Source organism: candidate division TA06 bacterium (assembly GCA_016208585.1).
Classification (GTDB): Bacteria; Edwardsbacteria; AC1; order AC1; family EtOH8; genus UBA5202.
Genome location: JACQXR010000089.1, coordinates 1 through 49,264, shown reverse-complemented (window position 1 = coordinate 49,264; position 49,264 = coordinate 1). Strand labels below are relative to the sequence as shown.

The 49,264-nt window shown below is 52.6% G+C and carries 51 protein-coding genes and 1 CRISPR repeat array; of the genes, 50 read left to right on the top strand and 1 reads right to left on the bottom strand.

The window, feature by feature from the left end; genetic code table 11:
- From cas8c to HY768_06785, 30 genes are all read left to right on the top strand, one after another.
- A partial coding sequence (gene cas8c, locus HY768_06930) for a type I-C CRISPR-associated protein Cas8c/Csd1 (protein ID MBI4726943.1) occupies nt 1-1,447 on the top strand: 1,447 nt, incomplete at its 5' end.
- Nucleotides 1,448-1,477: 30 nt separating this feature from the next.
- Nucleotides 1,478-2,518, top strand: coding sequence for a type I-C CRISPR-associated protein Cas7/Csd2 (gene cas7c / locus HY768_06925; GenBank protein MBI4726942.1), 1,041 nt, complete (start codon nt 1,478-1,480; stop codon nt 2,516-2,518).
- A complete protein-coding gene (locus tag HY768_06920) occupies nt 2,519-3,097 on the top strand; it encodes a four helix bundle protein (GenBank protein MBI4726941.1) in 579 nt (192 codons plus the stop codon).
- A gap of 2 nt (nt 3,098-3,099) precedes the next feature.
- Complete coding sequence (cas4, locus tag HY768_06915; GenBank protein MBI4726940.1) at nt 3,100-3,735, top strand: CRISPR-associated protein Cas4; 636 nt, start codon at nt 3,100-3,102, stop codon at nt 3,733-3,735.
- A gap of 11 nt (nt 3,736-3,746) precedes the next feature.
- On the top strand, nt 3,747-4,793 hold the full coding sequence (locus tag HY768_06910) for a virulence RhuM family protein (GenBank protein ID MBI4726939.1): 1,047 nt from the start codon (nt 3,747-3,749) through the stop codon (nt 4,791-4,793).
- Nucleotides 4,790-5,821, top strand: a complete 1,032-nt coding sequence (gene cas1c, locus HY768_06905) for a type I-C CRISPR-associated endonuclease Cas1 (protein ID MBI4726938.1) — start codon at nt 4,790-4,792, stop codon at nt 5,819-5,821. The genes HY768_06910 and cas1c overlap by 4 nt, the downstream gene beginning before the upstream one ends.
- Before the next feature lie 9 nt (nt 5,822-5,830).
- On the top strand, nt 5,831-6,121 hold the full coding sequence (gene cas2 / locus HY768_06900; GenBank protein ID MBI4726937.1) for a CRISPR-associated endonuclease Cas2: 291 nt from the start codon (nt 5,831-5,833) through the stop codon (nt 6,119-6,121).
- Between the two features lie 182 nt (nt 6,122-6,303).
- A CRISPR array of direct repeats spans nt 6,304-6,470; the repeat unit is 32 nt; unit sequence GTCGCGCCCCGCGCGGGCGCGTGGATTGAAAC.
- Between the two features lie 226 nt (nt 6,471-6,696).
- A complete protein-coding gene (locus tag HY768_06895; GenBank protein ID MBI4726936.1) occupies nt 6,697-7,263 on the top strand; it encodes a 2-oxoacid:acceptor oxidoreductase family protein in 567 nt (188 codons plus the stop codon).
- The gene (locus HY768_06890) at nt 7,260-7,556 is read left to right on the top strand and encodes a hypothetical protein (GenBank protein ID MBI4726935.1); all 297 of its coding nucleotides are present in this window, start codon (nt 7,260-7,262) and stop codon (nt 7,554-7,556) included. The genes HY768_06895 and HY768_06890 overlap by 4 nt, the downstream gene beginning before the upstream one ends.
- 1 nt (nt 7,557) lies before the next feature.
- Nucleotides 7,558-8,733: a pyruvate ferredoxin oxidoreductase gene (gene porA / locus HY768_06885; protein ID MBI4726934.1), complete on the top strand. Its 1,176-nt coding sequence runs from the start codon at nt 7,558-7,560 to the stop codon at nt 8,731-8,733.
- A gap of 108 nt (nt 8,734-8,841) precedes the next feature.
- Complete coding sequence (locus HY768_06880) at nt 8,842-9,198, top strand: aspartyl protease family protein (GenBank protein ID MBI4726933.1); 357 nt, start codon at nt 8,842-8,844, stop codon at nt 9,196-9,198.
- Between the two features lie 202 nt (nt 9,199-9,400).
- Nucleotides 9,401-10,129, top strand: a complete 729-nt coding sequence (locus HY768_06875; GenBank protein MBI4726932.1) for a hypothetical protein — start codon at nt 9,401-9,403, stop codon at nt 10,127-10,129.
- A gap of 3 nt (nt 10,130-10,132) precedes the next feature.
- The gene (locus HY768_06870; GenBank protein MBI4726931.1) at nt 10,133-10,378 is read left to right on the top strand and encodes a hypothetical protein; all 246 of its coding nucleotides are present in this window, start codon (nt 10,133-10,135) and stop codon (nt 10,376-10,378) included.
- Nucleotides 10,379-10,500: 122 nt separating this feature from the next.
- Nucleotides 10,501-11,424: a pyruvate ferredoxin oxidoreductase gene (locus HY768_06865; GenBank protein MBI4726930.1), complete on the top strand. Its 924-nt coding sequence runs from the start codon at nt 10,501-10,503 to the stop codon at nt 11,422-11,424.
- Nucleotides 11,425-11,599: 175 nt separating this feature from the next.
- Nucleotides 11,600-12,106, top strand: a complete 507-nt coding sequence (locus HY768_06860; GenBank protein ID MBI4726929.1) for a roadblock/LC7 domain-containing protein — start codon at nt 11,600-11,602, stop codon at nt 12,104-12,106.
- A 15-nt stretch (nt 12,107-12,121) separates the two neighbouring features.
- Nucleotides 12,122-12,700: a gliding-motility protein MglA gene (locus HY768_06855; protein ID MBI4726928.1), complete on the top strand. Its 579-nt coding sequence runs from the start codon at nt 12,122-12,124 to the stop codon at nt 12,698-12,700.
- A 41-nt stretch (nt 12,701-12,741) separates the two neighbouring features.
- On the top strand, nt 12,742-14,205 hold the full coding sequence (locus tag HY768_06850; GenBank protein ID MBI4726927.1) for a glycosyltransferase: 1,464 nt from the start codon (nt 12,742-12,744) through the stop codon (nt 14,203-14,205).
- Between the two features lie 710 nt (nt 14,206-14,915).
- Nucleotides 14,916-15,821, top strand: coding sequence for a DNA adenine methylase (locus tag HY768_06845; protein ID MBI4726926.1), 906 nt, complete (start codon nt 14,916-14,918; stop codon nt 15,819-15,821).
- The gene (locus HY768_06840) at nt 15,814-16,935 is read left to right on the top strand and encodes a restriction endonuclease, SacI family (GenBank protein ID MBI4726925.1); all 1,122 of its coding nucleotides are present in this window, start codon (nt 15,814-15,816) and stop codon (nt 16,933-16,935) included. Before HY768_06845 ends, HY768_06840 begins: the two co-directional genes overlap by 8 nt.
- Nucleotides 16,936-16,980: 45 nt before the next feature.
- Complete coding sequence (locus tag HY768_06835; protein ID MBI4726924.1) at nt 16,981-17,475, top strand: hypothetical protein; 495 nt, start codon at nt 16,981-16,983, stop codon at nt 17,473-17,475.
- A gap of 29 nt (nt 17,476-17,504) precedes the next feature.
- Complete coding sequence (locus tag HY768_06830; protein ID MBI4726923.1) at nt 17,505-18,239, top strand: hypothetical protein; 735 nt, start codon at nt 17,505-17,507, stop codon at nt 18,237-18,239.
- Between the two features lie 273 nt (nt 18,240-18,512).
- On the top strand, nt 18,513-21,275 hold the full coding sequence (locus HY768_06825; protein MBI4726922.1) for a hypothetical protein: 2,763 nt from the start codon (nt 18,513-18,515) through the stop codon (nt 21,273-21,275).
- Nucleotides 21,276-21,404: 129 nt separating this feature from the next.
- Complete coding sequence (gene xerD, locus HY768_06820) at nt 21,405-22,292, top strand: site-specific tyrosine recombinase XerD (GenBank protein MBI4726921.1); 888 nt, start codon at nt 21,405-21,407, stop codon at nt 22,290-22,292.
- A 199-nt stretch (nt 22,293-22,491) separates the two neighbouring features.
- Nucleotides 22,492-23,772 (top strand): hypothetical protein, encoded by a 1,281-nt coding sequence (locus HY768_06815; protein ID MBI4726920.1) that lies wholly within the window; start codon nt 22,492-22,494, stop codon nt 23,770-23,772.
- Between the two features lie 28 nt (nt 23,773-23,800).
- Complete coding sequence (locus HY768_06810; GenBank protein ID MBI4726919.1) at nt 23,801-25,030, top strand: SUMF1/EgtB/PvdO family nonheme iron enzyme; 1,230 nt, start codon at nt 23,801-23,803, stop codon at nt 25,028-25,030.
- Between the two features lie 181 nt (nt 25,031-25,211).
- Nucleotides 25,212-26,012, top strand: a complete 801-nt coding sequence (locus HY768_06805) for an ABC-2 family transporter protein (GenBank protein MBI4726918.1) — start codon at nt 25,212-25,214, stop codon at nt 26,010-26,012.
- Between the two features lie 140 nt (nt 26,013-26,152).
- The gene (locus HY768_06800) at nt 26,153-27,217 is read left to right on the top strand and encodes a rod shape-determining protein (protein MBI4726917.1); all 1,065 of its coding nucleotides are present in this window, start codon (nt 26,153-26,155) and stop codon (nt 27,215-27,217) included.
- 290 nt (nt 27,218-27,507) lie between these two features.
- Nucleotides 27,508-28,449 carry a rod shape-determining protein MreC gene (locus tag HY768_06795; GenBank protein MBI4726916.1) on the top strand — a complete coding sequence of 314 codons (942 nt, stop codon included), beginning with the start codon at nt 27,508-27,510 and terminating at the stop codon, nt 28,447-28,449.
- The gene (gene mreD, locus HY768_06790) at nt 28,446-28,946 is read left to right on the top strand and encodes a rod shape-determining protein MreD (GenBank protein ID MBI4726915.1); all 501 of its coding nucleotides are present in this window, start codon (nt 28,446-28,448) and stop codon (nt 28,944-28,946) included. Before HY768_06795 ends, mreD begins: the two co-directional genes overlap by 4 nt.
- A gap of 1 nt (nt 28,947) precedes the next feature.
- Entirely contained in the window at nt 28,948-29,931 is a 984-nt protein-coding gene (locus HY768_06785) for a glycosyltransferase family 2 protein (GenBank protein ID MBI4726914.1), read from the top strand.
- A 15-nt stretch (nt 29,932-29,946) separates the two neighbouring features.
- Here HY768_06785 and HY768_06780 read toward each other — a convergent pair whose 3' ends face one another.
- A complete protein-coding gene (locus HY768_06780) occupies nt 29,947-30,348 on the bottom strand; it encodes a hypothetical protein (GenBank protein ID MBI4726913.1) in 402 nt (133 codons plus the stop codon).
- Between the two features lie 21 nt (nt 30,349-30,369).
- On the opposite strand from HY768_06780, the gene mrdA reads away from it, so the two are divergent.
- The 20 genes from mrdA to HY768_06680 all read left to right on the top strand — a co-directional run.
- A complete protein-coding gene (gene mrdA / locus HY768_06775) occupies nt 30,370-32,181 on the top strand; it encodes a penicillin-binding protein 2 (protein MBI4726912.1) in 1,812 nt (603 codons plus the stop codon).
- A complete protein-coding gene (rodA, locus tag HY768_06770) occupies nt 32,178-33,401 on the top strand; it encodes a rod shape-determining protein RodA (protein MBI4726911.1) in 1,224 nt (407 codons plus the stop codon). The genes mrdA and rodA overlap by 4 nt, the downstream gene beginning before the upstream one ends.
- Before the next feature lie 205 nt (nt 33,402-33,606).
- Complete coding sequence (gene lgt / locus HY768_06765) at nt 33,607-34,398, top strand: prolipoprotein diacylglyceryl transferase (GenBank protein ID MBI4726910.1); 792 nt, start codon at nt 33,607-33,609, stop codon at nt 34,396-34,398.
- Nucleotides 34,399-35,050: 652 nt separating this feature from the next.
- Entirely contained in the window at nt 35,051-35,584 is a 534-nt protein-coding gene (locus tag HY768_06760; GenBank protein MBI4726909.1) for a Mov34/MPN/PAD-1 family protein, read from the top strand.
- A gap of 125 nt (nt 35,585-35,709) precedes the next feature.
- A complete protein-coding gene (gene prfA, locus HY768_06755) occupies nt 35,710-36,780 on the top strand; it encodes a peptide chain release factor 1 (GenBank protein ID MBI4726908.1) in 1,071 nt (356 codons plus the stop codon).
- 150 nt (nt 36,781-36,930) lie between these two features.
- Nucleotides 36,931-37,770: a peptide chain release factor N(5)-glutamine methyltransferase gene (gene prmC, locus HY768_06750; GenBank protein ID MBI4726907.1), complete on the top strand. Its 840-nt coding sequence runs from the start codon at nt 36,931-36,933 to the stop codon at nt 37,768-37,770.
- A 165-nt stretch (nt 37,771-37,935) separates the two neighbouring features.
- A complete protein-coding gene (locus HY768_06745) occupies nt 37,936-38,247 on the top strand; it encodes a (2Fe-2S)-binding protein (GenBank protein MBI4726906.1) in 312 nt (103 codons plus the stop codon).
- A gap of 35 nt (nt 38,248-38,282) precedes the next feature.
- Nucleotides 38,283-39,374, top strand: coding sequence for an FAD-dependent oxidoreductase (locus HY768_06740; protein ID MBI4726905.1), 1,092 nt, complete (start codon nt 38,283-38,285; stop codon nt 39,372-39,374).
- Nucleotides 39,375-39,713: 339 nt separating this feature from the next.
- Nucleotides 39,714-40,172: a nucleotidyltransferase gene (locus tag HY768_06735; GenBank protein ID MBI4726904.1), complete on the top strand. Its 459-nt coding sequence runs from the start codon at nt 39,714-39,716 to the stop codon at nt 40,170-40,172.
- Between the two features lie 109 nt (nt 40,173-40,281).
- Nucleotides 40,282-40,782, top strand: coding sequence for a 4Fe-4S binding protein (locus HY768_06730; protein MBI4726903.1), 501 nt, complete (start codon nt 40,282-40,284; stop codon nt 40,780-40,782).
- A gap of 242 nt (nt 40,783-41,024) precedes the next feature.
- Nucleotides 41,025-41,288 carry a 4Fe-4S dicluster domain-containing protein gene (locus HY768_06725; GenBank protein ID MBI4726902.1) on the top strand — a complete coding sequence of 88 codons (264 nt, stop codon included), beginning with the start codon at nt 41,025-41,027 and terminating at the stop codon, nt 41,286-41,288.
- Complete coding sequence (locus HY768_06720) at nt 41,285-42,415, top strand: 2-oxoacid:acceptor oxidoreductase subunit alpha (GenBank protein ID MBI4726901.1); 1,131 nt, start codon at nt 41,285-41,287, stop codon at nt 42,413-42,415. The genes HY768_06725 and HY768_06720 overlap by 4 nt, the downstream gene beginning before the upstream one ends.
- Nucleotides 42,416-42,418: 3 nt before the next feature.
- Nucleotides 42,419-43,240 (top strand): 2-oxoacid:ferredoxin oxidoreductase subunit beta, encoded by an 822-nt coding sequence (locus HY768_06715; GenBank protein ID MBI4726900.1) that lies wholly within the window; start codon nt 42,419-42,421, stop codon nt 43,238-43,240.
- Between the two features lie 160 nt (nt 43,241-43,400).
- Nucleotides 43,401-43,943 (top strand): 2-oxoacid:acceptor oxidoreductase family protein, encoded by a 543-nt coding sequence (locus HY768_06710; protein MBI4726899.1) that lies wholly within the window; start codon nt 43,401-43,403, stop codon nt 43,941-43,943.
- Nucleotides 43,940-44,431 (top strand): nucleoside-diphosphate kinase, encoded by a 492-nt coding sequence (ndk, locus tag HY768_06705; GenBank protein MBI4726898.1) that lies wholly within the window; start codon nt 43,940-43,942, stop codon nt 44,429-44,431. The genes HY768_06710 and ndk overlap by 4 nt, the downstream gene beginning before the upstream one ends.
- A gap of 191 nt (nt 44,432-44,622) precedes the next feature.
- The gene (locus HY768_06700) at nt 44,623-45,930 is read left to right on the top strand and encodes an acetate kinase (GenBank protein ID MBI4726897.1); all 1,308 of its coding nucleotides are present in this window, start codon (nt 44,623-44,625) and stop codon (nt 45,928-45,930) included.
- A gap of 203 nt (nt 45,931-46,133) precedes the next feature.
- Nucleotides 46,134-46,646, top strand: coding sequence for a DUF177 domain-containing protein (locus tag HY768_06695; GenBank protein MBI4726896.1), 513 nt, complete (start codon nt 46,134-46,136; stop codon nt 46,644-46,646).
- A complete protein-coding gene (gene amrS / locus HY768_06690) occupies nt 46,643-47,638 on the top strand; it encodes an AmmeMemoRadiSam system radical SAM enzyme (GenBank protein MBI4726895.1) in 996 nt (331 codons plus the stop codon). The genes HY768_06695 and amrS overlap by 4 nt, the downstream gene beginning before the upstream one ends.
- Before the next feature lie 71 nt (nt 47,639-47,709).
- On the top strand, nt 47,710-48,429 hold the full coding sequence (locus HY768_06685) for a glycosyltransferase family 2 protein (protein MBI4726894.1): 720 nt from the start codon (nt 47,710-47,712) through the stop codon (nt 48,427-48,429).
- A gap of 230 nt (nt 48,430-48,659) precedes the next feature.
- Nucleotides 48,660-49,264: prepilin-type N-terminal cleavage/methylation domain-containing protein (locus HY768_06680; protein ID MBI4726893.1), on the top strand; the 605-nt coding region annotated here is incomplete at its 3' end.

Genomic DNA, 49,264 nt, shown 5'->3' with positions numbered 1-49,264 from the left:
GGTTTCCTTGTACGACCGTCTCAGGGGAAAAGTGCCGCCTTATGGCTTTAGTGTTGAGGATATCGGGTTTGTTATCACCATTGACAAAGCAGGTAATCTTGTCGAACAGCCCGAAGACCTACGGACTAAAATAAAGGCAAACACCTATGATTTCCGGGAATCAATGGCTCCCTTTTCCAATCAGGTAGATGTTCGATCCGGCAATGCCGCTACCACTCCGAACTTTATGGTGGATAAGGCAGACTACATTTTCGGGATGTCGGGTAATTTAAAAAAAGATGTGTATCATGACTCTTTCAAGAAACGAATTGATGAGGTCTGTGGTGAATCTCGTGATGAGGGTGTTGTTGCGGTAAAGTCTTTCCTCTCTAATTGGAATCCGGAGACTTCCGCTGACTTGAGAGACTGGAAAGAGATATGCGGAATTCACGGGAAATGGGTCGCCTTTCGATTGCAGGGTGATTCCAGATTTCTCCATGAACGCCCGGAGGTAACAAAGCTCTGGTCTGATTTTATAGCAAAGGAAGAGTTCTCACTCGGGGTCAGTTTTCTCGATGGTGAAATTCACAATCTTCAGCCGCAGTACGCACAGTTCAAGTTCGGTTCCGGAGCATCGTTGGTCTCATTCAATGAAGTGGCTTATGAGTCCTATGGGAAAAAGAAAGGAGAGAATGCCCCCATCTCAGTCGAGGCAGAATTTAAAAGTTCTACGGCGCTCAAATATTTGTTGCGCAGCAGAACTCAACGGATTCGGATAGGTGATGCAACCACCGTTTTCTGGGCGGAGCGTGCTTCGCCGATTGAGACTTTTTTCGGACAGGTAATGAACCCGTCCATTGAAGACCAGGCTGCTGCGATTCCAGTCCAAAAGTTTCTGGAAGCCGTGCGCCAGGGATCGTTACCCCACGAACTCGAAGCTGACAAGAATCTTAAGTTTTATATTCTTGGACTTTCTCTCAACAAGGCGCGGCTGGCCTTGCGGTTTTGGCATGTCTGTTCTGTAAGTGAGCTGATGGGCCGGTTACGGGATCATTTCAGCAATCTGGAAATGGATCATTCCGATAAGGATATTCCGTTTCCCGGAGTCTGGCATCTGCTCAAGGAAACCGCCCGAGAGACCAAGGATATTTCCCCGGTATTGGGCGGAGCTTTGACTCGCTCAATCCTCACCGGTGCTCATTACCCGCAGAGTCTTTATCAGGGAGTAGTAGGACGAATCAGGGCTGATGGCCGAGTCAACTACCTTAGAGCATCAATATTAAAAGCGGTCTTACAACGAAACTACAAAAAGGAGGTTCCAATGTCTTTAGACACAGAAAGAAAGGATGTTTCATATCTGCTGGGAAGGCTGTTCGCTGTATTAGAAAAGGCACAGACAGATGCGATCAAAGTTAAAGCAACGATTAAAGATCGCTTTTTTAGCGCGGCATCAGCTCCGGTAAATTAAAAAAAAAAAAAAAAATTAAAGGAGGAGAAAATGAATAAGACAATAAAAAACCGTTATGAATTCATTTTGTTGTTTGATGTGAAAAATGGCAACCCGAATGGTGATCCTGATGGAGGGAATATGCCACGCATCGACCCAGAGACGGGACACGGTATCACAACGGATGTCTGCTTGAAGCGCAAGATTAGAAATTACGTGGACTTGGTAAAGAAAAATGATTCTCCTTACGAAATACATGTCCGTGAAGGCGCATTTCTTTCGGAGCATCATAGACGGGCTCATACGGCTTTGACTGATGAAAAATTGTTTGTCCATGTGCCGTCTGATTTACTGGATGAACTGGCTAACTATCAGGGCTATCCTGAAGGAGTTGGTTTTGAAAATGAGGGTATTTATCTCAAACTTAGTGGTGATATAGACAAAGCCAAAAAAGCAGTTGTTAAATTAAAAGATATTTCTGATGCGTCCATGGCCAAGCTTAAAGAGTTGTTTGTTGATAGCAAGGAGATGGTAGCAAAAAAATGGATGTGTAAGAATTTCTTTGATGTACGAACTTTTGGAGCAGTAATGTCCACAGGTGATAAAACATGTGGACAGGTTCGAGGCCCTGTTCAGCTTGGTTTTGCAAGAAGTATCGACCCAATTGTCGGCTTGGATATAGCTATGTTCAGGACAGCAGCAGTTACAGTTGATAAACCAGATGATAAGGGACTTGGAGCAAGGAAGGCAATTGTCCCCTACGGCCTGTATCGTGTCCATGGGTTTATTTCCGCTCCTTTTGCTAAACAGACTGGATTCTCTGAAGAGGATTTGAATCTGTTCTGGAATGCTCTGCAAAACATGTTTGATCACGACCGGTCTGCTGCCCGTGGCGAAATGGCAGCCAGGAAATTGATAGTTTTTAAGCACGAAAGTGAACTTGGCAGTGCACCGGCGCATAAGCTCTTTGACCTTGTGAGCGTGACAAGAGTAAACGGCAACAACGACCCCGCACGGGCATTCTCAGACTATACTGTGTCAATAGATAATACAAATGTTCCGAAGGGTGTCACTTTAGAGGAGAAATTCTGAATGACTGAAAAGATACAACCACCACAACTCATCCCGCCTCACGGCGGCTACCGCAATCTGAGGTCCTATCAGACTGCTGAGCTTGTCTATGACTACACCGTGGTATTTTGCGACCGTTTTATCGACAAGAGATCGCGCACTCATGATCAGATGGTGCAGGCAGCGCGGAGCGGTGTGCAGAACATCGCAGAAGGAAGCATGGCTTCCGCAACCTCGAAGAAGACAGAGCTCAAGCTGACCAGCGTTGCCCGAGCGAGTCTGGAAGAGTTGCTACTGGACTTCCAGGCTTTTCTCCGGCAAAGGGGCTTGCGCATCTGGGCCAAAGATTCACCAGAAGCTCTTGCTGTGAGAAAACATTTTCAGTCCGACAGGCCAGACATGCCTGACAGGTCAGACCCTTATTCTTTAAAGACAGCTTCACCTGAGGTTGCAGCCAACACAATGATTTGCCTGACCAACCAGGCCAGCTATCTTCTTGGGCGGCAGCTTAAAAAGCTCGAACAGCAATTTTTGACAGAGGGCGGATTCACTGAGAGGCTCTATAATGCGCGATCACAAATGCGCAATGGGAGAAGGTAGACTTGAATTATTCCGAAGATGAACTCATTCAGCTTTCAGCTTTGCAGCACCTTGTGTTCTGCTCCCGGCAGTGCGCCCTAATCCATATCGAACAGGTCTGGAGCGAAAACCTTTTTACTGCCGAAGGCAGGATCATGCACGACAAGGTCGACACCGCAAACCGGGAATCAAGAGGCAAGATTCGTATTGAATACGGTGTCCCGCTGCGGTCATTGAGACTTGGATTGAGCGGCAAGGCGGACGTTGTCGAGTTCCACAAAAAGAATAACGGGACGTGGCAGCCTTTTCCTGTGGAATACAAACGCGGGAAACCAAAGATTGACGATAGCGATAAAGTTCAGCTTTGCGCCCAGGCGATTTGCCTTGAAGAAATGCTCAATGTCGAAATCAATAAGGGGGCTCTTTTTTACGGACAGACCCGGCGCAGGGAGGATGTGACTTTCGATAACGTTTTAAGAATCGAGACAGAAGAAACAGCGAGAAAGGTTCATGAGCTTATCGAATCGGGCATTACACCAAGGGCAGAATATTCGGCAAAGTGCAAAAAGTGTTCGTTGGTGGAACTATGCCTGCCAAAAACATGCAGTAAGGCAAGATCGGTGCGCAATTATTTACTTACGGCAACGGAGGAGGAATAAAGGACATGCCCATGAAGAAAAAGAAAGATAAAATTCCAATTCAAAGTGAGTTGATTCTCTATCAGACAGAGGACGGCAAAACCAGGCTTGAAGTCCGGCTGCAGGATGAAACGGTATGGCTTACTCAGAAGCTTATGGCTGAGTTATTTCAGACAACACCTCAAAACATTACTATACATCTTAAGAAGATTTTTTTTTTTTTTTTATTGGATGAAGAGGCAACTTGTAAGGATTATCTACAAGTTCAAATTGAGGGCGGCAGACAGGTAGAGAGACAGCAACGGTTTTATAGCTTAGATGCTATTATTTCCGTGGGGTACAGGATCAAGTCTCATGTTGCCACACAGTTCCGCATATGGGCCACCCAACGGCTGCGAGAGTATATTATAAAGGGATTCACGCTGGACGATGAGCGGCTGAAGCAGGCTGAAGGCGGCAATTATTTTGATGAACTGCTCGCCCGCATCCGGGACATACGGTCTTCTGAAAAGATGTTCTGGCGCAAGGTATTGGATATTTATGCTACCAGCATAGACTATGACCCGAGTAATGACCTTTCTCAGCAGTTCTTCGCTGTTATTCAGAACAAGATGCATTGGGCCGCCCATGGCCACACTGCCGCAGAGATTATCTACAAGAGGGCTGATGCCGGCAAACCTAACATGGGTATGACTACGTGGACAGGCGACAAGCCTCGAAAGACTGACACCGAAATCGCCAAGAATTATCTGAACGAGCAAGAGTTGGATGTGTTAAACCGCATCGTCACCATGTATCTCGACTTCGCCGAGCTTCAGGCCCTGAACCGCAAGCCTATGTATATGCGTGATTGGATTGCGAAGCTGGACGATTTTCTAAAGCTGACAGGCAGGGATATTTTGAGCCATGCGGGGAAGATCACACATGATGAGGCGCTGCAAAGGGCACACGCTGAATATGAGCAGTACCGGACAGATCGGCTGAATGAACCTTCGCAAGTGGAGCGTCAATTTCTTGAAGCGATAGAGAAAACAAAGCGGATAGAAAAATCAGGTAAGCGTGGGCCAGGGAAGAAATGAAAAAACATCTCAACACATTATTTATCACAACACAGGGGTCATATCTTTTCAAAGAAGGTGAAACGGTTGTTGTAAAGGTTGAGGACGACATCCGTCTTCGTGTTCCAATTCATACGCTCGGCGGGATTGTCTGCTTTGGACAAGTATCGTGCAGTCCGTTCCTGATGGGCTTTTGTGCTGAGAGCGGTGTAGCAATAAGCTTCATGACAGAGAACGGCAGATTCCTCGCAAAAGTCCAAGGGCCTGTGTCCGGCAATGTCCTTCTGAGACGTGAGCAGTACCGTCGCGCCGACGATTGCAATGCATCTGTAGAAATTGCCAAAGCAGTACTGACCGGAAAGATCGCCAACTGCCGTACCGTGCTTTCACGTGTGCTGCGTGATCATCCTGAGAAGGTTGACGCCGGAGAAATCACAAGGGCGGTCAATAAATTCAACAGCGCAATGAGAAGTTTGCAGACTGAGTCAGATTTGGAAGTCCTGCGCGGGATAGAAGGCGAGTCGGCTAATACGTATTTCGGCGTATTTGATCATTTGATTACTGCACAGAAAGAGGATTTCAGATTTTATGAACGCAATCGTCGTCCGCCATTGGACAATGTAAATTGCCTGCTGTCTTTTTTGTATACAATAGTAATGCACGATATGCGTTCAGCGCTTGAAACCGTGGGGCTTGACCCTGCGGTTGGTTTTCTTCACAGGGACCGTCCGGGCAGGTACGGGCTTGCCCTGGATATGATGGAAGAATTCAGGCCGTTCCTTGCAGACCGCCTCACTCTTTCATTGATAAATCTTTGTCAGGTGCAGGGAAAGGGATTTGAGAGGAAAGAGTCGGGGGCTGTGATGATGGATGACGATACGAGAAAGACTGTGCTGGTCACATACCAGACCCGTAAGCAGGATGAGATAATGCATCCGTTCCTGAAAGAGAAGGTCACAATTGGATTGCTGTTTCATACGCAGGCGTTGCTTATGGCGCGGTATCTGCGCGGCGATATGGATGCATATCCGCCGTTTATATGGAAGTAAAGGAGGAAAATGTTTGTACTAATCACTTATGACGTGACTACAGACAATAATGCCGGACAACGGCGCCTGCGCAGGGTGGCGAAGGCATGTCAGGATTACGGTCAGAGGGTGCAGTATTCTGTGTTTGAATGCATCGTTGACCCTGCTCAGTGGACCATGCTGAAAGACCGTCTGATTTCTGAGATCGATACTGGAAAAGACAGTCTGAGATTTTATTATCTTGGTGCAAACTGGAAGCATCGCGTGGAGCATGTTGGAGCAAAAGCAGGTGTTGACCAGGAGGGGCCGTTGATTGTCTAAGATGTCATTGCGAACCCTAAGTTCACATAGTTTACGTGTAGCGTTCGCAGGACGTTTAAACTGATTTGAATAAATATGTTAGTAAAATGTTCTTTGACAACAGAAGTATTTATGGGATAGATTTTAAAGGGTTCGCAAAGAATAGCGGATTTTTGTTTTTGATATATTAAGTTGGATGTAAAGAGTCGCGCCCCGCGCGGGCGCGTGGATTGAAACGAAAATCCCGATGGCTCTCGGTCAGCGACAATAACGTCGCGCCCCGCGCGGGCGCGTGGATTGAAACGGCATCCGGGTGCTGCGCCAGCCACGTAACCCACGTCGCGCCCCGCGCGGGCGCGTGGATTGAAACAATAGGATGTCAACAGAGAATATTAAAACAATATCTCTTGACGGCTTTATTTAAGAACCTCTATAATCATTTAAAGTCATTCCCACTGGCCCTGTTAAAAAGCCCTGCGTAAAAAGTATTTGACTTTTACCCTATTTTGAGCTATACTAATTATTTACTTTGGCTTTTTTTTATATTGGGGGCATTGTTTTATCCCTCTGCAATTTATAGGAGTTATCAATATAAAATGATTGAGATCAGATGGCACGGGCGGGGCGGTCAGGGAGCCAAGACCGCGGCTTTGCTACTGGCCGACGCCGCATTGTCGGCCGGCAAGTATGTGCAGGCCTTTCCCGAGTATGGACCGGAACGGATGGGCGCCCCGGTGCAATCGTTCAACCGCATCGACGAAAAACCCATCCTGATGCATTGCCCGGTGAAATCTCCCAGCGTGGTGGTGGTGCTGGATCCTACTTTAATGGCTTCGGTCAATGTCATCGCCGGACTGGGAAGGGATGGCACGTTAATCATCAACACCGGGCTGGATGCGGTGGAGATCAAGAAGTCCGTCAAGTTTGACGGCAGGATATTCACGGTGGACGCATCCAAGATATCCGAGGAGACCATCGGCAAGAAGATCCCCAATACCCCGATGCTGGCGGCCCTGGTGAAGATCACCGGGATTCTGGATTTCACGAGCATGATGGAGGACACCGAGAAGAAGCTGGCCAAGAAATTCGCCCACCGGCCGGAGGTAATCGAGGGGAACATCCAATCCATGAAGCGGGCGGCAGAGGAGGTAAAATCGGCATGAGCGAGTTGAGGAAATACCATGAACTGGCCCTGGGGGGGAATATAGAGAAGGGCGGCACCGCCGCCGGGTTCAAGACCGGTGACTGGCGAAGCTCCAAGCCGGCATACCACCCTGAGAACTGCATCCAGTGCCTGTTCTGCTGGGTCTACTGCCCGGATTCGGCCGTCATCTTAAAGGACGGCCAGGTGACGGGCTTTAACCTGGACCACTGCAAGGGCTGCGGCATCTGCGCCCACGAGTGCCCGGGCAAGAAGAAGGTCAAGGCCATCACCATGGTTGAGGAGGTCAAGTAGCATGCAGAAGACAATACTGGCCAAGACCGGCAACGAGGCCATGGCCTATGCCATGAAGCAGATCAATCCCGACGTGGTGGCCGCCTATCCCATTACCCCGGCCACCGAGATCGTTCAGATATTTTCCCAGTATGTGGCCGATGGCGATGTCAAGACCGAATTCGTGGCGGTGGAGTCCGAGCATTCGGCCATGTCGGCCTGCATCGGATCGGCCGCGGCCGGAGCCCGCACCATGACCGGCACCAGCTCCCAGGGCCTGGCTTTGATGTACGAGATGATTTACATCGCGGCCGGACTGCGCCTGCCCATCGTGATGGCCGACGTCAACCGGGCGCTGGCGGCCCCCATCAACATCCACTGCGACCACTCCGACACCATGGGCTGCCGCGACGCCGGCTGGATACACATCTTCTCCGAGAACGCCCAGGAGGCCTACGACAGCATGATCCAGGCGGTGCGGATCGCCGAGCACCAGGACGTCCGCTTGCCGGTGATGGTCACTACCGACGGCTTCATCATCTCCCACGGCATGGAGCGGATAGACACCCTGCCGGACAATGAGGTGCAGGGCTTCATCGGCAAATACGATCCCATGATGCACCTTTTGGACGTCAAGCAGCCGTTCACCATGGGGGCCATCAACCTGACCGATTATTACTTCGAGCACCGCCGGGCCATGGTGGACGCCCAGAACAACGCCCTGAAGGTCATTAAAGAAGTAGGCCAGGAATTCGGGAAGAAGTTCGACGCCAACTACGGCCTGATCGAGAAATATCAATTGGATGACGCCGAGGTGGCCATCGTGGCTTTGGGCTCCACCTGTGGCACCGCCAAGGTGGTAATAGACCAACTGCGGAAACAGGGGGTCAAGGCCGGACTGCTCAAGGTCCGCGTCTTCCGGCCATTCCCGACCGAAGAGATCGTCAAGGCCCTGGAAAACATCCAGACGGTGGCGGTGCTGGACCGCTCCGACTCGGTGGGCGGTTTCGGTGGCCCGGTGTTTACCGAGATCCGCTCGGCCCTGTACGGCTCGGCCAAAAAGCCCCAGATAGCCGGCGTGGTCTACGGCCTGGGCGGGCGGGAGATAGACATGGAGCAGATCGAAGGTTTGTTCCTGGACCTCAAGTCCGGAAAGGTCAAGGCCGACTCGGTGAACTATCTGGGGGTCAGGGAATAGACCAAAAATAAAAAAGCAAAAATCAGAAATTAAAAACCCTGATTCAGTTTATCAGTAATTTAGAACTTTTTTCAGGAATATAAAAAAAGTAATGGAGACTATCGAAAAATGGGGATAACGTATTTGAAGGTCATGGTTATAAATCCAGAACACCCCCGGCGAAAAAAGGAGTGCGAGTTCCTGGTGGATTCGGGCGCGATTTATTCGGTTTTACCGCAAAAGGTATTGCAATCTCTGGGCATCAAACCGACATCACAGCAGGAATTTATTTTAGCCAACGGCGAGATAATAATAAAGCCTGTAGGCAACGCCTACTTCGAATATCATGACAAGGTGCGGGCGGCCCCGGTCATCTTCGGCGATGAGAGGATATATCTAATCGGAGCCACCACTTTAGAAGCCCTGGGCATGGTGTTAGATCCCATCGGACGCAAGCTGAAACCGCTGCCGATGGTGCTTATGTGATGGGTTAGACAGGACGAGTTGGTTACAATAGAACCGATGCATCACCTTCAGCTATGGCTGGGGCGGGCGGGAGATCGACCTGGAGCAGATCGAAGGCCTGTTCATGGACCTGAAGGCCGGCAAGGTCAAGGCCGATTCGGTTCAATACTTAGGCGTTCGCGAGTAGTCTTAAACATTATATTACGCAGAATATGTAATACTCATGAAAAGCAAGGAAGTAATCAGTAAACTTACTCAAGTATATTTAAATTATGGCATTGTCCCCATTGGGGGAAAGCCAGAGTTAGATTTACCGGAGGTTAAACAAAGTATAAAAATTGAAGCAGTATTTGATGATTACGATAAAGTCCAATTGCTGACGTATGATCCTTTACAAAAGCGTTTCTTTGGTGTTAAAGGTTGGTATAAAACACATAATGCGAAACCGGGTGACGCTATAGTTATTGAACCAGTGATACCTGGCAAACGTTATCGTTTTCGTTTCTGCCCTAAAAAATATGAAGAGGTTTTATTAGAAGAAAATCTTCTGGAACGAATTAAAGTAAGCAAAAAATCAGGGCGTGGAATTTCAATAGTAGGAAAACCGATAAACTACGGTGGTCTTATTTATGGACCAGTAAATGAATTGGGTGTTGTCCTCCTTTTTGGTATGATATTTGAGGAGTTAGGAATTATAGTAGAGGAGGTTAAAAGTGGTTTCCCTGATGCAACTATCAGGAGGTTTAACGGCAAAGGTTGGACAAGAGAATTAGTTGAATTTGAATATGAGAGTTTAAATTTTAAACAGCACAATCACTCGGTAAGTGGTTGTGATATGATAATATGTTGGTCTCATAACTGGAAAGACTGCCCTCTTGAAGTATGCGAGATGGAACCTTTGTTGAAATTATTGCCAAGAGATAAATTAGAAAAAGTTTACCCTGGTATTTAAAAAATGGGAACTAATAAAGATATACAATCACCCAAAAACATTTTTGTGTTTAATTTGGGTAGGTTATGGCAAGAAGCCAGTACAGAGCGTTGGGATAATGTGATGTACCTTTATGAATTCATACAGGAGATCACGCATAATGTGTTACTGGAGAAGTACTCAAAAAAATTAATGGAATTGCGAATTGCAATAGAACGTAAAGATTGTAACTCTGTTGATAAAACATTGGAAGCAATTTTAAAATGGTAGTAAAAACATTGTTGTTTACAAGGAACAAGAAAAGTCAAAACAGTTAAATCTATTAGAGAAAAGCGCCAAGTACCGCAAAAAGGGCAACAATTCTGGTGTAATTGAAAAAAGGAATATAAAACATGGCAAATCTTAAAGAACTGGCGGCCCGGGGCGACAAGTTCACCGGCGGGCACCGGGCCTGCGCCGGGTGCGGAGCCACCATCGTGGCCCGCCAGGCATTGCTGGCCGCCGGCGACAAGCCGGTAGTGGCCACCTGCGCCACCGGCTGTCTGGAAGTGGTTTCCACCATCTTCCCCCATACCGCCTGGGACGTGCCCTTCATCCACAGCGCTTTTGAGAACTCGGCGGCCACCATCTCCGGGGCGGAGGCGGCCTACCAGTCCCTTAAGCGCCAGGGCACGGTCAAGGAGGACATCCGCTTCATCGCCTTCGGCGGCGACGGCGGCACCTATGACATCGGGCTGCAGGCTTTATCAGGCGCCATGGAGCGGGGTCACAACATGCTGTATATCTGCTACGACAACCAGGCCTACATGAACACCGGGATCCAGCGCTCCTCGGCCACCCCCAAGGGCAGCACCACCACCACCAGTCCCAACGGAAAAAAAATTCCTGGCAAGGTCCAGTTCCGTAAGAACCTGACCGAGATCATGGCGGCCCACGGGATTCCCTATGTGGCCCAGAGCGTGGTGGGCAACTGGTCGGATTTCACCAAGAAGGTGGAGAAGGCCCTGGCCAAGGGCGGGCCGGCCTTCATCGCCGTGCTGCAGCCCTGCCGGCTGGGCTGGGGCTATCTGCCGGAACTGACCGCCGAACTGGGGCGGCTGGCGGTGGAGGCCAATTTCTGGCCGCTGTATGAAGTCGAAGACGGGAAATACAAACTCAATTACACCCCCAAGGAAAGAAAGCCCATCACGGAATGGATGTTCCAGCAGGAGCGGTTCCGCCACCTGAAGCGCCCGGAGAACCAGGCCATTATAGAGGATATCCAGAAGGACATTGACCTGCGCTGGGAGAACCTGGGGAAAAAGTGCAGCCTGTAAAATTAAAGTCACCTGCAAGTTTTACCACTGAAACACGGAAACCCCGAAAACACAGAATTAATTCCATTGCTCAGTTTGCAGTTTAACAAAATAGTTTCATAAATTCCGTGGTTCCGTGGTAAGAGTTATTTCTGTAGAGGTCCCAATAAGCAAGAATTTTACGAGGTGAAATAAAGTGCCGGTGGAAAATTTAAACGTATTTGAGGACGATTTTTGGTCCATTAATGAGCTGCTGAACCAGCTCCTTAAGAATACCAATTCCCTGGCGGTGCTGCTGATCGACAAGGCCGGTCAGCTGATCACCACGGCCGGCGACGTCAGCCAATTGGACACCACTTCGTTCTCCTCGCTCTCGGCCGCCGATTTTGCGGCCACCAGCCAGCTAGCCATGCTGGTAGGGGAGAAGGAATTCTCCACCCTGTTCCATCAGGGAGAGAAACAGAACATCTACGTGGCCTCCATCGAATCCCGGGTGATGCTGGCGGTGATCTTCGACCAGCGCACCACCCTGGGGCTGGTGCGGGTCCGCACCAAGCAGACGGTGACCGAACTGATCAAGATGTTCCAGGCCATCTTCGCCAAACTGGAGGAATCGCCCCCGCCCCCGCCGCTGTCGGGTTCAAATTTCGGCTCAGATTTCGCCTCCGAGGCCGAATCCGAGCTGGATAACCTTTTTAAGTAGCCGGGAGCGCCAAAAGTGTCGTTAATTAATTATTCATCGCGCGAGATCAACTGCAAGATCGTCTATTACGGGTGCGGCCTGTGCGGCAAGACCACCAACATCAAGCACATCTACACCAAGGTGGCGCCCGAGGCCAAAGGCAAGCTGATCTCTTTGGCCACCGAGCTGGACCGGACTCTGTTCTTTGACTTCCTGCCGCTGGACCTGGGAAGCATCAAGGGGTTCAAGACCAGGTTCCATCTGTATACCGTGCCGGGGCAGGTGTTCTACAACGCCAGCCGCAAGCTGATCCTCAGAGGCGTGGACGGGGTGGTGTTCGTGGCCGATTCCCAGGTGGAAAGACTGGAGGCCAACGTCGAATCCCTGGCCAACCTCCAGGACAACATGACCCAGCACGGGCTGAACATCCAGACCGTTCCCTTCATCATCCAGTACAACAAGCGGGACCTGCCCAACATCGCCTCGGTGGAGGAGATGCGGGGGCAGCTGAACAAGTTCAACTCTCCTGAAATGGAGGCGGTGGCCCACCAGGGCTACGGGGTGTTCGAGACTCTGAAGACGGTGGCCAAGATGGTGCTGAAGAACCTCAGCTGATACCGGAAGTTCTAATTTCAATATTATTATATAGCATGACCATGTCCATTTACGATATCCTGTTGCTGGCATTTTACTGTCTGATGATGCTGGTGCTCTCGGTCTATTCCTTCCATGCCTATCTGATGGTGTACCTTTACCGCAAGAACAGGGTCAACCGCCAGAAGGTCCGCTGTGAAATAACCGAATGGCCTTCGGTTACGGTTCAGCTGCCCATATTCAACGAACAGTACGTGGTGGAGCGGCTGATCGCATCCGCGGCCGCCCTGGACTATCCCAAAGAAAAGCTGGAGATCCAGGTGCTGGACGATTCCACCGACGAGACAAGGGAAAGGGCCCGGGAGTTGACCGAGCAGTATCGAAATCAGGGGATCAACATCGTCCATCTGCACCGCAGCGACCGGGGCGGCTTCAAGGCCGGGGCCTTAAAGGCCGGGCTGGCCCAGGCCCAGGGAGACTTCCTGGCCATCTTTGACGCCGACTTCGTGCCCCCGGCCGATTTTCTGAAAAACATGATGCCCTATTTCTCCTCGCCCAAAATAGGCCTGGTCCAGGCCCGCTGGGGCCACATCAACGGCCAGGCCTCGCTTTTGACCAAGGGCCAGGCCATCGGACTGGACGCCCATTTCGTGATCGAGCACGGGGCCCGCAATTCATCCGGCATCTTCATGAACTTCAACGGCACCGCCGGGATCTGGCGGAAACAGGCCATCGTCTCGGCCGGGGACTGGCAGCAGGACACTTTGACCGAGGACATGGACCTTTCCTACCGGGCCCAGCTGGCCGGCTGGGAGTTCGTCTATGTCAACGAAATAGTCTGCCCGGCCGAGGTGCCGGAGGAGGTCCACGGCTACAAAGCCCAGCAATACCGCTGGGCCAAGGGGGCCATCCAGACCGCCAAAAAACTATTGCCCCGCATCTGGCGCGATCCTTCGCTCTCCCGCCTGCGCAAGTGGGAGGCTACGATTCACCTTACCAACCACATCGTCTTCCCGGTGATGCTGCTGGCGACCCTGCTGTCCTTCCCGATGCTGGTGCTCAAGGTTTCCCAGGCGGCTTCCAGGGGCTTTTTCATCGGGGCCACGGTGTTCACCATCAGCGCCTTCAGCTATCCCATCTTTTACATCTACGCTCAGAAGGAGATCTACCCGGACTGGCGCCGCCGCATCCGCTTTCTGCCGATCCTGATGGCCGGGGCCATCGGCCTGTCGGTGATCAACTCCAAGGCGGTATTCAGCGCGTTGTTCAACCGCCAGAGCGCCTTCGCCCGCACCCCCAAGTACAACCTTACTTTGGGCAAGCCCCAGGGCTGGTCGGGAAAGAAATACAAGGCCAAGTTCAGTTTAACGGTGGTGGTGGAATTATTGCTGGTGGCCTACACTTCGGCGGCCCTGTGGTACGCCTTTAAGCACATGCAGCTGGCCTCGGTGCCGTTTTTGCTTTTGTACTGGCTGGGATTTTTGTTCGTGGGAAGTTTGTCGGTGGCGCATAGTTTTAAGAGCTGACCCTTTTGACCGCCCCACTTCGTATGCCAATCAAGTCCGTCACCTCACAGTGCATTGCCTCGTTCCCCCTCCCACGACTACGTCGCAGTGCTTCCTCCTTCGTTGCTACTATGGCGGACAAGTCGTCGGGCAGGTCGTTGCGAAGGGGGAGGCGTCGTTAGTCATTGCGAAATGGCTTTGATGCCTGGCAGATGAAGCAATCCATCTTTAAACTGTATCTACCCTAAGTAGGGGAGAGGTCACCCGCCTTACGGCGGGTTTTTCTTTGTTCCCGCGGTTTTAGGTTATTGTTTTACCAACTTTACAATTGACTTTTATTGTTAAATAGGTGTATCATATTAGTAACTAAAACAATTGCCATTTAAATTAGGTAAACCATGCCGGAAGAGAATATAATTGTTACCAAAACAATTTCATTGCGCATAATCCGACCATACTATGGCAACGAAATTGAAAACGAAATCACCGCAGCCAAAGAAAAAAGCGACTTTTCCCCTCTCAAGAGAGAAAAGCATTTCATGAGGCTGTTCTACTCGAGATTCTTGAGGAGCGAGTTGTGTCAAGCAGAGCCCGGCGCAATCAGCGCGGTGTAAAGAGGAAAATGAGCGGCTATCCCCTTCGGCCACGGGAACGTACGAAGACCAGGCATTTACACGTCAAGGATCATATTGTGGTTATTAAGTGAACAGTACTGATATTAAGACAAACCAATGTTAGAAACCTTTGTAAAAAATAAAAGAACATCTTCGCCGCTGGTTAATTTCACAAAGCCAAAGAAACTTATTGCTTTTGGGTGGTATGGCGGGAAATATTCACATCTTGATTGGCTGTTGCCGTTATTGCCTGCCTGCAATCATTACTGCGAGCCGTTTGCAGGCTCCGGGGCGGTGTTGTTGAACCGCGAACCTTCCCCCGTGGAAACTTACAATGACATTGACGGTGAAGTCGTAAACTTTTTCAAGGTGTTAAGGGAACAAAAAGATAAACTAATTGAAAAAATATCTTTCACGCCGTTTTCCCGCGAGGAATTTGCCAATGCCTGTAATTTGGACCCTGACTTGGCTGCCCTGGAAAGGGCCAGAAGGTTTTATATCCGGGCCAGGCAGGTAAGAACAGGGCTGGCCCAGAAAGCGTCAATAGGCAGATGGGCTAATTGTAAAAACACCAGCCGCGCTGGCATGAGCGGTGTGGTAAGCCGATGGTTGGGCGGCATTGAACAGTTGGAATTTATTGCAGAGCGTTTGATCCGCGTTCAGATAGAAAACAGACCAGCGATTGAAGCAATAAAATTATATGACAGTAAAGACACTTTGTTTTATTGCGATCCGCCGTACCTGCACGAGACCAGGGGGGACACCAGTTCCTATGGCTATGAAATGGACAATAATATGCATCGGGCGTTGGCAAATGTTTTAAACGAAGCAGTTGGCATGGTGGCTTTGTCTAATTATGACTGTAAACTTATGGATGAATTATACTCCAGCCGTAAATGGCATAAAATATACAGCGATGAAAAAACAATACATTCAACTAAAGATAAACGTCAAGAAGTTCTTTGGGTCAATTACGATATTAATAAAAGTCATAAAAAACATACGCTTTTTGAAAATGAATAATCCAGCCGAAATATTGGAACAATCTTATAAACTCGCGCAGAAGGCTAAAGCAAAGTCATTCGTTGCTGCAGATGAGTTTTGGGAAAAGATTGAATTTCTCTGCCGTTGCAATACCAACAAAGCGCCAATAAGATTACTGATGTCTTGTTTGTTGGCAAAATTGCATGATCCCGCAGTAGATATAAGGAAGCCCTACACTGAAATCGGCGGCAAAGGCACATTCTCCGGCAGGCATTATGACGAGCTATATATTGAAGCATTCGTTCATAAACATAAATTGCCCTGCAACCCGACGACTGCATATCTTACGCCTGCTTTTCGCAATATCGACAGAATATTGAAACCTGATTTAGAAATGGTCGGCAGACCCAAAGAAGCCTATACCTATACCCTTGAGATAATTGATGCGGTGCATAAAAACAAAGAACGCGCAGATAATGTCTTAAATGAAATAGTACGGTATTTGATTGTTGTAAAAGATGAAAATGAGCAGCGCATGGGCCAGCTCATAGCCGGCTTAAAACAAACCAATGATTTTTTACCCCTGTCTTCCGAAGAAATAATAATACTCATTGCCCAACATTTACAATGTAAAAATGCCAGCAGATTGCCGGTATTAATCGTTGCCGCAGCCTATATCACCGCCAGCGATAAAATCGGGGAATTGCCTTTGCCATTACATGCCCATACTGCCGCCGATAAACAAACTGGCTCTGTTGGCGATGTTGAAATAACGCTCAAAAACGATGAAGCTATCGTCACCTGCTATGAGATGAAAGACAAGCCGGTATCAAGGAATGACATAGTGGTTGCTTTGCAAAAGTTGGCTAAAAAGAAGATAAAAATTGACAACTACATATTTATAACGACCGGGCCCATAGATAAAGATGTTGCCGATTACGCCAAAAGTCTTTATGAACCCACGGGGGTTGAGTTTGCGATATTGGATTGTATTGGCTTTATGAGGCATTATTTGCATTTCTTCCATCGCTTAAGAAATAGCTTTTTAAACATTTATCAGGAACTGGTTTTAGCTGAGCCGTCAAGTTCAGTTACCCAGCCTTTAAAAGAAGCTTTTTTGGCTTTAAGAAGAACAGCAGAATCAGATAGATAAAATAGAATGAACAATATACTTACTGTATTATACGAGTGTAAGAATATGTCTATCGAAGCAAAAATAACCATTTTCCTCACTGCATCACTGGTTTTGATAACTGCCGTATATGCAGGGCTAACCCATAAAATATTGCAGGCGCAATTAAAAAAAGATAAATTATTAGAGCATGATTCATACTTGTTGTGCATTAAACAAACTATTGATATGTTAAATGATATTTTTGTTTACCTGAATAGATGTGCTACATCACTTGAAGATTTTACCCGGGAAAACGACAATTCAGCAGAAGAAATAAGACATATCTTTTCCAAACTTAACAATCATGTTGATTCGCATATACGTTTTTATGGCGAGGAACAATCAGTATTACAAGATATTTATATGGAGATAGTTGTTTCGAAAATGCTAAAAGGGGGTACTATTTCAAAAACAGACAAGAATACACAAATGGAAAAGATAAGAAAATTGATTGAAATATTTGTGACACTCCAAAAAAATGCAGTAATAAAAGCAAAGGAACTTAGTTACATCAAATAACCAACCAGCAATTTTAACAGGAGATCGTCATGGCAGAAGCTACAGCCACCAAAAAGGTTTCCAAAACCGAATCCGGCCACGCCAAGAACGTCGCCAACTTTGGCGCCCTGGTTACCGCAGTAGAAAGCCTGGGCAAAAACTATAATCCCACCGCCGTCAGTCTGGTCCTAAAAAGCCTTAAAACTACCAAAATATCCATCGCAAAGGCATTGGCCGATGTATCCGCCTGCGAAACCCCATACCGAAGCTCGGTCAACAAACGGCAGGCCGCCTTTGAGGGCATGAGCAAATTAGCCACCCGGGTCGTCAACGCCCTGGCTGCGGTAGGCAGCGACAAGGAAATAAAAGACGCCCGCAGTCTGGCTAAAAAAGTCCAGGGCGGCGGCAAGCTGAAGGCCGAAGACCCGGCGGTGGCCGCCAAGTCCAAATCCACCTCCCAGATGAGCTACGACAACCGGATAAGCAACTTCAAATCTTTGGTGTCCTACCTGGCCGGCGTTCCGGCCTACAAGCCCAACGAAAGGGATCTTCAGATCATAGCGCTCAACAAATACCTCGATGCCCTCCCGGTTTTGGGCGATGATATAAACACCTTTGCCGATGAATTAGCCAAGGCCCGCATCAACCGCGACAAGCTGTTGTATGCCGCCAATACCGGGGCCGTGGACATCGGGCTAAAGGTCAAGAAATACGTCAAGAGCGTCTACGGGGCCGCCACGCCCGAATACAAGCGCATCGCCAGGATAGAACTAAAGGGCCGGTAGTTCAATATCCTTTAGTCAAAGACTATATAAGCCTTGGCGGCGAGTAAGGACACGACAGGCCGTGTCCTTACAGCCTTGGCAATATAAAAACAAGCTTTGGCGGCACTCAAACAAGCCTTGGCAATGGTCAAACAAGCCTTGGCATCAATCAAATAACATTTGGCAATCTAATTTATCCCTCCGGCATGGTATAATCACGGTCATGCTGCGTACCCGGCATCTTGGCAGGTAATAAACCTCCGCCAACGTCCAATCATTTAAAAACGAGGCTTTATGTTGTTCTCCAAGAAAAAAGAAGAAAAGGCGCCCCCCAGCGCCATGGACAACCTCAAAAAGGAAGAGGAGGCCCTGATCTCCCAGGTGGAACAGGGGCGCCGCAGCTACACCTCGCTGGATCAGCTGGTAGCCGACCGCAAGGCCATGCTGGAGGACGTTGACCACCGGCTGGCCGAATCTTTGGGCGAGGAGATGTCCATGTCTCAAAGGAGGCAGGACACCCAGAGCAAGCTTGACGAAATCAACCGCAAGCTGGACGACCGCACCAAGGAGGACTCCAACCTGGCCACTAAAATCTGGGAAAAAAGGGCCGAGCTGCTGAAGATCAACCAGCAGTTGGGGGAAGACACTAAAGCCTTGGCGGCGGCGGCGGAGAAGAGCCAGGGCCTGCAGGCCCAGCTATTGACTTTGGAACAGTCGCATTCCGAGCGGCAGAGTCAGGCCGGCAGTTGGAAGGCTGAGCTGGAGAGCCTGCAAAAGTCCATCCAGCAGAAGCTGGAGGAAAAGCGCCGAGCGGAGGCCTCGTTCAAGGAACAGGAGTTAAAACTAACCGGAGCCAAGGACACTCTGGATAAATGGCAGGCCCAGGCCGCCGAGGCCGAAACCAAGGTCAGCCGGATGAAACAGGAAGAAGCTGCCCTGGCCGAAAAGGCGGACCAGACCCGCAATCTGCAGGCCGAACTGCTTTCGGAGCTGAGCGCGGCCGAGCAGGAGAAGAACGACATGATCTCCCAGGCCCAAAAGAGCCGGGAGGAAAAGGAAAAACTGCGGGCGGAGATCAAAAATCTGGTTTTGCAGAAAGACGAACTGATAAAGGGAATTGAAGAGGTCAAGCATTCGGAATCCCAGGTGCTGGAGAGGCGCCAGTCCCTGAAACAGGAAGAGGACAAGATCCGGCAGAGGATCGCCGGACTGCAGGCCCAGGAGTCCTCGGTCAATACCAAGGTGGAAGCCCTGAACGGGGCACTGGCCGAATCGGAATCCAAACTACAGGCCCTGGTTCAGGACCAGCACAGCCGCCGCCAGCAGATAGAGAGCATGGTGGCCGGGCTATCCTCCAAAGAAATGGAGCTGGCCGATAAGCAACAGCAGCATGACGGCCTGATTAAAGCAATGGAACAGATGGAGGCGGAGAAGATTCAGGCCGTCGCTTCGCTGGAGGAGGTCCAGACCAAGGTCTTTGAGGCCGGGACCAGGCAGGCCGAGCTGGAGCAGCGCAACGCCGAGCTTTCCCAGAAGATCGAAGCCGATTCAGCCCTGGCGGCCGGGTTGGAAAAAGACATCGCCCAGCGCCAGCACGAGGTGGCGGCGGTGCGGGAACTGGAAAGCTATCTGGCCGATATCCGCGGCCAGATAGAAGAATCCCGGCAGCGGCTGCAGAAGCTGGGCGAGGAACGGACCCAGGTCGAACAGCAGATAGAGCAATGGTCGTCAAGAAAACAGGAACTGGAATCCCAGGCCGGGGAGTGGGAATCCAAACATAACGAGCACAATCGGAAAATAGCGGAGCTTGAGCCGCAGCGGGTTCAACTGGAAGAGGCGGTCTCGGCCTTGTCCCGGCAAAAGCAGGAATTGGAGCAGGGCATCGCCGGCCTGAAAAACGAGACCCAGCAGCTGGAAGAAGCCAATCAGGAACTCAATCAACTGAAGGCCGAACGCAAGGAGCTTCAGGCCGAGGTTAAAAAAATCAAACAGCAAAAACAGGAATTCGCCCAATCGGCCGAGGAAAGCCAGGCCAAGCTGGACAAGTCGGAAGCCAGGTTGGAAAAGGTGAAGGCCGAGGAAGCCCAGATGAAGGAAAGTCTTTCTACCATCCAAAAAGAAGTGGCCGATATTGAAAAAGAGCGGGCCGAACTGGAGAATTACCTGCACCAGAAGCAGGACCTGCTGGCGGAACAGAAAGGCCTGAAATCCAGCGTGGACGGCTTAAAGGCGGAGTTGGCCAATTCCCAGGAACAGCTTGATGCGCTGAAGGAGGAAGAAAAAGGCTGGAGCCTGAGGCTGGGGGAGAACAAAAAACAGGCCCAGCAGATGGACAATCTTATAGAAACCTTAAGGGCTGACGAGGAAAAAGTCCGGCGCCGTCTGGAAGAGGCCGGACAGGCTGCCGGGAAGATCGCTGCCATCGAACAGGAAATAGCAGGCAAGAAGAGCGAAATAGAAGAAATGAACGCCCAGGCCGATGCGGCCCGCAGTCAAGTTGAAACATTAAAGCAGGAGCAGGCAGAGCTGGAGCGGGAAAAAATACGTCGCCGCGAAGAGGAGCTCTCGGCCTTGACCAGGTTGAAGTCCAAAGTGAGGCCCCAGGGGCTTGGCGCCGGGACGATGCCATCCCCAGTTACCCAGGCTGCCCCAATTACTCCGATTCCGGAACAACAACCGGCTATGGATCGTCCGGCCTTGGCCGGCCGGCCTTTGTCGCCATTTGCTCCCAAGCCTTCCGAGCCGGCCAGACCGCTGGGCTTGCCAAAACCCGCCCCGTCCCTGCTGAAGCCGGCCTCACCCCTGTCCGCCCCGCAGCAGGCGGTGCTGCCGATCAAAGAATATCCGGCCCTATTAAAACCTGCTTCCCCGTTTTTAAGCCCGCAGGCCCGGCCCGGCCTGTCGCCCAAAGTGGCGGTGAATCCGCTGGGCAGGATGCCGCTGCCGGTCAAGCCCCAGCCGGGTTTAAGACCGCCCGTGCCCCCGGTGGCCCACCGGCCCGCGCCTTTAAGCCCCAGGCCTCTGGAAAAACCCAAGGGTGATGTCTCGTTCAGCTGATGTCTATGGATGCGCGAGACTCATTCCGAACCACGCGGAATAATATTTTATAAGGAAACCATGAATCCAGAAATTTATTCCGGTTTTCCTGGGTTCATTATTTAGTCCGGTAATCCGGGTTAGGATAATATGGACGAAGCGTTGCAGCAATATCTGACCCACTTGGCAGTGGAGCGGGGGCTTTCGGACAACAGCATTCAGTCCTATGACCGGGATATCAGGCGCTACCTGATCTTCCTGAAAACCAAGAATATCGCAGACCTCCGGGCGGTGGAACGGAAAGTGATCTCGGAATTCCTGTCCTTGTTGATGGGGTACGGGCTTTCCCCGGTATCGCTTTCCCGGAACATCTCCGCCCTGCGCGGCTTTCACAGATTTCTGGCCTCGGAGGGGACAACCAAGTCCGACCCCACCGAGAACATAGAGACCCCGCGGTTAGACAAAAAACTGCCCGAGGTCTTGGACCTAAGCGAAGTGGAACAACTGCTGGCCCAGCCGGACCCCGCGTCCCGGCTGGGTCTGCGCGATAAGGCCATGCTGGAGATATTGTACGCCTGCGGCCTGAGGATCTCGGAGCTGTTGACCCTGAAAACTTCGGATCTGTTCTTTGATCAGGATTTCATCCGCTGTTTCGGCAAGGGGTCCAAGGAGAGGATAGTGCCGGTGGGCCGGTCGGCCCGCCACTGGACGGAAAAATACCGCCGGAATTCCCGTCCGGCCCTGCTGAAGAAGTTCAGCGCCGAGACGCTGTTCCTGAACAACCGGGGGCGGCCGATGTCCCGGATGGGTTTCTGGAAACTGCTGAAAGCTTATGCCCAAAAGGCCGGGATCAAGAAACGGGTGCATCCCCATATCCTGCGGCACTCGTTTGCCACGCATCTTTTGGAGGGCGGAGCCGACCTGCGCTCGGTGCAGGAGATGCTGGGCCATGCCGATATCGGCACTACCCAGATCTACACCCATGTGGACCGGGAATATTTGAAGGAAGTGCACCGGCAGTTTCATCCCAGGGGCTAAGACAACAAGGAGATCATAAAGAACCGACTTGCCCACGCTTGCGTGCCACCTCTTTCATCGGTGTAAACTCCGCACTTCAGCCTGCCTGCGCGTAGCCGCCTACTTGCGCGAAACTTCAGCGTAGGCAAGCTTCGGCATAGGCAGGCGCGCAGGCACGAAACATACTAAATGACGCGAAAAAAATATTAAGGGGGTGTCTATGAAACAAATAATGAATGTTATTACAATGGCATTTTTGTTGGCATTAGCAGCCTTGCCATCAGCCCAGGCCCAAAAACTGCAGGTCTCGGTAATGGACCTGAATGTGACATCCGGTCTGTCGAAAAGCGAAGTATCCATGCTGACCGACAAGCTGATAAACGATTTGGTGATTGCCAACGTCTACCAGGTGGTGGACCGCAGCAAGCGGGATGAGATTCTCAAGGAGCAGGGCTTCCAACAGAGCGGGGCCTGTGACCAGGGGGCATGTCTGGTGGAGGCTGGGCAACTGTTGGGTGTACAGAAGATGGTGGGTGGCACCATCGGCAAGCTGGGGGCGGCTTATTACCTGCAGCTGCGGGTGATCGACGTCAAGACCGGAGGAATTGATCGGGCGTTCTCCAAGTCGTATAGCGGCGACATCAGCCTGCTACTGGAGGGCATGAGAGAGGCGGCCAGCTATTTTTCCGGCGTGAAGGCACAACCGGCCCCGGCGGCGGCCGTCCTGGCCCCGCCCCAACCCCAAACCGATACTTCCCTGGCCAAACCTTCCGGAGCCAAGAAGAAAGGGGGCATTGACACCAAGAAAACAAAATGGTTCTCTTTGTCATTCTGTTTCGGAACCGAAAAGATGAAAGCAGAGAACTTCTACTGGTCGGAGAAGGACAGTTTCGGACGGGTCTATGAAGGCATTGAATGGAACAAGGGCCGGCGTTTTGGATTGGAGGGATCGGTTGTCAAGTTTTATTTGAGCCGCAAGGGAAATTCCTTCAGCATCTGCCCCGGGGACCTGGGGCTTTCCATCGTCAGCTTTAAATCGGCTTCATCCAGCGTAGCTTTTACCGACACCAACCTGGTCTCGAACACGGTGACTTCTACATCCCGCTATCTGCCGGAGGAGGCTTTTACCATCTGGAGGTTTGTCCTTTCCGATAACATTAAATTAGGATACCGGATGATGATTTCTCCGGCCGATGCCATCGAGCCCTACATAGGTGTCGGCGGGCAGTTCGATGATGTCAATCTCAGCGGAAAGGAACTGGACGACAGGGGGTTCTCCACCGTATCCAAGATCAACCTGGGATTTCCCTTCGGGGTCAGGCTCTACCGCAAGCACTTTTTCATGGGCTTTGAATGGAACAATACCGTCAAAGAGTGGGGGTGGGGAGGCGAGATGAAGTATTACGACGACCCCACCAGTTCCTCCTCCAAAAGGGAAACGGGTATCCTGTCATGGGACGGGGGGTCATACTGGATCGCCCATTTGGGCTTCCAATTCTGATATTAAGCGAACAGTTAACAGGACGACAATGCTCAGCAGACTTACAAGGATTCTTCTTTTCATGACCCTGCCGGCGGCGCTGGCAGGAAAAACCACCATTTCGATCATGGATCTTAACACTACCGCCGGCCTGTCGGCAAGCGAAGCGGTGATGTTTTCCGACAAGCTGGTGAACGATCTGGTGACTGCCAACGTCTACCAGGTGGTGGACCGCAGCAAGCGGGATGAGATTCTCAAGGAGCAGGGCTTTCAGCAGAGCGGGGCCTGCGACCAGGGGGCCTGCCTGGTGGAGGCCGGGCAGCTGCTGGGGGTGCAGAAGATGGTGGGCGGGACCATCGGCAAGCTGGGGGCGGTCTATTCCCTGCAGCTGAGGGTGATAGACGTAAAAACCGGGGCGATCGACAAGGCCTTTTCCAAATCCTACGCGGGAGACGTTAGCATCCTGCTGGAGGCCATGCGGGAGGCGGCCTGTTATTTCTCGGGCATTCCGTACCAGTCCGGCCAGCCGGCTGGCGAATCCGGGGAAGGCTTGGTCTTTCTGGGGGTTAATCCCCAGGGTTTCAACGAATACCGCAACCAGAAGGACGGGTCGGTGATGGTCGAGATACCGGCCGGCCCGTTCAGCATGGGCAGCAACGAGGGGGAACCGGACGAGACGCCGGTCCACACCATCAATCTTGATCATTATTACATCGGCAAGTACGAGATTACTATCGGGCAATTCAAGAAATACTGGGACGCCACCGGCAAAAAGATGCCCAAGCAGTTTTCCGGTCTAGAGAACGACAGCCTGCCGGTCATCAATGTCGAATGGGAGGAGGCTAAAAGCTACTGCGATTGGGCCGGCCTCAAGCTGCCGACCGAGGCTCAGTGGGAAAAGGCCGCCCGGGGGCGCGACGGACGGGAATATCCCTGGGGCAGCCGCTGGTATCCCGAGCGCTGCAACAGCAAGGAAAAAAGCGATGGTTACAAGTGGACGGCTCCGGTGGGCAGCTTTGCCCAAGGTGTCTCTCCGTATGGCTGTTACGATATGGCGGGGAACGCCTGGGAATGGTGCAGCGACTGGTACGATAAGAATTATTACGACAAATCGGCTCCCAATAACCCGACCGGGCCGGCCTCCGGGTCTTTCCGGGTGATGCGGGGAGGGTCCTGGAGCGAGGACGGGTATTATTGCCGTTCAGCCATGCGTTTCTGGTACGACGCCAAGGAGCTGATTTCCAACCGCCTTGGCTTCGGTTTCCGTCCGGCGAAATGAACCTAAGCGAGTTTGAGTAAAAAACCAGCAGGCCTGCGGCTGAAGGCGCAGGCTGATAACCTCCGCGCTTTCAGCGCGCTGCCGTTGGTAGAAAAACCTAACTCAACCCCTTGAACCCCTTCTCTTGCCAAGAGAAGGGGCCGGGGGATGAGTTCATACCCAACTCACATCCTCGTTAAACATGCGCCGAGCCCTTTTCTACATAAACCTGGCCTGGGCCAACGTTTCCAACTCGCTCAAGTCCCGGCTTTCATACCGGGAGGACTTTTGGGCCGGGTTCATCGCCAATTTCATGACCCAAATGATCGGAGTATTGTTCGTGGCCGCCCTGTTCGGCAAGGTGCCGCATTTAAAAGGCTGGTACCGCTACGAGATATTCTATATCTACGGTTTTTCCCAATTGACCATGGGCCTGTTTTTTCTGTTCTTTTCAAATCTGTTTGAGGTCAGCGAGCGCTACATCGTGGAAGGCTGGTTCGACCGGGTGCTGTTGCGGCCCTTGGACAGTTTTTTTCAGGTGATCACCGAGCGGGTGCACTTCGAGGAAATATCCAACATCCTGGTGGGCTTGGCGATCATGGCTTATTCCCTGCACCATCTCAAAATATCGCTTTCTTTGCCGCAGCACCTGATGATCCTGGGCCTGATCCTTTCAGCCTGCCTGGTCTATCTGGGCATCTTCACCGCCGCGGTCAGCGCCACCTTCTGGTTCAACGACCGGGGCAGCCTGGTCTCGGTGCTCCACCTGATGCAGAATTTCTCCGGCTACCCGGTCACCATCTACGATCTAAAATTAAGGTTCATTTTAAGCTGGATCATTCCCTACGCCTTCACCGCTTTTTATCCGGCGGTGCAGGTGCTGGGGCACAAAGGATATTCCATTTACGCTTGGCTGACCCCGGCCATCGGCCTGCTTTTTTTCGGGCTAGGGATGCTCACTTGGAAGCAGGGGGTCAAGGCCTACGAGAGTACCGGCAGCTGACGCCGCGCTCCGCTGAGCATGCAATAGGCCAAACAATGGTGACGCAATGGGCCAAACAATAGGCCAAACAATTGTCTAACCGCGATATGTCAATCGTTAATACAATAATACTTTGAATATACCATCCAATCGGGGGAATAATGATAAATCTGCCTAATCTCAGGGACATCTTCAGGGACATCTTTGGAGCCGTAATCTCGCACGATATGGCGGTGGATTTGGGGACCGCCAGCACCCTGGTTTACGTGGAAGGCAAGGGAATAGTTTTAAACCAGCCTTCGGTAGTGGCCATCGAAAAGAAGACCGGGATGCCAATCGCGGTGGGCGCCGAGGCCAAAAAAATGCTGGGCCGCACTCCGGACGAGATCCGGGCCATCCGGCCCATGAAGGACGGGGTGATCGCCGATTTTGAGATCTGCGAGGAGATGCTGCGGGCTTTCATCAAAATGGCCCAGAAGCGCCGGACCCTGATCCGGCCCCGGGTGATCATCTGCGTTCCCTCTGGCATCACCGAAGTGGAAAAACGCGCGGTGCGCGACTCGGCTGAACATGCCGGGGCCCGCGAAGTATTTTTGATCGCCGAGCCGATCGCCGCCGCCATCGGAGTAGGCCTGCCGGTGGATTCGGCCATGGGCAGCATGGTGATCGACATCGGCGGCGGCACCACCGAGATCGCGGTGATCGCCCTGTCCGGCATCGTCCGCAACACCTCCATCCGGATAGCCGGCGACGAGATGGACGAGGCCATCCTGGAATATCTGCGCAAGACCCACAATCTTTTGATCGGCGAACAGACCGCCGAGGAAATCAAGATCAGGATCGGCTCGGCTTTTCCGGTGGAGGAAAGCAGGGAGATGGAGGTCAAGGGCCGGGACGTGGTCCAGGGCATCCCCCGGGCCATCAAGGTTAAAAGCGAGGAGATCCGCGAGGCCTTAAGGGAGCCGGTGTCCCAGATAGTGCTGGCGGTGAAGCGGGCTTTGGAACAGACCCCGCCGGAACTGGCCGCCGACATCGTGGACGCCGGGATCACCATGACCGGCGGCGGCTCGCTGCTGAAGGGCTTGGACGCCCTGCTGAGAGAGGAGACCAATCTGCCGATCAAACTGGCGGGGGAAACCCAGGAATGCATCGTGCTCGGCGCCGGCAAGGTCCTGGAATCCCCGGACGATTACGAGAAGGTCCTGATGCAGAGCCGCAAGGAATGAGGATTTCACTAAAACCACGTAACTATTCAGCCAGAAAGACACGCCCATTAAAAGGCACAATTCTTGTAATACCACTTTTAACCTGTTTATCCCGCTGGAAGCGGTAGTCCGCCGCTAGGTGGATATGGGGCACAATAAAATTGATAATCCGCCTACGGCGGACAAGATGTTTGTCGACCAATTTTAAATGGCACATAGCTTGATGTGTGTCTTGGTGCCACTTCGGTAAACTCAGTGCATCGCTTGGTGGCTGAATTGTTACATAAAACCACCGAACATTTATGCGGCTGTTGAACTTCAGATTACTTAGGAAGAATGATTGGGCCTCCCTGGCGGCCGCGGTCATATTTTCCATTGTCCTGCTGATCCTGCCACCGGGCGCCAAATCATGGCTGGGGGAAAGGGTGGTGGGGACCGTTTTTGCTCCGCTGGAATGGCCATTGTCCCGGGCCCGATCCCTGCTGGTCAGTTGGAAGGAAAATGCAGTTCTAAAAGATCAATTGGCCAAGCTGACCCTGGAGCATTCGGCCTTGGTGGAAGCGGCACGCCAGAATGCCGGCCTGCGCCAGGCCCTGGAGCTTAAAACCGTTTCATCCTGGGACCTTTCCGCCGCCCAGATCTCCGGGCGCGAACCGGTGCTGTTAAGCCCCGATCTGCTGATAGACAAGGGAACCGGCGACAGCCTTCAGCCCGGGATGGTGGTGATCTCCACCCTGGGCCTGGTGGGGCTGATCTTAAACGCGGATGCCGGCCAGTCGACAGTCCAGACCGTGTTCAGCCCGGATTCCCGGGTTAGCGCCATTGACCTGCGCAGCCGGGTGCTGGGGATATACAAAACCCAGGCCGGGATGTCCTGTCTTTTCGACCGCGTTCCCCTAAGGGCCGATGTGATCCCGGGCGATACCATTGTTTCCTCGGGTTACGGAGGCGTTTTCCCCTACGGGCTGATGCTGGGAGTGGTGGGGAAGGTCGGGGTTGATAAAAGAAAATTAGTGCTGGACGTGGAAGTCCGTCCGGCATTGGACTTTAACCGCATCAATCAGGTGCTGGTGATCCGGGGCGGGCAGAATCCCCCGTTGCCCCTGCTGACCCCGGTTCCTTCTCCCGATACCCTGGCCGCCAAGGCCAGAAGAAGAACGTCGGCCCAGCCCCAGATCAGGATCCGGGCGCCGGAATTCAGGATCGAACTTCCCGACACCACTCCGCTGCAGATGGAGAAAGCGCCGCAATGAGATCTTTAAAACTTTTTTTGCTGGCCTGGCTGGCGGTGTTCATCCAGTCCTCGCTGTCCGGGCTGCTGTCGGTCTGGGGCCTGCTGCCCGACTTCATTGCCATGATCATCGGCCTGACGGCGTTGACCCTGGGCACCGGCCCGGGGATCCAGATCGGAGTAATGGCCGGATTTATGGCCGACTGTTATCATCCGTCCACCCTGGGCCTTTTCACCTTAAGCGGCGCGGTTTCTGGATACTGGGCCGGTTCCATCAGAGAACGGATTTACAAGGACCAGCTTGCCAACCAACTGTTGATCGTCGCCCTTTTGTCGCTGGTGCGTCAGCTGTTTGAATACTGGGGCCGGGGCGGCGGAGGTTTGGGCGGATATATTTCGGTTTTGATGCGTTTTGGCCTGGGCAGCGCTGTATATACCGCATTGCTGGGACTTTTATTGCTGCCGCATTTGAAACGCTTTCTGCCGCGGACCGAAAAATCAAAATTGCGCCTGGCCTAAAATGAAAAGCAGCATCTCGGTCGTTATCCCGAATTACAACGGGAGAGAATTACTTGCCTCAAATTTGCCGGCGCTGTACGACGCTTTGCAAACATCCGGGATCGACGATTTCGAGATAATTGTTTCAGATGATGCTTCGATTGACGATTCAGTTGAATATATAAAGAAAAATTATCCCGGCGTCATTCTGATCGAAAATCCTGTTAACCGGGGTTTTTCAGGTAACACCAACATTGGCATCAAAAGGGCCGGCAAGGAACTGGTTTTTTTGCTCAACTCCGATGTGATGCTGACCGAAAAATATTTTACGCCGCTAGTGCGCTATTTCGAAGATGACGATACCTTCGGAGTAATGGGAAGGATCATCGGCCTTGATTCCGATAAAATTCAGGACGGCGCCAAATATCCCGGTTATTCATACGCCGACATCAACTCCAACACCAATTACATCTGCCGGATCCCAACCCGGGGAAAAACTTTCAGCTTCTTTTTAAGCGGCGCCAATGCTTTGATTGACCGGAGTAAATTGGAGTTCTTGGGCGGTTTCGATGAAATATTCGGCCCGTATTACAGCGAGGATGCAGATTTGGGCCTTAGGGCCTGGCGAGCCGGCTACCGGTGTTACTATGAACACGATGCAGTATGCAAGCACCCGAACGCAACGATCATAAAAAAGGAAAAATCCGGAAAAGTAAAAGTGATCGCCAAGCGCAACAAAATGCTGCTGCATTTTATCCATCTAAATAACTTTGAGCTTTTATTCTATCTGCTGGCGCTGGCCGTTAAATTACTGTTCAGGACATTGTGGTTGGATCTCAATTACTGTAAATCGTTTTTTCTCTTTGCCGTTTCAATCCCCAAAGCCGTAGAGTCCAAAGCAAAATTCAAAAAACTGCAGAAGCGGAACAATGTAAATTTGTCCGTCAGAAATATTGCCGGTTTTATAAAGAGCAACATATCCAGGAACAACGTCGAAATATTTTGATGTCCGGGCATTCGGTCAAATAAGATTATCTCCGGATATCAGAGACAATAAATGTCTTGTAACGCCCGGTATATGTGCTGCAACGCCCGCCAAATGTGTTGCAAAGGCTGATAAATCTTTGGCCGAGGCCTCCAAATGTGTTGCAATAGCCGATAAATGCGTGGCAGAGGACAATAAATGTCTCGCAACGCCTGCTAAATGTGTTGCAAGGGCCGATAAATCTTTGACCGAGGCCGCCAAATGTGTTGCAATGGCCGATAAATGCGGGGCAGAGGGCAATAAATGTCTCGCAACGCCTGCTAAAAATGTGTTGCAAGGGCCGATAAATCTTTGGCAGAGGACAATAAATGTCTCGCAACGCCCGCCAAATGTATTGCAAAGTCCGGTAAATTTTTTGCAAAGGGAACTAAATAACATTAGTTGCGGGGAGATTGACTTTTGGCAAATGAACTGGGAAGCAGGGAAAGGGTCCTTTCCATTCTGGCATTGTTGACCCTCGGTTTTTCCATTTTGCTGTTCAGGTCAGGGTACCTGCAGGTGGTCAAACACGGGCATTATGCCAGGCTTTCCCAACAGAACCGGCTGCGGCGGCTTTGCATCCCGGCGCCCCGGGGGCTAGTCTTCGACTGCAACGGCGTGCTGATCGCCCAGAGCCGCCCGGGATTCGACCTGGTGCTGGTGACCGTGAATGACTGGCAGGCCTCGGTCAATAAAGCCGCCGGGTTACTGGGACTGGACAGCCTGCTGCTGAAAAGTTCGGTGATCTTACAGCGGAAGATCTTTCCCAAAGACCCGGTGGTGCTGGTCAGGGACCTGATGCCGGAACAGGTGGCCAGGATCGAGGAGAATATTCAATATCTCCCGGCATTGCGGCTGGAGGTGGAATCGCTGCGCAAGGCGGAACACGGTTCCCTGGCCAGCCACCTGGTTGGTTATACCTCATCCCTGGGCCAGTCGGAATATGCCAGATACCGGGAGAGGGGTTATAGCTACGGCGATTACATCGGCAAGGGCGGGCTGGAACTGAAGTATGAGAACTATTTGCGGGGAGTGCACGGCTGGGACTTCATCGAGGTCGACGCCAGGGGCCGCGACCTGGGGACGGTATCCGAGGCCGAAAGAATAGAACCCGATCCCGGCAGCAATATCTATCTGACCATCGACTGGCGGCTGCAGTCCCTGGCCGAAAGTCTTTTTACCGGCGATATGATCGGGGCGGCGGTGGCCATCGAACCCCAAACCGGCCGGGTGCTGGCCCTGGTCAGCCGTCCCAACTTTAACCCCAATCTGTTTGCGGCCGGAATTCGTTCCGATGACTGGAACCGGCTGGTCAACGACCCCAGCTATCCCTTATGGGACCGGGCCATTCGCAGCGCTTATCCGCCGGGCTCCACCTTCAAGGTGGTTACCGCCGCAGCCGCTCTGGAAGAATCTCTGATCACTCCGGAACAGAAGATGAAAACCCCCTGCCGGGGCAGTCTGGCGATAGGCAACCGGGTTTTCAAATGCTGGAAGAAGGGAGGCCACGGCTGGCTGGGCCTGCACGGGGCCATTGTCAATTCCTGCGATGTTTATTTCTACCAGCTGGGAATAATGCTGAAGATCAAAGGACTTTCCAAATGGTCCCAAAATCTTGGTTTCAACCAGGAAACCGGGATAGATCTGCCCCAAGAAAACCCAGGCCTGATCCCCGATGACGCCTGGTATCAGAAACGTCTGGGGAAAAATGCCAAGACGGTGGGCCGTTCCGCGAACATGTCCATCGGTCAGGGCGAAGTGATGGCCACCCCGCTGCAGATGGCTTCCCTGTATGCAGCCCTGGCCAACGGGGGAGTGTGGTGCCAGCCGCATCTGCTGTTAAAAGCCGAGGATTTCACGGGAAAAGTACTGGTTGGCGAAATCATCAGCAGAAAAAAGTTGCCTCTTTCGGACAGCACGGTATCGGTTCTTAAGCAGGCCTTGTACGGAGCGGTTAATGAACCGGGATCGACCGGCGGCGCATCCCGGGTTTGGGGGGTTAAAACAGCCGGCAAGACCGGGACCGCCCAGAACCCCCACGGCGATGATCATTCGTGGTTCGTGGGCTTTGCGCCTTTGGATGATCCGGCCATCGCGGTGGCGGTGCTAGTGGAGAACGCTGGCCACGGCTCCGAGATCGCCGCGCCCATGGCCGGAAAGATAATGCAACGATACCTTGCACTAAAGGGCTGGCTGGAAAAACCGGTCATTGCAACCGCGAGGCCGCAATGAAACTCAAAATGTTGGGTTCCCGCGATTTTGATCTGCAAATGGTGATAGCCGTTTTTGCCCTGTGCGCCATTGGCATCATGGCGATATACAGCGCCACCCAGATAGATCAGCCCCAGCTTTCGGGGCTGTGGCAGAAACAGCTGTTCTCGCTGGGTCTGGGCCTGCTGCTGCTGGTTATTATGATGGCCGTTCCCTTCCGCTATTTTGAGGCCTTTGCCTGGCCGCTTTATATTGTTTCGATGATCCTGCTGCTGGCAGTGCTGTTCGCTCCGCCGGTGATGAAGGCTCACCGCTGGATAAATTTTGGATTTGTCAGGTTCCAGCCTTCGGAGCTGGCCAAGCCGGCCACGATCTTCGTTCTGGCCAAAATACTCTCGGCCCACGATTTTTCTCTGGATAAATTCTGGAAGCTGCTGGTCCCCATAGGCGCGGTGCTGCTGCCGGCGGCCCTGGTGCTGGTGGAGCCTGACTTGGGCACCTCGCTGTCCTTCGCCGCGCTGTTTTTGACCATGGTGTTCTGGCATGGCCTGTCTTTTGGCAATTTTTTCTTCATGGTCTCGCCGGTGCTTTCGATGGTGGCTGTGGTCTCGATGCCCAGCTGGATAGGTTTTATGGCGCTGATGGCCGGAGCCTTTTGGTTTTTCAGGGTCCGGTTCAAATACGCCCTGCCCATATTTTTGTCCAATATCTTCATCGGCAGCCTGGCCCCGGCCGTTTGGTACGGGCTTAAAAGTTATCAGCGCAAAAGGCTGTTGACCTTCATCAATCCCGATCTGGATCCCAAGGGGGCCGGATGGCACGTGTTGCAGTCAAAGATAGCGGTGGGCTCGGGCGGGGTGCTGGGCAAGGGCTTTTTGCGGGGCACCCAGAAGAAGCTTTCCTTTCTGCCGGAGCAACACACCGATTTCATTTTTTCCACCTTTGCCGAGGAATTCGGCTTCATCGGTGTCCTGATCGTGCTGTTGCTGTTCTTTTGGCTTTTATTCCGGGGGATAATCATCGCTCGGCAGGCCCGCAACCGGTTTGCCAGTTTCACCGCCATCGGGATCATCGCTGTCATCGGGTTTCACGTGTTCCTGAACATCGGGGTCACCCTGGGCATCATGCCAGTGACCGGGATACCCCTGCCGTTCTTAAGCTACGGGGGAACCTCGCTGATCACCATGTTGGTGATGACCGGGATCCTTTTGAACATCGGCCTGCGCCGGTACGAATACTAAAAACGGAAAACGAAGGCAGAAAACGAAGGCAGGCTCCGCCGAACCAACCGAAGGGCTCAGGGCAAGTAAACGGTAAACATTAAACAGCAAACAGCAAACGCTAAACAGTAAACAGCAAACGTTAAACAGTAAACAGCAAACGTTAAACAGTAAACAGCAAACGCTAAACAGTAAACAGCAAACGTTAAACAGTAAACAGCACCAGATGCTTCCCGATATCTTTAAAATAGGACCCTTGACCCTCCACAGTTACGGACTGATGCTGGCCCTGGCCTTTTTAGCCGGAATCTGGCTGATGGAACTGCAGGCCAAAAAGTACGGGCTGGATAAAACCCTGATCGTGGATTTTGGCGTATTGGTGATGGCCGGCTCAGTCATCGGATCCCGGCTGATGTATATAACCACCCATTGGAGCGACTACTCCTCAAACCTCCTGCAGGCCCTGGCGGTGTGGGAGGGCGGGCTGACCTTTTACGGGGGATTCATCTTGGGAACATTGACGGCGGTGGCCTATTGCCGGGTGCGCAAGATATCCTTTTGGACCATCGCCGACATTGCGGCCCCCGGATTCGCCCTGGGACTTGGCTTGGGAAGGATAGGCTGTTTTTTGAACGGCTGTTGTTTCGGAAAGCCCAGCCAACTGCCCTGGGCGGTTCATTTTCCGGCCAACGGCGCGGCCAGCCTGGCGGCGGGCTGCCCGGTGCATCCCACCCAGCTTTACGAGGCCGCCTTTGGGTTTGCGGCGTTCGGTTTGCTGTGGTCACTGCGCAATAAAAACAAATTCCCCGGCTTTTCAAGCTGTCTGTTTTTTTTATTTTATGGAATATGGCGCTTCATCGTTGATTATTTCCGGTTCTACGAACAGTCCCAAAGATGGACCTTCGGGCTGACCAACAATCAGTGGATCAGCCTGGGCATCATTTTATTTGCAATCGGGGCCGGTTTGGTGTTAAAATTAAGGCATGACACCGGAGCTTCTTCCCGCGAAAAACGCTAATTGACGCGAACAGGATTTTATCCGCCTTCGCAGAAGACCACGCGGGCTATGCCCGTGGATGAATGCGCATCAGGTAGATGCTACGGCGGATGTCGCTGATTACTCAAGGCGGATAACCCCGCCACTGGCGGGGTAACCTAGGGAAAGGAACCACGGGCTTTGCCCGTGGGGCTCCATTGTATTTTCGGATATTGCGGCATTATTAACCCGGTCAATATATTAAGCCGGATGCGGAAATTGACGAGATTTGGGCAAAAGAAGTCGCCGAATGTTGGAGCGCTTATAAAAAGGGAGAGATTGCGCCAATACCCTAATGAGCAAGTGATGGCCAAGTATAAAAAGTGATGAAAGCGCTGTTTTTGCCGCCAGCCAATCAGAGCTTGACGAAGCCTTTGAGTGGTATGAGAGACAGGCGGTTGGCTTGGGCGGTGAATTTTTGGACGAGTTTGATCAATCAATACGATGGATGATATCTTTTCCAAAAATGTTTGAGCAAACCGAGGGAGGATTGCGGCGTTGCCTTATTTCTCGGTTTCCATATGGTATTTTTTACGGCATCGAAGAGGATAAGATCATACATAATTGTTGCCGTTGTCCATCTGAGGGAGAAACACTCCCAAATTAAGAATTCCAAATAGTAAATAACTAATAGATGCAGGTATTCATCAACGAATCGGCCTTTTGGGGCCTGTTGGTCTCGGCCATCGAGGTCTATAAGAAAGAATCCTACGGCCTGTTGCTGGGGCACAAGGACGGCGAAATGTTCATGGTGGTCAATGCGGTGGCCTGCCAGAAAGCCGAGCGCCACTCCACCTGGGTCAAGGCCCGCGACAAGTCGTACGCCCGGATCGTCAATTTTTTTCAAAACCTGCCCAACCTGTACATCGTGGGCGATTTTCATTCCCATCCCCTGCACAACACGGACTTAAGCCAGGACGACATCGGCGGCATGAAGCCCGGACAGATATACATCGTGCTGGAAATAAAGGACAAGGGCAAGGAAAAATTCTGGAGCTACAACGAGGACGGCACGCTGTCCGGCACCACCGACAACTGGTTCATCAAGATCGCAGCCTATTACATAGACGCCGAAACCTTAAAACCTAAGATGGCCGACGTGCTTTGCCCCTTTGCCATCGGGTTCGACATCAAGCCCAAGGAGAGAAAAGTAAATGGACAAGGCTGAATCTGATCACACAAAGCCAGAGAACACAAAGAAAATACCTGAACACGCAAAATAACTGAGAATTAAAATAGCCTTTGATCTTGGTGGGAGAAAGGTTCTTAAACGAGAAGGAAAATGGACTGACGATGGACAATAAACTGGAACAATTAGAAAAAAGATATAAGGAACTGGAGGGGCTGCTGTCCGATCCGGGGGTGCTGGCCAATCAGGCCAAGTTCCGGGATTACGCCCGGGAACACCGGTCGCTGGGAGTCACCATCTCCAAATACGACGAGCTGAAGAGCCTCCGCTGCCAGATCGAGGATAGCCGGGTTATTGCGGCCGCCAACGAGGATCCCGAGCTGACCGCCCTGGCCAAAACCGAATTGGAAGAACTGGAGCCCAGGCTGAAATCGCTTGAGGAAGTGATTAAGGCCATGCTGATGCCCAAGGATTCCAACGATTTCAAGAACGCCATCGTGGAAGTGCGGGCCGGCACCGGGGGCGAGGAGGCCGCGCTTTTTGCCGGGGACCTGTATCGGCTATACACCCGTTTTGCCGAGCGCAAGGGATTCAAGATCGACCTGATGAACTCCAACCCCACCCCACTGGGGGGATTCAAGGAAGTAACCTTCGGGGTGGAAGGCGAAGGGGCCTACGGCCTTTTCAAATACGAAAGCGGCGTTCACCGGGTGCAGCGGGTGCCCCGGACCGAGGCTTCGGGCCGGATCCATACCTCGGCCTCCACCGTGGCGGTGATGCCCGAAGCCGAGGAAGTGGACATTCAGATAAATCCCAGCGACTTGAAGATCGACATCTACTGTTCCTCGGGGCCGGGCGGGCAGTGCGTCAACACCACTTATTCGGCGGTGCGCCTGACCCACATCCCCACCGGAGTGGTGGTGGCCTGCCAGGACGAGCGCTCCCAGATGAAGAACAAGGCCAAGGCCCTGAAGATCCTGCGTTCCCGGGTGCTGGAGAAGATGGAGGCCGACCGCCACGCCAAACTGGCCCAGGACCGCAAAAGCCAGGTCAAGTCCGGCGACCGCAGCGAGAAGATCAGAACCTACAACTTTCCTCAGAACCGGGTGACCGATCACCGGATCGGGGTGACCCTGCACAGCCTGGACCAGGTGCTGGAGGGGCATATTGACCAGCTGGTAGATGGCCTAATCAAGGCGGCCCAGGCCGAGGAACTGGCCACGGCGCTGGAGTGAACCTGCTACCTGTGAAAGCCCGTAAAGTCGTGAATCGTGAACGGTAATTTGTAAATTTACACCATGTGCCTCAAGGTAAGAAATATGATCAGCGTCAATTTGTGGCTTGTTAACGTTGTTCGTTTCTTAAAACAATAGTCTCTTCAAACCATGACCATCGGCCAGATGCTGCAATGGGGTTCTGCGGCCTTGAGACAGAAAGATATGGAGAGCCCGGAACTGGAATCCGAGATCCTGCTCTCTTTTGTTCTCAATTGCGGCCGGGATCAACTGTTCTTAAGAAACTCCATGCATGTCTCCAAAGCCTTGGAGCTAAAATTCAAGCGGGCGGTAGCCCAAAGACAGGCCCGCAAACCCTGGCAGTATATCACCGGAGAGGCGGAATTCTACGGGCTGAAGATCAAGGTAAATAAGAATGTACTGATCCCCCGGCCCGAGACCGAGCTGTTGGTTGAAGCCGTCATCAAACGCTTTAAGCCGGAGTGGTCAACAGTCCTGGACATTGGCGCCGGCAGCGGAGCCATTCCCATAGCCCTGGCCAGCAACATTCCAAACGCAAGAATCTGGGCCAGCGAGATCTCGTCCGGAGCTAAAGCACTGGCAGCCCGAAACGCCGAGTTTCACAGATTGTCCGGACGCGTTAAAATAATCATGGCAGATCTTTTTCCCGTTTTAAAACAAAAATACGACTGCATTGTTTCCAATCCGCCGTATATCCCAGCCGGTCAGTTGAAGTTGCTGCAGCCGGAAGTTTCCCTCTACGAACCGTGGCAGGCCTTGGACGGCGGCCGGGAGGGACTGAAATTCTATCGTATAATCTCCAAGAAATTAAAAAGTTATTTAAACCCCGGCGGGCTGCTGGCTCTGGAGATCGGGCAAGGACAGGGCCCGAAGGTCAGGGAAATACTCAAAGCTTCCAATCCGGGCCTTAAAATTGAAATCATCAAAGACTATTCCAATATCCAGAGGATAGCGCTGGGGTATAACTGATCAGAATTAGTTTTGGGCATTATTGACAAGCCGGCCATAATCGGATATGATTAAAATCCATACTACGCTTTAAAACAAAAACGGAAAACGAAGGCAGAATAACGGAGAACAAAAACGGAAAACGGAAACAATTCCATCACCAAAGAATATATATCTGCCGGGAAAATGAGGATAGAAGCACATCCCATTTTAAATTTTACCAGAGGTCCAAAAGTCACCTTTTATTTTGAGGGCCGGCCAGTGGAAGGCTTCTCGGGCGAGACCATTGCGGCTGCGCTGCATGCCGCCGGGGTTAGGATCCTGCGCCACAGCGTAAAGTTGAACCGGCCCCGCGGTTTTTTTTGCGCCATCGGCAAATGCTCGTCCTGCCTGATGGAGGTGGACGGCGTGCCCAATGTCTTTTCTTGCATCACCCCGATCAAGGAAGGCATGCAGGTGAACCGGCAGCAGGGCCGGGGGCGGATATCATTGCACTGAAAACATCTTTACTACTTTAATACTTTTGAAAGTCCATGAACAATCCGGATTTCCTGATAATCGGCGGGGGGCCGGCGGGCCTGATGGCGGCGCTGGCGGCTTCGGACTTCGGAATAAAACCATTGTTAATAGATGAAAACCAAAAGTTAGGCGGACAACTGATCAAGCAGACTCACATGTTCTTCGGCAGCAAGGCGGAAAGAGCCGGCACCCGGGGCCTTGACATCGGAATCGAACTGGCCGGCGAAATGGAAAAGAGGGGTATCGAGATCTGGACCAACTCCTCGGCGGTGGGCTGCTATCCCGACGGCACGGTGGCGGTGCTCAAGAACGACAAACTTCACGGCCTGAAGCCCAAAGCGGTGCTGGCGGCCACCGGGGCCTCGGAAAATTTCCTTGCCTTCCCCGGCAATGACTTGCCCGGCGTTTACGGGGCCGGGGCGGTCCAGACCCTGATGAACGTTTACGGCATAAGGCCGGGAAAAAGCGTGCTGATGATCGGCTCGGGCAACATCGGGCTGATAGTATCATACCAGTTGCTGCAGGCCGGGGTCCAGGTTAAGGCTGTTATTGAAGGCCTGCCCTGCATCGGCGGATATCTGGTGCACGCCTCCAAGATCGCCCGGGCCGGGGTGCCGATCCTGATCCGCCACACCATCCTGGAAGCAACGGGCGAAGATCAGGTAAAGGGCGCGGTGATCTCCAAAATAGACGACGAGTGGCAACCAGTGATTGGCAGCGAAAAGAAAGTCGACTGCGACACCATTTGTCTGGCGGTAGGCCTGACGCCTCTGACGGAAATACTTTGGCAGGCCGGATGCCAGATGAACTACGTGCCGGAACTGGGCGGCCAGGTGGCCTGGCACGACGAACTGATGATGACCTCAGTTCCCGGCATCTTCACCGCCGGGGACGTGACAGGGATCGAGGAAGCCACCACCGCCATGCTGGAGGGCGAACTGGCCGGGCTGGGCGCGGTCAAATATCTCAAAGGTGGATCCAAAGAACTACAGCGACGGGTAGATGTCGCCGCCTGCCGGCTGACGGGCCTAAGGGCCGGGCCCTTCGGGCAGAAGGCCAGGGAAGGGAAGCGCAAGCTGGCGGAGTGCAGAACCAAAACTGGTTAAACTGTTTGAAATGTTTGCCACCGCCGCTGGCGGGGTGCCGCCAACGGCGGCAAAAGGTTTGAAACGTTAATGATATCCGATAAACTAAAATCAACCGGACTTGCCGCACAAGGGATGCTTAGCCATGATATTTGCAATAACGGAATAACTGTGGGTGCACAATGAGTAATGAAAAAGTAAATACCAGGGGCCGGAAGCCAGTGGTTATGGCCAAGCTGGAGCGTTTGGGTCCGGCAAACCGGAATTTTGATCGATCTTTTTGGCAAAGGGTTGGTTCAACCGGACGGCTGAAAGCTATGTGGGATATGTTGAAAATATATTACTTATTGAAAGGGCGAAATGGAGATATACCAAGATTACGAAGATCTGTTACGCATTTTCAACACTGGTAAGGTCAAATATCTTTTGATCGGAGCGTTTGCAGTTTCCTATTATGCTCAACCCCGGTACACCAAAGACATGGATATATGGATTGAACCGACGGCCGAAAATGCAGGCAAAGTATATAAATGTCTGTCCGATTTCGGCGCTCCGCTGGATAAAATCAGTGTAACAGATTTGTCAGTAAAAGGCACAATTTTCCAGATAGGCGTTGAACCAATCCGGATTGATATTCTTACTGACATTGCAGGATTGACTTTTAAAAAGGCATGGCTCAACAGGAAGAAAAGTAAATTCGGCAAAACCAATACATATTTTATTGGTCTTAAGGATTTGATATTTGCCAAACGCGCTGCCAACAGGTTACAAGATAAAGTTGATCTTGCAAATCTGATGCCGCTTATAAAAAATAAATGACAACATTAAACTGGCGGGGCGCAGAACCAAAACTGTTTGAAATGTTTGAAATGTTTGCCACCGCCGCTGGCGGGGTGCCGCCAACGGCGGCAAAAGGTTTGAAACGTTAATGATATCCGATAAGTTAAAATCAACTGGCTTAGCCGATGCCGAAGACATCCAAACCGTCTGGTCTTTAGAGGTACGGCTGAAGAAGGGCCCGGTGGTCATTGTGGAATGCTTTCAGGAGATACCCTGCAACCCCTGCGAGACCAGTTGCCCCCAAAAAGCAATCATAGTTGGCGAAGACATCAATGCCCTGCCTAGGGTGGATCACAGCAAATGCAACGGCTGCGCTATTTGCGTCTCCCGTTGCCCGGGGCTGGCCATCTTCGTCATAAATGAAAACTACTCCGATACCGAGAGTGCCATCACCATGCCCTGCGAATTTCTGCCGTTGCCACAGAAAGGCGATACGGTGCAGGCATTGAATCGTGAGGGAATCAAATGTGGCCAGGCAAAAGTTATCAGAGTCGTAAATACCAAGGCCCAGGACAAGACCCCGTTGGTGACTCTAGCTATCCCCAAAGGCAGGGAAAAGGAAGTAAGGTTTTTCAAACTGTTTTCCTGATTTTTCGCCACCAAGGGCAATATTCGTAAATCGTTACTAATGGGAGCGTATATTAGTAGACATTCCGGTTTCTTTTAAATCCAATATAATTAGCGTATTTAGCGTGTTTCGGTGGGAAAAAGTCTACTATTATCCGCTCTGATTAGTAATTGTTATTCTTCGTTAATTGTGTTTGTGCATTAGTGTCTTTGTGGCAGAGTCCCTCTGTAAACGATAATTATTAATATACATTCGGAGGCTTTATGGCCAAGACAACCACGGTGGAGGAGGCCAGGCAGACCATAGAGCAGGATTTCAAAAAGGGCTACGACCTTCCGGTCTACGTTTACAAGCCCTGGTGCAAATCCTGTGAGATCTGCGTGACCTTTTGCCCCAAGCAGGTGCTGGAGATGAGCGGGGATCGCAAGCCCGCGGTGGCCCGTCCCCAGGACTGTATAATGTGCGGGCAATGCCAGCTGCGCTGCCCGGACCTGGCTATTTTTGTGTGTCAGGAGAGAAAAAAATGAGCAAGCAGGTAAAACTCTGGCAGGGCAACGAAGCCTGCGCCGAGGGCGCGATTTACGCCGGTTGCGACTTTTTCGGGGGCTATCCCATTACCCCCTCCACCGAAGTCGCCGAAGTGCTGGCCCTGAGGCTGCCTCAGGTGGGCGGAAAATTCATTCAGATGGAGGATGAGATCGCCAGCATGGGGGCCATTCTGGGCGCGGCCGCGGCCGGGGCCAAGACCATGACCTCCACCTCGGGGCCGGGCTTCTCGCTGATGATGGAGCTTTTGGGTTACGGCTGCATGGCCGAGATACCCTGCGTCATCGTCAACGTCCAGCGGGCCGGGCCATCCACCGGGCTGCCCACCAAGGGGGCCCAGGCCGACGTGATGCAGACCCGCTGGGGCACCCACGGCGACCATCCCACCATCGCGTTATGCCCCTCGTCCATAGAAGAATCATTCAAGCTGACCGTCAAGGCCTTTAACCTGGCCGAAAAATTCCGGATGCCGGTGATCCTTCTTTTGGACGAATTCATCGGCCACATGCGGGAGAAGATGGAAGTGCCCAAGCCCGGCGAATTGGAAATATACAACCATCCCCGACCCAAGGCGGACCCCAGGGATTACCAGCATTACGCCGACGGCTCCAGCGTGGGCGGGCCCTATGCCGCCATGGGCAGCGGCTACCGTTTCAACATCACCGGGCTGACCCACGACAAGCACGGCTTTCCCACCGCCCGGCTGGACGAGATCCAGTGGAAGATGGACCGGCTGAGGGACAAGATCGCCCAGCACCTGCCGGAGTTGACCGAGGTGGAGGAGGAATTTCTGGACGACGCCGAGACCGTGATCTTCTCCTACGGGGCGGCGGCTCGCAGCTCCCAGCAGGCGGTGCGCCAGGCCCGGGCCAAGGGGATCAAAGTAGGGCTGCTGCGTCCCACCACTGTCTGGCCCTTCCCGGATCAGATAGTGACCGATGTCTTAAAAAAATGCAAAACCATGCTGGTGGCCGAAATCAGCCAGGGCCAGCTGGTCTACGAAGTGGAGCGGGTAAATAAATCCAACACCCCGGTGGCGCCGGCGCTGCGCTACGACGGCGAGATGATAACCCCGGCCCAGATATTGCAGGCGGTAGAGGAGGCTTAAGAAATGAAAATCCATCCGGCTTACGAAATGCTCCGGCCCGGCAAGAAGTTCCCCAACGTCTGGTGCCCGGGCTGCGGCCACGGCATAGTTCAGGGGGCCATCATCCGGGCGGTGGAGCGGCTGGGCCTGAACCGGGATGAGATGGCCATGATCTCGGGCATCGGCTGCTCCTCGCGGATGCCGGTCTACGTTGACTTCAACAGCCTGCACACCGCCCACGGCCGGGCCATCGCCTTTGCCACCGGGGTCAAACTGCACAACCCCAAGCTGCATGTGATAGTGGTCACCGGGGACGGCGATGCGCTAGCCATCGGCGGCAACCACTTCATCCACGCCGCCCGCCGCAACATCGAGCTGACGGTGATCCTGATGAACAACAATATCTACGGCATGACCGGGGGCCAGTATTCGCCCACCACCCCCATCGGCAAAAAAGCCTCCACCGCCCCCTACGGCTGCGCCGAGCGGGATTTCGACGCCTGCGCCCTGGCCACCGCGGCCGGAGCGGTGTTCGCGGCCCGGGGCACGGTGTTCAACGCGGTGGAATTAGACAAGATGATAGAGAAGGCCCTGACCAAGAAGGGATTTGCCCTGGTGGAGGCCCTCAGTCCCTGTCCCACCCTGTACGGGCGGCTCAACAAGGAGGGCAACGCGGTCAAGATGCTGCAGGCCCAGAAGGCCAACACCATCAACCTCAAGGCGGCCGAAAAGCTTTCGCCCCAGGAATCCGAGAACAAGATAATCACCGGGATCTTTTACGACGGCGAAGCCCAGCCCTATACCGAGGTCTACCAGCAGATCATCAACAAGGCGCAAGGCAGGTAGGGAACTGGGATCAGATAATAGGGAACTGATGACAGGGGTCAGATAGCAAGGGCACGATGCATCGTGCCCCAACAGTAAACCAATAAGGGCAATTCATCCTACTACGTGCGCTGTTGCGAACTGCGTCGGACGCGTGAATTGCCCCAACCGAGGATATAAGATGAAAGAAAGATACGAGATCAGGCTGTCCGGTTCCGGCGGGCAGGGGATGATCACCGCCGGCATTATTCTGGCCGAAGCGGCCGGGGTCTATGACGGCAGGAAGGTCATCCAGTCCCAAAGCTACGGCCCGGAAGCCCGGGGCGGGGCCAGCAAGGCCGAGGTCATCATCTCCAACCAGGAAATATATTTCCCCAAGGCCACCGCCATTGACATCCTACTGGCCATGACCCAGGAGGCCTGGGAGTCATACAGCAAGGACCTTAAACCCGACGCCATCGCCATCATCGATTCCTTCTACGTCAAGGAATGCGATTTCAAGAATGCCTACTGCCTGCCCCTGACCCAAAAGGCCCGGGAAGAGGTGGGCATCGAGATGGTGGCCAATGTCATCGCCCTGGGAGCCATCGCCGAGCTGACCGGGGTGGTGTCCAAGGAATCTTTGGAAAAGTCCCTTTTGTCCCGGGTTCCCAAGGGCACCGAGGAGAAGAACAAGAAGGCGCTGGAGATCGGCTACCGTCTGGCCCGGGAAGCCAAAAAATGACGGGGCATAATCATCGGCACAATCTCCAACGGACCTTGCTGATAATCAAGCCGGATACGGTGCGCCGCGGTTTGATCGGCGAGATACTTCACCGGATAGAGCTGGACGGTTTTGACATCCTGGCCATGAAGATGACCCGCCTGACGGAGCGCCAGGCCCGGGGTTTCTACGTCATGCACAAGAAAAAACCTTTCTATCAACCGCTGTGCAAATTCATGACCAGCGGGCGCCTGGTGCTGTGCGTGCTGGAACGGGAGAACGCCATTGAGTCGCTGCGGCAGTTAGTGGGCAAGACCAATCCCAAGGAGGCGGCCTTCGGCAGCATCCGCCACGATTATGCCACCGACACAAGGCAGAACTGCGTGCACGCCTCGGATACCCCGGAGAACGCGGCCCGGGAGGTGGGGTATTTCTTCAAGCCCCCGGCTGTTTCCCGGATCCGGCACGGGTTGAAAAAGATCTACCGCCTGCCGTTCGTCAAACGCTAGCCCTATCGATCCAATAACTATCCCTAAAGAACCAACCACGGAAACGCTGAATTGCCGAAGGCACGGATGAAGTTTCCCTTTCTTTTTGAACGGGCGTGTTTCCGTGGTAATGGTCCTCTTGCAGAAGTCACATCTTCAGCAAAACCAAAATATTCCATATAAACTTTAGGAGTACCGTGGCCAAGGACACCATAATTCTTTCGCTCAACTGCGGAAGTTCCTCGGTCAAATACCAGCTTTACAACTGGAACAAAAAAAAGATCATGGCCAAGGGCCTGGCGGAAAGGGTTACGGTGGGCGAATCGGTGATCGTCCACGAAGTTCCCGGCCGGGAGCCGCTGAAACTGGAAAAGAACTGTCCCGATCATCAGGTGGCCATCCAGATGATACTGGATACCCTGTTGCACGAGAGCCATCCGGTGATCTCCGATCTCAACCAGATCAGCGGGGTGGGCCACCGGGTGGTGCACGGCGGCGAGCATTTCGCCAAATCAACCCTGATCAACGACGAGGTGATAGCCGCCTTTGAGGAACTGTTCTCGCTGGCTCCCCTCCACAACCCGCCCAACGTGTTGGGCATCAAGGCCGCCCAGGCCATCATGCCCGACGTTCCCCATGTGGCGGTGCTGGATACGGCCTTCCACCAGACCATGTCCAAGACCTCTTATATTTATCCCGTGCCTTACGAATGGTATGAAAAATACGGGGTGCGCCGCTACGGGTTTCACGGCACCTCCCATCTCTACGTGGCCCGGCGAGCCGCAGTGATGCTGAAAAAGGACCCCTTCAAGGTCAACCTGATTACCTGCCATCTGGGCAACGGGGTCAGCCTCAGCGCCATCAAGAACGGCTGTTCCTACGACACCAGCCTGGGATTGACCACCATGGAAGGGCTGGTGATGGGCACCCGTTCGGGAGACGTGGATCCGGGCCTGATGCCGTTCCTGTGCGCCAAGGAGAACAAGACCGCCCAGGAGATCGAATCGGTGTACCTGAAAAAAAGCGGGCTGCTGGGGATCTCGGGAAAATACACCGACCGCCGGGACATAGAAGGCGCCATGAAGGCGGGGGACGAGAGGGCCAAGCTGGCCTTTGACATCGAGGCTTACCGCCTGAAAAAATACATCGGGTCCTACTATGCCGCCCTGGGGCATCTTGACGCCGTGGTCTTCACCGGCGGGGCCGGTGAGATGGGCCCGCTGCTGCGGGAGGCCGCGGTTTCGGGGATGGGGGAACTGGGGATGGCGCTGGATCCGGAACTCAATAAAAAGGCCAAGAGCCGCAACCACGAATTCGAGATCTCGGCCAAAGACTCCCGGGTAAAACTGTTCGTCATTCCCACCGACGAAGAATTAGTGTTTACCGAGGACGTGGTGGCCATCATCGAAGGGCGTTACGACGTTCATACCAAGTTCAAATATGCCTTTGAAGACCCAAGCTACGTCAATAAAATGAGGGACGAAGCCTACCAGCGGGAGCTGGCCAAGAGGAAAGGCTGATGGCCCCGGGAGCAATGGCGGGAAAACCAATTAGGACGCTGATTTACGCAGATTAGGCTGATCATATAATTTGGCAATGAGATTCGTGAACCCCCCGGTGCCCGTAAAGACGGCTTTCTTGCCTTATGCCAGGACGCCAGGATGCCCAACCCAATATTCTGCATTTGATGTTCTGCATTCTGCAGTTTAGTTAAGGCGGTTCTATGAAAATCAAACTTCGCCAGTTGGAGGACGGGCGGCACCAGTTCGACGTCAATATGACGGAGCCGGCTTCGGACCTGTTGGATTTTTCGCCGGTCAAAGGCCGGCTGACCGTGGCCAAAAGCGGCGTTACCTTAAGAGTTTCCGGTTTGCTGGAATATTCGGTCCGGCAGTACTGCAGCCTGTGTCTGAAGAGTTTTGAGGCCAAAGGCCAGGCGGAGATAGATCTGTTCTACCGGCCCCAGACCCGGGAAGATATTAAAGGGATCAAAGAACTGGAGCTGAAGCCCGACGAGCTGGACATGGTTTTTTACCAGGGCCAGGAGATTGACCTCTGGCCCCAGCTGCGGGAAACCCTGCTGCTTTCTTTGCCGGTAAAACCGCTGTGCCGGGAAGACTGCCGGGGACTCTGCGCCCAGTGCGGCAAACCTCTGGGGGCCAGGCCGTGTGGCTGTACCCAGAAGCAGACGGATCTCCGGTGGGAAAAGCTTCTGAAACTCAAAAAGGAAAAATGACGGTGGAAGCCCGGCATTACCAAAAGCTGGAGAACGGCACGGTCCAATGCCTGCTGTGCCCGCATCGATGCCGGATAGATCCGGGAAAGGCCGGGCTGTGCCGGGTCAGACAAAATACCGGCGGGAGGCTGGAGGCGCAAAGCTACGGCCGGGCGGTGTCGCTGTCGCTGGACCCGGTAGAAAAGAAACCGCTGTATCATTTTTATCCCGACCGGAAGATTCTTTCCACCGGGCCCAACGGCTGCAACCTGGCCTGCAGTTTTTGCCAGAACTGGGAGATATCCCAGCAGGAAACGCCGACCGAAGCGGTGGAGCCGCATCAATTAGTGGAACTGGCGGTAAAAGAAGGATCGGTGGGAATCGCTTTTACCTATACTGAGCCCTTGATCTGGTTCGAGTATCTGATGGACGTCTGCCCCCTGGCCCGGCAGGCCGGGCTTAAGACCGCGCTGGTTACCAACGGCACCATCAGCCCAGAGCCGCTTAAAGAGCTGCTGCCTCAGATCGACGCCATGAACGTCGACCTGAAGTCGATGGATGAAGGCTTTTACCGCAAGGTTTGCCGGGGCGACCTGAAGACGGTTCTCCAAACAATAGAACTCGCGCGCCGCTCCTGTCACGTAGAACTCACCAACCTGGTGATTCCCGGGCTTAATGATTCGCCCAAGGATATGGAGGCCCTGATAGACTGGGTCTGTAAACTGGATCCGCTGATGCCCCTGCATCTTTCCCGGTACTTTCCCCGGTATCATCTGGAAACCCCGCCCACTCCGGAGAAGACCCTGAAAAAATTTTATGACCTGGCCAAGTCCCGGCTTAAATATGTGTATGTCGGCAATATTCAGATAGAGGGAACCGAGGATACCTGCTGCCCCGGCTGCGGTCATATCCTAATAAAAAGGGCAGGCTACCGGATAAACTTGGAAGGCATAAAGGCCGGGGCTTGCCAAAACTGCGGACGCCGGGCCGATATCATCGGACTGAATGACTGAATCAAATTTTCCCGGCCTGCCCGTAAATTGCAAAATGCAAATTGTAAATTCCCAAATTGTAAATTGTAAGAATGGCTGACATAAAAAACAAGGTGGTGGTGGTGTTTCCCGCCTATTTCGCCGAAAAGACGTTGGAGCGGACGGTTGCCGAAGTCCCCAAGGGCATTGTGGATCAGATGATCTTAGTGGACGATTTCAGCAGCGACGGCACAGTGCAGCTGGCCCAAAAACTGGGGTTGACGGTCCACCGGCATTCCAAAAACACCGGCTACGGAGGAAACCAGAAAACCTGCTATAAGCTGGCATTGGAAGCAGGCGCTTCCATAATAGTGATGCTGCATCCGGATTATCAGTATGACCCCAAGATCATTAAATATTTCGTGGAACTGATCTCGGCCGGATATTTTGACGTGATGCTGGGCACCAGGATCCGCTCCCGGCGCGAGGCCCTGGCCGGGGGCATGCCGCTTTACAAGTATGTTTCCAACCGGGCCCTGACTTTTTTTCAGAATTTAGTCAGTGGCCAGAATCTTTCCGAGTGGCACACCGGGATGCGGGCCTACCGGCGGGAGGCGCTGGAGAACCTAGATTTTAACAAGTTTTCCGATGATTTCGTTTTTGACGCCCAGATGCTTTTTGCCGCAGTACAAAAAGGATACAGCATCGGGGAGATCTCGGTTCCGGTAAGGTATTTCAAGGAGGCTTCCAGCATCAACTTTGCCCGCAGTTTAAAATACGGGTTTGCTACCCTTTGGCAGGCGATGAGGTTTTTGTTCAAGGCTTTCCGTTAACTATTCAGCCACAAAAAGCTTGCCCTGAGCCGTGCCGAAGGGGTTTACCCTGAGCGGTGCCGAAGGGTCACGAAAACACTAAGATACCAAGCCAAATCGTGAATCGTAAATTGTGAATTGTGAATAGTTATTTTGCCTTGGTGCCTTAGTGGCGTATTGTATTTGCTTGCCAGGCACAAAACTTGCAATAATATTATGAGATATGCTGAAAATGCAATAGGGAGGTTCTAATGGGCTCTAATCGAAGGTCTAATATCCTGCCCTACAAGGACTTACAGTATAAAATAGTGGCCAGGGTCCTGATTCTGGTGGTTTCGGGAATAGTTTTAGTAAGCGGGTCGATTTATTTAACGATTTGGCACAAAATTACTTCTCCCGAATATGCCAGCGGCAGGGTTTCCATCATTCAAGTGTTTGATGATATCCATAAGATACTTTTCATTGTGATCCCTCTGACCCTGGCCGGGATAATGTGGCTGGGACTGTATATCTCCCACAAGATCGCCGGTCCGTTGGTCCGGTTGGATCAGGGCATGCGAAACATCTGCGAAGGCAACTGGCCCAAGCATCCCATGAAATTCCGCAAGGGGGACGAATGCCATCACCTGGCCGCGCGGTTCAACGGGATGGTGGAAAAGGTGAAATTGCAGGTGGATGAAGAGAGAGGCCGGATAGATGCCATGCTGGGCGAAGTAGAGTCTATAGCGGCAAAGCTGAAAAAGGAAAAGAAGACCGAACAGGAAATTCTACAGGAATTGAATGCACTGCAGGAGAAAATCAAAAAATCCGGCCCCAAAGGATTTACCTTGATTGAGTTGATGATAGTGGTGGTGAT

Bases quoted from the DNA above. Each gene is read 5' to 3' on its own strand.
- HY768_06880 (MBI4726933.1), top strand. From the start codon at position 8,842: ATGGGGATAACGTATTTGAAGGTCATGGTTATAAATCCAGAACACCCC.
- HY768_06785 (MBI4726914.1), top strand. From the start codon at position 28,948: ATGAAAAGCAGCATCTCGGTCGTTATCCCGAATTACAACGGGAGAGAA.
- HY768_06825 (MBI4726922.1), top strand. From the start codon at position 18,513: ATGTTGTTCTCCAAGAAAAAAGAAGAAAAGGCGCCCCCCAGCGCCATG.
- HY768_06740 (MBI4726905.1), top strand. From the start codon at position 38,283: ATGAACAATCCGGATTTCCTGATAATCGGCGGGGGGCCGGCGGGCCTG.
- HY768_06910 (MBI4726939.1), top strand. From the start codon at position 3,747: ATGAAGAAAAAGAAAGATAAAATTCCAATTCAAAGTGAGTTGATTCTC.
- cas2 (MBI4726937.1), top strand. From the start codon at position 5,831: ATGTTTGTACTAATCACTTATGACGTGACTACAGACAATAATGCCGGA.
- HY768_06840 (MBI4726925.1), top strand. From the start codon at position 15,814: ATGAATAATCCAGCCGAAATATTGGAACAATCTTATAAACTCGCGCAG.
- mreD (MBI4726915.1), top strand. From the start codon at position 28,446: ATGAGATCTTTAAAACTTTTTTTGCTGGCCTGGCTGGCGGTGTTCATC.
- prmC (MBI4726907.1), top strand. From the start codon at position 36,931: ATGACCATCGGCCAGATGCTGCAATGGGGTTCTGCGGCCTTGAGACAG.
- ndk (MBI4726898.1), top strand. From the start codon at position 43,940: ATGACGGGGCATAATCATCGGCACAATCTCCAACGGACCTTGCTGATA.
- prfA (MBI4726908.1), top strand. From the start codon at position 35,710: ATGGACAATAAACTGGAACAATTAGAAAAAAGATATAAGGAACTGGAG.
- porA (MBI4726934.1), top strand. From the start codon at position 7,558: ATGCAGAAGACAATACTGGCCAAGACCGGCAACGAGGCCATGGCCTAT.
- HY768_06685 (MBI4726894.1), top strand. From the start codon at position 47,710: ATGGCTGACATAAAAAACAAGGTGGTGGTGGTGTTTCCCGCCTATTTC.
- cas1c (MBI4726938.1), top strand. From the start codon at position 4,790: ATGAAAAAACATCTCAACACATTATTTATCACAACACAGGGGTCATAT.
- HY768_06725 (MBI4726902.1), top strand. From the start codon at position 41,025: ATGGCCAAGACAACCACGGTGGAGGAGGCCAGGCAGACCATAGAGCAG.
- cas7c (MBI4726942.1), top strand. From the start codon at position 1,478: ATGAATAAGACAATAAAAAACCGTTATGAATTCATTTTGTTGTTTGAT.
- HY768_06715 (MBI4726900.1), top strand. From the start codon at position 42,419: ATGAAAATCCATCCGGCTTACGAAATGCTCCGGCCCGGCAAGAAGTTC.
- HY768_06730 (MBI4726903.1), top strand. From the start codon at position 40,282: ATGATATCCGATAAGTTAAAATCAACTGGCTTAGCCGATGCCGAAGAC.
- HY768_06695 (MBI4726896.1), top strand. From the start codon at position 46,134: ATGAAAATCAAACTTCGCCAGTTGGAGGACGGGCGGCACCAGTTCGAC.
- HY768_06875 (MBI4726932.1), top strand. From the start codon at position 9,401: ATGAAAAGCAAGGAAGTAATCAGTAAACTTACTCAAGTATATTTAAAT.
- xerD (MBI4726921.1), top strand. From the start codon at position 21,405: ATGGACGAAGCGTTGCAGCAATATCTGACCCACTTGGCAGTGGAGCGG.
- HY768_06760 (MBI4726909.1), top strand. From the start codon at position 35,051: ATGCAGGTATTCATCAACGAATCGGCCTTTTGGGGCCTGTTGGTCTCG.
- HY768_06870 (MBI4726931.1), top strand. From the start codon at position 10,133: ATGGGAACTAATAAAGATATACAATCACCCAAAAACATTTTTGTGTTT.
- HY768_06865 (MBI4726930.1), top strand. From the start codon at position 10,501: ATGGCAAATCTTAAAGAACTGGCGGCCCGGGGCGACAAGTTCACCGGC.
- lgt (MBI4726910.1), top strand. From the start codon at position 33,607: ATGCTTCCCGATATCTTTAAAATAGGACCCTTGACCCTCCACAGTTAC.
- HY768_06890 (MBI4726935.1), top strand. From the start codon at position 7,260: ATGAGCGAGTTGAGGAAATACCATGAACTGGCCCTGGGGGGGAATATA.
- HY768_06810 (MBI4726919.1), top strand. From the start codon at position 23,801: ATGCTCAGCAGACTTACAAGGATTCTTCTTTTCATGACCCTGCCGGCG.
- HY768_06895 (MBI4726936.1), top strand. From the start codon at position 6,697: ATGATTGAGATCAGATGGCACGGGCGGGGCGGTCAGGGAGCCAAGACC.
- HY768_06710 (MBI4726899.1), top strand. From the start codon at position 43,401: ATGAAAGAAAGATACGAGATCAGGCTGTCCGGTTCCGGCGGGCAGGGG.
- HY768_06745 (MBI4726906.1), top strand. From the start codon at position 37,936: ATGAGGATAGAAGCACATCCCATTTTAAATTTTACCAGAGGTCCAAAA.
- amrS (MBI4726895.1), top strand. From the start codon at position 46,643: ATGACGGTGGAAGCCCGGCATTACCAAAAGCTGGAGAACGGCACGGTC.
- HY768_06735 (MBI4726904.1), top strand. From the start codon at position 39,714: ATGGAGATATACCAAGATTACGAAGATCTGTTACGCATTTTCAACACT.
- HY768_06850 (MBI4726927.1), top strand. From the start codon at position 12,742: ATGTCCATTTACGATATCCTGTTGCTGGCATTTTACTGTCTGATGATG.
- HY768_06815 (MBI4726920.1), top strand. From the start codon at position 22,492: ATGAAACAAATAATGAATGTTATTACAATGGCATTTTTGTTGGCATTA.
- HY768_06920 (MBI4726941.1), top strand. From the start codon at position 2,519: ATGACTGAAAAGATACAACCACCACAACTCATCCCGCCTCACGGCGGC.
- HY768_06845 (MBI4726926.1), top strand. From the start codon at position 14,916: ATGTTAGAAACCTTTGTAAAAAATAAAAGAACATCTTCGCCGCTGGTT.
- HY768_06830 (MBI4726923.1), top strand. From the start codon at position 17,505: ATGGCAGAAGCTACAGCCACCAAAAAGGTTTCCAAAACCGAATCCGGC.
- HY768_06805 (MBI4726918.1), top strand. From the start codon at position 25,212: ATGCGCCGAGCCCTTTTCTACATAAACCTGGCCTGGGCCAACGTTTCC.
- HY768_06720 (MBI4726901.1), top strand. From the start codon at position 41,285: ATGAGCAAGCAGGTAAAACTCTGGCAGGGCAACGAAGCCTGCGCCGAG.
- rodA (MBI4726911.1), top strand. From the start codon at position 32,178: ATGAAACTCAAAATGTTGGGTTCCCGCGATTTTGATCTGCAAATGGTG.
- HY768_06835 (MBI4726924.1), top strand. From the start codon at position 16,981: ATGTCTATCGAAGCAAAAATAACCATTTTCCTCACTGCATCACTGGTT.
- HY768_06780 (MBI4726913.1), bottom strand. From the start codon at position 30,348: ATGTTATTTAGTTCCCTTTGCAAAAAATTTACCGGACTTTGCAATACA.
- HY768_06800 (MBI4726917.1), top strand. From the start codon at position 26,153: ATGATAAATCTGCCTAATCTCAGGGACATCTTCAGGGACATCTTTGGA.